This is a genomic window from Pseudomonas sp. AD21, from assembly GCF_002878485.1.
GTDB lineage: Bacteria > Pseudomonadota > Gammaproteobacteria > Pseudomonadales > Pseudomonadaceae > Aquipseudomonas.
Map to the genome: position 1 here is coordinate 1 of NZ_NQYG01000046.1, position 44,625 is coordinate 44,625.

The window sequence follows — 44,625 nt, forward strand, 5'->3', positions numbered from 1 at the left end:
GAGCGTCCCGGGCTGCATTCCCACGCGGAGCGTGGGAACGATCATGCGCTTGGGGCGGGCAGGGCTGGCGGCGGGGCGAAGTCGAACGGCGCCAACGCGTAGCCGCTTTCATCCACCTGCAACGCCCAACCCTGGCGATCCCAATCCCCCAGCACAATCCGCTTCGCCGCCTGCTCGCCGAGCTGCAGCTTGTGGATCGCCGGGCGATGGGTGTGCCCGTGGATCAGGGTTTTCACCCCGTACTCCTGCAAGATTCGCGGAATCTCTTGCGGCGTGACATCGACAATGTCGTTGGCCTTCATCCGCGTCTGCGCCCGGCTTTCGCTGCGCAGCTTGCGTGCCAGTTTATGGCGGGTGCTCAGTGGCAGATGGCGCAGGATGAACAGGGTGATCGGGTTGCGCAGGTAGCGACGCAGCTTCATGTAGGCTTCGTCGCGGGTGCACAGGCTGTCGCCGTGCATCAGCAAGACCGGCTCGCCGTAAAACTGCACGACACTCGGGTCCTTCAGCAGCGTGCAGCCGGCTTCTTTGCAGAACGCCTTGCCGAGCAGGAAGTCGCGATTGCCGTGCATCAGAAAGATCGCCGTGCCGCTGTCGCTCAATACGCGCAGGGCCTGGCAGATGGAACGCTGGAAGGGCGTCATGGCATCGTCGCCAATCCACGCCTCGAAAAAGTCGCCGAGGATGTACAACGCACTCGCCGAGCGGGCGCGTCCGGCGAGCAAATCCAGAAACGCCCGGGTAATGTCCGGGCGCTCCTCTTCCAGATGCAAGTCTGAAATCAGCAATATCACGCTTCGATGATCTCGGCTTTCTCGATGATCACGTCGTCTGCTGGTACGTCCTGATGGCCGGACTTGGAAGTGGTCGACACGCCTTCAATCTTGTCGACAACGTCAGTGCCTGCAACGACTTTACCGAACACTGCGTAGCCCCAGCCCTGAGCGGTCTTGGCGGTGTGGTTGAGGAAACTGTTGTTGGTGGCGTTGATGAAGAACTGCGCCGATGCCGAATGCGGGTCCATGGTGCGAGCCATGGCCAGGGTGTACTTCTCGTTCTTCAGGCCGTTGTCGGCTTCGTTCTGGATGCTGGCGCGCTTGTCTTTCTTTTCCTGCATGCCAGGCTGGAAACCGCCGCCCTGGATCATGAAACCCTTGATCACACGATGGAAAACCACGTTCTCGTAATGACCGGCCTTAACGTATTCGAGAAAGTTGGCAACGGTGATTGGCGCTTTTTCCGCGTCCAGTTCGATGACGATGTCGCCGAAGTTGGTGGTCAATTTAACTTGAGTCATGATCGCTACTCTTTAGAGGAATTCGTGGTTTTGGGACATCGAGCCCCAAAACCGGTTCAGCCAGCGTGGGCCAAGGTGCGCAGTTTAGCGTGACAGGCGCGAATTTCGAGGCTGTTTTTCAAATCCCGGCGATTAAATGCGCTCCTTTATAGGCCGTGCTCTGTCAGCCCCTTGACAGCATCGGCTATGATAGCGGCTTTGTTTTGTCTGGCCCCCTCTGCGGCCGCGCACATGTAAGTCAAGGATCCTATGAGCAAGCCCACTGTCGACCCTACCTCGAATGCCAAGTCCGGCCCTGCCGTGCCGGTCAATTTCCTGCGGCCGATCATCCAGGCAGACCTGGACTCGGGCAAGCACACCCAGATCGTCACCCGTTTCCCGCCTGAGCCCAACGGCTACCTGCACATCGGCCACGCCAAGTCGATCTGCGTGAACTTCGGTCTGGCCCAGGAGTTCGGCGGCGTCACGCACCTGCGTTTCGACGACACCAACCCGGCCAAGGAAGACCAGGAATACATCGACGCGATCGAGAGCGACGTCAAATGGCTGGGCTTCGAATGGTCCGGCGAAGTGCGCTACGCCTCGCAGTATTTCGACCAGTTGCACGATTGGGCCGTTGAGCTGATCAAGGCCGGCAAAGCCTACGTTGACGACCTGACTCCAGAGCAAGCCAAGGAATACCGTGGCAGCCTGACCGAGCCGGGCAAGAACAGCCCGTTCCGCGACCGTTCCGTTGAAGAGAACCTCGACTGGTTCGCCCGCATGCGTGCCGGTGAATTCCCGGACGGCGCCCGCGTGCTGCGTGCCAAGATCGACATGGCTTCGCCGAACATGAACCTGCGCGACCCGATCATGTATCGCATCCGCCACGCGCATCACCACCAGACCGGCGACAAGTGGTGCATCTACCCGAACTATGACTTCACCCACGGTCAGTCGGACGCCATCGAAGGCATCACCCACTCGATCTGCACCCTGGAATTCGAAAGCCATCGTCCGCTGTACGAGTGGTTCCTCGACGCATTGCCAGTGCCGGCGCACCCGCGTCAGTACGAGTTCAGCCGTCTGAACCTCAACTACACCATCACCAGCAAGCGCAAGCTCAAGCAACTGGTCGATGAAAAGCACGTCAATGGCTGGGACGATCCGCGCATGTCCACGCTGTCGGGCTTCCGCCGCCGTGGCTACACGCCGAAATCGATCCGCAACTTCTGCGAAATGGTCGGCACCAACCGTTCCGACGGCGTGGTCGACTTCGGCATGCTCGAATTCAGCATCCGTGACGATCTGGACCACAGCGCCCCGCGCGCCATGTGCGTGCTGCGTCCGCTGAAAGTCGTGATCACGAACTACCCGGAAGGCCAGGTCGAGAACCTCGAACTGCCGCGTCACCCGAAAGAAGACATGGGCGTGCGCGCTCTGCCGTTCGCCCGGGAAATCTACATCGACCGTGAAGACTTCATGGAAGAGCCACCGAAGGGCTACAAACGCCTGGAAGCCGGTGGCGAAGTGCGCCTGCGCGGCAGCTACGTGATCCGTGCCGACGAAGCGATCAAGGACGCCGACGGCAACATCGTCGAGCTGCGTTGCTCGTACGATCCGCAAACCCTCGGCAAGAACCCTGAAGGCCGCAAGGTCAAAGGCGTGATCCACTGGGTGCCGGCCGCTGCCAGCATCGAGTGCGAAGTGCGTCTGTACGATCGCCTGTTCCGTTCGGCCAACCCTGAGAAGGCTGAAGACAGCGCGAGTTTCCTCGACAACATCAACCCTGACTCACTGCAAGTGCTGACCGGTTGTCGTGCTGAGCCATCGCTTGGCAATGCACAGCCGGAAGACCGTTTCCAGTTCGAGCGCGAAGGCTACTTCGTTGCCGATATCAAGGACTCGAAACCAGGTCAGCCGGTATTCAACCGTACCGTGACCCTGCGTGATTCGTGGGGCCAGTGATTCAGCGTCAAGGAAACCAACGTGCTAACGATCTACAACACGCTCACCAAGAGCAAAGAAGTCTTCAAGCCGCTTGATGGCAACAATGTGCGCATGTACGTGTGCGGGATGACCGTGTACGACTACTGCCACATTGGCCACGGCCGCAGCATGGTCGCGTTCGACCTGGTGACCCGCTGGTTGCGATTCAGCGGTTATAACCTGACGTACGTGCGCAACATCACCGACATCGAAGACAAGATCATCAATCGTGCTCGCGAAAACGGCGAGCCGTACGACGCGCTGACCGAGCGCATGATCACCGCGATGCACGAGGACGAGGCGCGGCTCAACATCCTCAAGCCGGACATGGAGCCGCGTGCCACCGATCATATTCCGGGCATGCTGAGCATGATCCAGACGCTGATCGACAAGGGTTACGCCTACGCCCCAGGCAATGGTGACGTGTACTACCGCGTTGCCAAGTTCATGGGTTACGGCAAGCTGTCGCGCAAGAAGATCGAAGACCTGCGCATCGGCGCGCGGATCGAAGTTGACGAAGCCAAGCAGGATCCGCTGGACTTCGTGCTGTGGAAAGCCACCAAACCGGGCGAGCCGAGCTGGGAATCGCCGTGGGGCGCCGGGCGTCCGGGCTGGCACATCGAGTGCTCGGTGATGTCCACCTGCTGCCTGGGCGAGACCTTCGACATTCATGGCGGCGGCAGCGATCTCGAGTTCCCGCACCACGAAAACGAAATCGCCCAGAGCGAAGCGGCCACCGGCAAGACCTACGCCAACGCGTGGATGCATTGCGGCATGATTCGTATCAATGGCGAGAAGATGTCCAAGTCCTTGAACAACTTCTTCACCATTCGCGACGTGCTGGAAAAGTACCACCCGGAAGTCGTGCGTTACCTGCTGGTGTCGAGCCACTACCGCAGCGCGATCAACTATTCGGAAGACAACCTCAAGGACGCCAAAGGCGCACTCGAGCGTTTCTACCACGCGTTGAAAGGCCTGCCGACTGTGGCGCCGGCCGGCGGCGAAGCGTTCGTCGAGCGTTTCACCACGGTGATGAACGACGACTTCGGCACCCCGGAAGCCTGCGCCGTGCTCTTCGAGATGGTCCGTGAGATCAACCGTCTGCGCGAGAGCGATCTCGATGCAGCGGCGGGCCTGGCGGCACGTCTGAAAGAACTGGCGAGCGTGCTGGGCGTGTTGCAACTCGAAGCCGATGACTTCCTGCAGGCCGGTGCCGAAGGGCGTGTCGATGCAGCCGAAGTCGACGCGCTGATCGCTGCGCGTCTGGCGGCACGCGCCGGCAAGGACTGGGCCGAATCCGACCGCATCCGCGACCAGCTCACCGCCATGGGCGTGGTGCTGGAAGACGGCAAGGGCGGCACGACCTGGCGTCTGGCTGACTGATTGCTTGATCGCTGCAAAACAAAACCCGCCTTGTGCGGGTTTTTTTTCTGCTGGTTTGGAGGTTTGTGCTGTTCCCAGATTACGCCCTCGCCCTAACCCTCTCCCCCAGGAGAGGGGACTGATTGGGGGATGCTGGAGGGATACACCGACCTGAACGTGTTGTGCCGAATCCATAATCGACTGGATCTTTCAGGTCGATGTACAGCGCCAGGCACCTCGGTCGGCTCCCTCTCCCCCTGGAGAGGGCTGGGGTGAGGGATTGCTTTTGACGTTCGCGTAGGTCTTGATGTCGGCAACGCGCTCAGCCGGATGCTGAGCGGCGACGATTTGGAATGGAGACATCATGGCTAATCACTATCGCGAGCTGCTGACGACCCCCGGTGCCACGGGGTTGGTGCTCGCGAGTTCTATCGCGCGATTGCCGCAGGCGATGATCGGCATTGGCATCATTACCATGCTCGTGGAGCAAACCGGTGTTTACTGGCTGGCCGGCGCCGTCGCCGGTACGTTTACCCTGGCCAATGCACTGATCGGCCCGTACATCTCGAAACTGGTTGATCAGCGTGGCCAAAGCCGTGTGCTGCCTGTCGTGACAACCTTCAGCATTGGCATGTTGCTGGCACTGATCATTGCCGTCTACATGAGGGCGCCGGCGGCATTGCTTTTCGTTCTGGCCGCACTGGCCGGGACAATGCCCAGCATGCCGTCGATGATCAGGGCCCGCTGGACGCAATTGTTCCGGGGCAAGCCGCAGCTGCACACGGCGTTCTCTCTGGATACGGTGCTGACTGAACTCGCTTACATCATCGGCCCGCCACTGGCGATCGGCCTGAGCGTGAGCTTTTTCGCCGAAGCCGGGCCCCTTGTCGCGGTCGCACTGCTGGCCGTCGGGGTGACGGCGTTTCTCCTGCAACGCCAGACTGAACCCAAGGTTGTTGTGGGTCATGCGATGCATACGGGCTCAACCCTGCGGATTCCTGGCGTTCCGACCATCGTGCTGGCGCTGTTGGCGATGGGCGCAATCGGCGGCTCAATCGATGTCGCCGTTGTCGCCTTCGCCAATGCGCAAGACTGGCCAGGCTCAGCGACCTTCATTCTCGCAGCCTATGCGTTCGGATCGCTTGTGGCTGGCCTGACGTTCGGCGCCTTGAAGGTTTCCGTGGCGATAGAAAAGCAGTTCTTTATCGGCATACTGGTCACGGCAATCACAGGCGTATTGCCCATGTTCTCTCCTGACGTTTATGTCCTCTCGGCGATGCTGTTTATCGCCGGCATATCGTTTGCACCCACGATGGTCGTGGTGATGAAGCTGGGGACGATCATCATCCCGCCGTCGAGGATCACTGAAGGGCTGACATGGATGACCACCGGCATCAGCATCGGGGTCGCACTTGGCGGCATGCTGGCGGGGTTGATCATTGACGCTTACGGCGCTCGGGCAGGGTTTGGCGTATCGATTTTCGCGGGGGTGGTGATGGTGTCGGTCGTGCTGGTCGGGCTGCGTACATTGAGTGCCGTTGCAACCAGAAGTGTTGAGCCGGCTTGCCCGTAACGTGCTTTGTGGGAAGGCATTAAAAACCAGACCCGCCAAGTGCGGGTCTGGTTTTTTGGGGTTCAAATCAACTCAACAGCCCGCTACTGACCGCAACGATCAGGAAGATCCCCAGCACCGCGCGGTAGATGACAAACGGCCAGGTGGAGAACTTCTCAAGAAAACGCATCAGGCCCCAGATCGCGAAGAACGCCGAAATGCTGGCGATCACCAGACCGAACAGCAGATGCCCCCAGACTGACGCGGGAAGGTCGGCATGGAACAGCACCCACAGCTCTTTCAGGCCCGCGAGCGCAATCGCCGGCAAACCCAGCAGAAACGAGAACCGCGCCGCTTCTTCACGTTTGAAGTCGAGGAACAGTGCCGCCGTCAGCGTCGATCCTGAGCGTGACACCCCGGGAATCAGCGCGCCGATCTGCGCAATCCCGACGATCAGCGCATCACGCAGACGCATCTCGCCCACCGTGCGGCGATGGCGGCACGTAAGCTCGGCAGCGGCCAGCAGAATCGCCATGACCACGCAGGAGATCCCGATCACCATCAGGCCGCGCAGGGGCGAGTTGCAGGCATTGAGCGTCGAAGACAGCGCTATGCCGGCGATACCGATGGGAATCGTTGCCAGCACGATGGCCACTGCGAGGATGAACCATTGATTGTTGAAGTCACGCTGACGCACTGCCTCGACGCTGCCGCCAACCACCTGCCGGACGTCACGCCAAAAATAACTGACCACCGCCGCCAGTGCGGCGAGTTGCATCGCTGCAGAAAACGCCGAGCCGGGATCCGGCCAGCCGAGCAGGGCCGGGACGATGCGCATGTGCGCGGTGGAGGAAACAGGCAGTAACTCGGTGATGCCTTGAATGATGCCGAGGATGCCGATCTGCAGGTAATCCAGAGAGGCAAAGCCGATATCAAGGCCGGTAGAACAGATGTTGGTCAAAGCACTTATCCTGTGAGAATAAGAAAGGAGGGAGGTGTCTGGATCAAAGGCATGGCGAAAAGCTGAAACATTTCGTCACAGTCTAGTCGGTTCGGTCAATGGGGGCGGTTTGATAGTTCTGCGCTGACCGGGCTAAAGCTTTCGCGAGCAAGCCCGCTCCCACATTGGATTTTTGTCATATCTGATTCTTGTGTACGACACTGATCCCCTGTGGGAGCGGGCTTGCTCGCGAAGAGGCCCGCCCAGTCAGCCTGTCACTCAGCCTGGCGCAACCGCTTGTAAAGGGTATTTCGGCTAACCCCCAACCGCCGCGCCAGATGCGAAATATTGCCCCCGGCCGCCAACAACTCCCGGTTCAACGCCTCGCTATCATTCAGATCAACCCCCAGCGGCTGCGCCACCTCCACCGGCTCCATCTCCAGATCGACAAAAAAATCATCCGGTAAATGCTCCGGTCGCACCGGTTGCTCCTCGGCCATCGCCAGTGCCACCTGCATCACGCTGCTGACCTGGCGCAGATTGCCTGGCCACGGATGCCGGCTGAATAACTCCAGCACCTCGCGGCTCAGCCCGGCCCATTGCGTCGGTTCACGATGCTGCTCCCACAGGCGTTTGAACAACGCCTCCCTGTCGCTGCGTTCGCGCAACGGCGGCAGCTCCAGGGTCAGGCCGCCGATGCGGTAATACAGATCCTCGCGAAAGCGCCCCAATTGCACCTGTTCACGCAGCGAACGGTTGGTCGCCGAGATGATCCGCAGATCCACCGCGAACAACTCGCTGCTGCCCACCGGCTGCACGCAGCGCTCCTGCAACACCCGCAGCAGCCGCGCCTGAGTCGGCAGCGGCATGTCGCCGATTTCGTCGAGAAACAACGTGCCTTTGTCAGCCTTGCGGATCAGGCCGATGCTGCCTTTCTGGTTGGCACCGGTGAACGCACCTTTTTCGTAGCCGAACAGTTCTGATTCCACCAGTTCAGCGGGGATCGCTGCGCAGTTGACGGCGATGAATGCCTGTTTGCTGCGCGAGCTGGCTTGATGCAAGGCTTTGACGAAGACCTCCTTGCCGACCCCGGTTTCGCCGTGGATCAGCAGCGGGATGTCTTTTTCCAGCAGGCGCTCGGCCTGGCGCACAGCTTTTTCCACGCGGCTGTCGCCAAAGTGCAAGGCGTTGAGGCTGATTGCCCCCGGCGGCGCTTTGGTCGGCGTTGGCGCGGGTTTGGGTTCGGCAAATACCCGAGGCTGAATCGGCGCCTGTTTCGGTCGCTTCAATAAACACTGGAAGCGGTTGCGTCCCGAGGTCTGCAGGGCGAACGGCAAGCCGTCGGGCTGGTTCATCAGCTCCAGCAGCGACACGTTGAACAGGCTCTCGACACTGACCCGCGACAGGCGCACGCCGAGCAGATTGTCCGCCCGGCGATTGGCCGATAGCACCTGACCGCTCTCATCGAAAATCAACAACCCGGCCCACTGACTGTCGAGGTTGTTCAACCCGGTGTTGAAGGTCAGTTGAAAGTGCTGGCCGTGGAACAGGTTGAGGATCAACCGGTTCTCCACGGTCTGACTCATCATCTTGACCATGCCCAGGGTGTGCGAGGGCGGCAGATAGCTGTCGCTGGACACGTCAAGCACTGCGATTACCTTGCGTTCGGCGTCGAAAATCGGTGCGGCGGAACCGGTCATGAAACGGTTGGCCTTGAGGAAATGCTCGTCGTGCTCGATGTGCACCGCTTGTTCGCAGGCCAGCGCTGTGCCGATCGCATTGGTGCCGCTGGCGCGTTCCATCCAGCTCGCCCCGGCGCTGAAACCGCGGGCCAGGCTTGGCTCGATAAACCGCTGGGTGCCCCACGACGTCAGCACCTGGCCCTGATTGTCAGCGAGCATGATCAGGCAGTTGGAGTTGCTCAGGATGTTCTCGTAGTAGGGCAGGACTTCCTGATGGGTGGTCTGCACCAGCGAGTGGTGACGGTCGAGCAACTGCGCGATGCCGCTGGCAGGCAATTGATCGAAGGCCGGAGCGCTTTGATGGTTGAGACCGAAGGCGCGGCAACGTTGCCAGGAAGTCTGGACGAGCGCGTCGTGGGACAACGGCGGGGCAGGTGCGGCCATGGCGGTACGCCTCTGAAGGGCATTTTTATTGTTGTTATGGCACTACTTTCAAAAACAACACAAATCAAAACGGTGGGAGCGGGCTTGCTCGCGAATGCGGTATATCAGACACATTTACATCGACTGACACACCGTCTTCGCGAGCAAGCCCGCTCCCACATTGGATTTTCATCGTTCACAAAATTTGGGCAAAAAGCGTTCATAGAGTGTTGTTCACGATTGTTCATTGTCAATCGCCTAATTGTTCAAATGTGTTCAGCAATGAACACCCGTCTTCCGCGTTTTCGGCACTTTTCACGACAAATCAACCACTTGCCATTTCTGGCACGAATGTCGCTCTGCTGCACAGGTCGCTTGACTCCAATAATAAAAAGGCCGAGCCATGTCACTCACCCTGGAGCACGTCAGCCGTACCGTCGAGGGCCAGACCTGGATCGACGATGCGTGCCTGAAATTCGAACCCGGATCCTTCAACGTTCTGCTCGGGCGGACCCTGTCCGGCAAGACCAGCCTGATGCGATTAATGGCCGGGCTCGATAAGCCCGACAGCGGCCGCATCCTGATGAACGGCGTCGACGTCACCCAACGGCCGGTGCGTCTGCGCAACGTGTCGATGGTCTATCAGCAGTTCATCAACTACCCGACCATGACCGTGTTCGAAAACATCGCCTCGCCGTTGCGTCAGGCCGGTGTCGCCAAGGAACTCATCCACAGCAAGGTCGAAGAAACCGCGCGGATGCTGCGCATCGAGAAGTTCCTGCAGCGCTTTCCACTGGAGCTTTCCGGCGGCCAGCAGCAGCGCACGGCCATGGCCCGGGCGCTGGTCAAGGATGCCGAGCTGATCCTCTTCGATGAGCCGCTGGTCAACCTCGATTACAAGCTGCGCGAAGAACTGCGCCAGGAAATGCGCGAGCTGTTCAAGGCGCGCCACACCATCGCCATCTACGCCACCACCGAACCCAACGAAGCGCTGGCACTCGGCGGCACCACGACGATTCTTCACGAAGGCCGAGTGATTCAGAGCGGCCCGTCGACTTCGGTGTATCACCAGCCGCAAACCGTGCTCGCCGCCGAATTGTTCTCCGAACCACCGATCAACCTGATGCCCGGGCGCATCGCCGGTAACGAAGTCAGTTTCGCCAACTTTGTGCACTTCCCGTTGAACGTCGATCTGCGCCCGGTGGGCGAGGGCGAGTTCCGTTTTGGTGTGCGTCCCAGCCACATCTCGCTGGTGCCGAGCAACGATGACGACCTCGAACTGGCGGTCACCGTCGAAGTCGCCGAGATCAGCGGTTCGGAAACCTTCCTGCACGTGCGCAACGAGCATTTCCTGTTGGTGCTGCACCTGCCCGGGGTTCACGAATACGACGTCGATGCGCCGATCCGTATTTACATCCCGACCCACAAACTGTTTGTTTTCGATGCGCAGGGCCGTCTGGTGCAGGCACCGGGCCAACGTGTCGCGAGGGTTGCCTGATGGCCGAAATCCGTTTGCAGCACCTCGCCCACAGCTACAGCAAAACCCCGGGCGGCGCGGAGGATTACGCGATCCGCGAGATGGATCACGTCTGGGAGCAGGGCGGCGCTTACGCTCTGCTCGGGCCGTCGGGTTGCGGCAAGTCGACCTTGCTAAACATCATTTCCGGCCTGCTCAGCCCCTCGCAAGGGCATGTGCTGTTCGATGGCAAAGCGGTCAACGACCTGACCCCGGAGAAGCGCAACATCGCCCAGGTGTTCCAGTTCCCGGTGGTCTACGACACCATGAGCGTGTTCGATAACCTGGCTTTCCCCTTGAGAAATCAGGGCATGGCCGAGGCGAAGGTGCACAGTAAAGTGCAGGAAATCGCCGAAGTCCTCGACCTGCAAAACCTGCTGAGCAAGAAGGCCCGTAACCTTACCGCCGACGAAAAGCAGAAAGTATCCATGGGCCGGGGTCTGGTGCGCGACGACGTCTCGGCGATCCTCTTCGATGAACCGCTGACGGTGATCGACCCGCACCTGAAGTGGAAGCTGCGGCGCAAGCTCAAGCAGATCCACGAGCAGTTCAACATCACCATGGTCTACGTCACCCACGATCAACTGGAAGCCTCGACTTTCGCCGACAAGATTGCGGTGATGTACGGCGGCCAGATCGTCCAGTTCGGCACGCCACGGGAATTGTTCGAGCGGCCGAGCCACACCTTTGTCGGCTACTTCATCGGCAGCCCGGGGATGAACCTGATCGAGGTGCAGCCACAACCGGGCGGGGTCGGTTTCGCTTCGACGCACCTGCCACTGCCCGACGCCCTGCAGCGGCATATCGAACACGGTCAGTGGAAAAACCTGAAGGTCGGCATCCGCCCGGAATTCATTCACGTCTGGGACGAGCCGTTTGATGAGGCGATGCAGGCCCGGGTGGTACACGTCGAAGACCTTGGCACCTACAAGATCCTCACCCTCGACCTCGATGGCGCGCCGCTGAAGGTGCGTCTGGCCGAAGACAAACCGGTGCCGCAGGGCACGGCGTACATCAGTTTTCCGGCGCAGTGGCTGATGGTCTATGCCGACGAATTCCTCCTGGAAGACACCGACCCTACCGAGGTGCAGCCATGAACAAGGTGCAGAACAACAAGGCCTGGTGGCTGGTGTTGCCGGTGTTTCTGCTGGTGGCGTTCAGCGCGGTGATCCCGATGATGACCGTGGTCAACTACTCGGTGCAGGACATCTTCGACCAGTCCAGCCGCTACTTCGTCGGTGCCGACTGGTACAAGCAGGTGCTGCTCGATCCGCGTTTGCATGACTCGTTGTTGCGCCAGTTCATCTACTCGGCGTGCGTGCTGCTGATTGAAATTCCGCTGGGCATCGGCATCGCCCTGACCATGCCGACCAAGGGCCGCTGGTCGTCGGTGGTGCTGATCATTCTGGCGATTCCGTTGCTGATCCCGTGGAATGTGGTCGGCACCATCTGGCAGATCTTCGGCCGTGCCGACATTGGTCTGCTCGGGTCGAGCCTGAATGCGCTGGGCATCAGTTACAACTACGCGGCCAACACCATGGACGCCTGGGTGACGGTGCTGGTGATGGACGTCTGGCACTGGACCTCGTTAGTGGCGTTGCTGTGTTTTTCCGGGCTGCGAGCGATTCCCGATGTGTATTACCAGGCGGCGCGGATTGATCGAGCCTCGGCCTGGGCGGTGTTCCGGCACATTCAATTGCCGAAGCTGAAAAGCGTGTTGCTGATCGCGGTGATGCTGCGTTTCATGGACAGTTTCATGATCTACACCGAGCCGTTCGTACTCACCGGCGGCGGGCCGGGCAATGCCACGACCTTCCTCAGTCAGACCTTGACGCAGATGGCCGTCGGCCAATTCGATCTGGGGCCGGCGGCGGCGTTTTCGCTGGTGTACTTCCTGATCATCCTGCTGGTCTCGTGGCTGTTCTACACCGCCATGACCCATTCCGACGCCAACCGCTGAGGCCCGGCCATGAGCAAAAGAAAGCTTATTCCGTTGCTGGTGTACATCCTGTTCCTGCTGGTGCCGATCTACTGGCTGCTGAACATGTCGTTCAAGAGCAACACCGAGATCCTCGGCGGCCTGACGCTGTTTCCGCAGGATTTCACTTGGCACAACTACAAGGTGATCTTCACTGACCCGAGTTGGTACAACGGTTATCTCAACTCGCTGTATTACGTGAGCCTGAACACGGTGATTTCGCTGAGTGTGGCGCTGCCGGCGGCCTATGCGTTTTCGCGCTACCGCTTTCTCGGCGACAAGCACTTGTTCTTCTGGCTGCTGACCAACCGCATGGCGCCGCCGGCGGTGTTTTTGCTGCCGTTCTTCCAGTTGTATTCGTCGATTGGGCTGTTCGACACGCACATCGCCGTCGCATTGGCGCACTGCCTGTTCAACGTGCCGTTGGCGGTGTGGATTCTTGAAGGCTTCATGTCCGGCGTGCCCAAGGAAATCGACGAAACCGCCTACATCGACGGCTACAGCTTTCCCAAGTTCTTCGTGAAGATTTTCATTCCGCTGATCGGCTCCGGCATCGGTGTGACGGCGTTTTTCTGCTTCATGTTTTCCTGGGTCGAACTGCTGTTGGCGCGAACGTTGACCTCGGTCAACGCCAAGCCGATCGCAGCCGTCATGACGCGCACGGTGTCGGCGTCGGGCATCGACTGGGGCGTGCTGGCGGCGGCGGGGGTGCTGACTATCCTGCCGGGCATGCTGGTGATCTGGTTTGTTCGCAACCACGTGGCCAAGGGCTTTGCCCTGGGTCGGGTCTGAGGAACGCATGATGGAATGGATGAGCTGGACCACCCCCACGGCGGGGTTCTTTATCGCCATCGGCCTGCTGCTGGTGGGCATGACCACTTGGGAATTGCGTTCGCCGAGCATCCTGCGGCGAGGTTTTCTGCCGATTGCCACCACCCGTGGCGATCGCTTGTTCATCGGTCTTCTCGGCAGCGCCTACCTGCATCTGCTGGTAATCGGCGTCACCGACTGGAGCATCTGGGTGGCGTCCGCGTTGTCCCTGGTGTGGCTGTTGGCTGTGATGCGCTGGGGCTAGTCGAGTCGCTCGGCAATCGTGCTCCGAAACTCTAACTGGAGGTCTCTATGTTCGATAAAAACAATAAGCTGCGACATAGCATTTCATTGGCAGCCATGCTGGCACTCAGCGGTTTGAGCGCATCTGCCTGGGCCGATGCCTATGAAGACGCTGCGAAAAAATGGATCGGCAGCGAATTCAAACCGTCGACCCTGACGGCCGATCAGCAGCTCGAAGAACTGAAGTGGTTCATCAAGGCCGCCGAGCCGTTTCGCGGCATGGAAATCAAAGTGGTTTCCGAGACCCTGACCACCCACGAATACGAGTCCAAGGTGCTGGCCAAGGCCTTCACCGAAATCACCGGGATCAAACTCACCCACGACCTGCTGCAAGAAGGCGACGTGGTGGAGAAAATGCAGACAGTGATGCAGTCGGACAAGAACATCTACGACGGCTGGGTCAACGACTCGGACCTGATCGGTACGCACTTTCGCTACGGCAAGACCGAATCGATCACCGACCTGATGGCCAACGAAGGCAAGAATTTCACCTCGCCGACCCTCGACATCAAGGACTTCATCGGCATCTCGTTCACCACCGCGCCGGATGGCAAGATCTATCAACTGCCTGATCAGCAGTTCGCCAACCTCTACTGGTTCCGCGCCGACTGGTTTGAGCGTGCCGATCTGAAAGCCAAGTTCAAGGAAAAGTACGGCTACGAACTCGGTGTGCCGGTGAACTGGTCGGCCTATGAAGACATCGCCAAATTCTTCAGCGAAGACGTCAAGGAAATCGACGGCAAGCGCGTCTACGGGCACATGGACTACGGCAAGAAAGACCCGTCGCTGGGCTGGCGTTTTACCGATGCCTGGTTCTCCATGGCCGGTGGCGGCGACAAGGGTCTGCCCAACGGTTTGCCGGTGGACGAATGGGGTATTCGCGTCGAGGATTGCCATCCAGTCGGTTCCAGCGTGACTCGCGGCGGCGACACCAACGGCCCGGCCGCCGTGTTCGCTACGCAGAAATACGTCGATTGGTTGAAGGCTTATGCGCCACCGGAAGCGGCGGGCATGACCTTCTCCGAGTCTGGCCCGGTGCCGTCGCAAGGCAACATCGCCCAGCAGATCTTCTGGTACACCGCGTTCACCGCCGACATGACCAAACCCGGCCTGCCGGTGGTCAACGCCGACGGCACGCCGAAATGGCGCATGGCGCCATCGCCGCGCGGACCGTATTGGGAAGAGGGCATGAAGCTGGGGTATCAGGACGTGGGTTCGTGGACGTTCATGAAGTCCACGCCAGAGAAACAGAAACTCGCGGCGTGGCTGTACGCGCAGTTCGTCACCTCGAAAACGGTGTCGCTGAAGAAAACCATTGTGGGTCTGACGCCGATTCGCGAGTCGGACATCAACTCGCAGGCAATGACCGATCTGGCGCCGAAACTCGGTGGCCTGGTCGAGTTCTACCGCAGCCCGGCCCGCGTGCAATGGACCCCGACCGGGACCAACGTGCCGGACTATCCGCGTCTGGCGCAATTGTGGTGGAGCCACATCGCCGAAGCGGCCAGCGGCGAGAAAACCCCGCAGCAGGCGCTGGATGGCCTGGCCAAGGATCAGGACGCGATCATGACGCGCCTCGAACGCTCCAAGGCCCAGGCCACTTGCGCACCGAAGATGAACCCGGAACGCGACGCGCAGTACTGGTTCGATCAGCCGGGCGCACCGAAGCCGAAACTGGCCAACGAGAAGCCCCAGGGCGAGACTGTGAGCTACAACCAACTGCTGAAATCATGGGCGGATGCGCGCAAGTGATGGCTGATGTGTAAAAGGCGAACGGCACCGGAAGGTGCCGTTTTCTTTACTGCCTGATCTACCGCTTTCGCGAGCAGGCTCGCTCCCACAGAGGTTCGCGGCGTACACCGCATCTGTGAACGACACAAAAACCTGTAGGCCTTCGCCTGCTCGCGATAGCGGCGTGTCAGACGAAAAAGATATCGACTGACGCGCCGCCAGCATTGATGTGTGCCGGTACTGGATGTGTCTTGATCAGACCAGAACAGCCAGATCGGTGTAGCGAGCAACCAAAGCATCAGCCGTGAGCAACTTCATCGGTTCGGTCATTGCTGTGGCCACGATAATGCGGTCAAACGGATCGCGATGATGGTGCTCAAGATCCTTCACGGCGATGGCGTGCTCTGCAGTCACTGGCAGTTCGATAAAGCCACTGTCGAGACAATATTGGCGGATTTCTTCCAGATCAACATTCAGCTTGCCGAGCCCGACCTTGATCGCCATTTCCCAGAAGGTGGCGGCACTGATGTAGATTTCGGCGGCGTTCTCAATCAGTTTTCTGGCTTTGCCGGACAGTCTGGCGTCATCACTGAGTGTCCAGAGCAAAATGTGCGTGTCGAGCAGAAGCCTCATGCTTGAGTGCCCTCAAATGCATCAAGCATTTCATCGGGCAATGGTGAATCGAAATCATCGGGCAACACCAGTTTGCCTTTCATTGCGCCAATACGCTGAGCGCTGGGTTTTCCTACGGGAACGAGGCGCGCCATCGCCCGGCCATGCTTGGCAATCGTGATGACTTGGCCAGCAGCGGCATCATCGACGAGTTTGGATAAATTGTTTTTGGCTTCAGCCAGCGGAACGATGATCATCAGCTCACCCCTGTATTCTGGACAAATATAGCCAGAATATTTCAACGCTGCCAAACCATAGACTTCTTCAGCCCATTCGCAAACGATATCCCTGTTCATTTTTAGCCTCTCGTCGGTTTTCCTTCTGCCATGCCTCCACCATAGAGCTATGTACTCAAACTGGCTGTAGGACAAAACGGAGGTTGCGGCGAGAGCTTTCGGCGTTTGTGTGGGGATGGAGCAAATCGGTAAAAAATCGTACAAAAGTGTCGACTGACCCACCGCCATCGCGAGCAGGCGAAGGCCTACAGGTTTCAGTGGTGCCCACAAAACCTGAGTACCCCGCAAATCACTGTGGGAGCTTGCCTGCAAGCGAAGGGGCCATTGGCGTCACCGCAGGAAACCCAAGCCTGAATACGGTCATGGCGCCGGGCAAGCTCTTCACCTCCGCCACACCCTGATGCAGGCTCATGATCGACCGCACAATTGCCAGCCCCAGCCCGGTGCTGCCCTGCGAGCGTGAGCGGCTGCTGTCGACGCGGTAGAAGCGATCAAACAAATAAGGCAAGTGTTGCGCTTCAATCCCCACGCCGGGGTTGCTGACCAGCAGTGAAGCCTGCGTCGCGCCTTGATCGATCAACAACGTCACCGTTTTCCCGGCAGGGCAGTGCCGCAGCGCATTGGACAGCAGGTTCGAAATCGCCCGCTGAATCATCAAGCGATCCCCCAACACCGACGCACTACCGACCACATTCAAATGAATGTCCTTGTCCTGCGCCGACAACGAAAACATCTCCGCGACTTTCGCTGTTTCAACCTCAAGATCCACCGACTCAAACGGCGCCAGCGCCGACGGATGACTGACCTGTGCCAGAAACAGCATGTCCGAGACAATCCGCGCCACCCGTTCCAGCTCTTCGGTGCACGACACCAGCACGTCCTTGTACTCATCCACCGAGCGTTCGCGCGACAGCGTCACCTGCGCCTTGCCCATCAGGTTATTGATCGGCGTACGCAACTCATGCGCCAGATCATCGGAAAACTGCGACAACTGCTGCACGCCGGCATCGAGCCGATCCAGCATGAAGTTGATGCCTTGCGCCAGTTCGCTCAACTCCTGCGGCATGTTCACCACCGACAGCCGATGCTCCAGATCCCGGGTCGAGACCATCGCCGCTACCTTGCGGAACTCGCGCAGCGGTGCCAATCCGCGTTGCACCGCGCCCCAGGCGGTCAGGCCGATGAACACCAGCAGCAACGGCAAGGCAATCAGCGTCGAACGCAGATAAGCGCTGAGCAGCGCCTGATCATGCGCGTTGTCCATCGACAGCAGCACCGGCACTCTGCTGCCATCCTTGAGTCGAATCAGCTTCGACGCGGTGAGAAATTTCGCGCCTTCGGCATCGGTGCTGTCGCTGTAGGTCAACTGATCGGTCGTCGCCCGCACCGCCCGCAATTCGGCGCGTGGATCCTTCAATCCTGAGCCGGACTTGAGCAGCGGTGAACGCTGATTCGAACGGTCATAAATCGTCAGCGTCAGGTTGTCGTGGCCCATGACCTGATCGAGCAGAATATGCGGCTTGCCGCTGACTTCATTGGCATCGACGTACATCGACAGGCTGTGCTCGACCTGCGCCATCTTCTTTTGCAGACTGTCGCGGGACAGTGCATTGAGCTCATGGGTCAGGGCGAAATACGCCAGGATCGCCAGAAACACCACCAACAATGCGCCGAGCGTACTCACCGTCAAACCCAGGCGCATCGACAGGCTGGCCGGCTTCATTGCCGCGCCTCCAGCACGTAGCCGACACCGCGCAGGGTATGGATCAGCTTGTTGTCGAACGGGTCGTCGATCTTCGCCCGCAAGCGCCGGATCGAGACTTCGACCACGTTGGTGTCGCAGTCGAAATTCATGTCCCACACCAGCGAGATGATCTGCGTGCGCGTCAGTACTTCGCCGGACTGGCGCATCAGCAGGTGCAGCAGGGCGAATTCCTTGGTAGTCAGGTCGATGCGTTGCGCGCCACGAAACGCCCGATGGCGGCCCGGATCGAGTTCCAGATCGGCCACCTTCAGCACCTGCGGCACCGGGATGTTTTCGCTGCGGCGCATCAACGTGCGCACCCGCGCCAACAATTCGGGAAACTCGAACGGCTTGACCAGATAGTCGTCGGCGCCCAGATCCAGGCCACGGATCTTGTCCGCCAGACGCCCGCGCGCGGTGAGCATCATCACCCGCGTTGAGTGGGTGCGGCGCAGTTGTTCCAGCACGCCCCAACCGTCGAGTTCCGGCAGGTTCACGTCGAGAATGACCAGGTCATATACCTGTTGTTGCGCCAGGTGCAAACCGTCGGCGCCATTCACGGCGTGATCAACGATATAACCACTTTCGGTCAAACCCTGATGCAAGTATTCGGCAGCTTTAAGCTCGTCCTCGACGACAAGGATTCGCATGATTTTTCACCACTTTCATTCAATGGATATTTAATTAGGGTGGCCGGGAAAAGTTGTTGTTTTTGTAGGGGCTTCCGGACGGTTTCAGCAGTTTTATGGCGTGCACGGTAAAGGCTGAAGTGGCTACAGGGTCAACAGTTGAAGCCTTTAAAACGGCCATCTGCGACCGCCTGTCGCAGCAAGAGAGCGCGAATATCCCTGTATTGCATTCAAACAAGTGCTGTTCGGCAGATAACTACCGAGTAATTGTTTCCATGTATTTCGACGAAGCCGTTTGCACTCCGCATCTTAGGGCAAAACAACTTCCGTCAACCGTTGATAACGGATTTGTAATTTTTCAGTCACCTTGTCGATAAGTTAAAAACTCTACCGTGGCGGCATCGAAAAATCCTGAACTAAAGGAAGTCTTCCATTGCCCGGTTTAATAGAACTGACGGCGCGATCACGCCTGAAAAAAACCGCCAGCGGCCTCATATTGTTGGCCTGTACCAGCCTTGCCAGTGCCTCGACCCTGACCCTGGATCAGGCGCTGCAAAGCGCCTTCGCCGGCAACCCGGATCTGGCCGCCGCGCAGTGGGAAATCGGCATTGCCGAGGGCGATCGGCAGCAGGCTGGCCTGATCCCCAACCCCGAAGTCTCCTGGGAAGCCGAAGACACCCGACGCAACTCGCGCACCACTACGGTGATGCTCAGCCAGCCGATTGAGCTGGGCGGCAAACGCGGCGCCCGCATCGATGTCGCCAGCCGTGCGCAGGACGCGGCCGGCATCGAGCTGGAGCGCAAGCGCAATGCCTTGCGCGCCGATGTGATTCAGGCGTTCAACCGCGCGCAGACCGCGCAGCAACGCCTGCAGTTGTCGCGCCAGTCACTGCAACTGGCCGAGCACGGTTTGCGCGTTGCCCAAGGGCGAATCGAGGCGGGTAAATCATCACCGGTCGAGGGCACCCGCGCACAAGTACAGCTCTCGGAAGTGCGCCTGGAACTGAGCCGCGCCGAGCGCGATCAGGCCACTGCCTATCAACAACTGGCGCAGGTCATGGGCGCGCCGTTGCCGACCTCGACCAACGTGCAAGCCGCCACACAAAACCTCGCCGGCGTGCCGCCGCCGACCCGTTTGCTCGAGCGTCTGAATCAGACCGCCGAATTGCGTCTGGCCAAGTTGCAGATCGATCAGCGCGAAGCGTCGTTGGGCCTGGAAAAGTCCCAGCGCATCCCTGACCTCACCGTGAGCATCGGCAGCCAGTACAGCGAAACCGAGCGCGAGCGGGTCAATGTGGTCGGGCTGTCGATGCCGATTCCGCTGTTCAACCGCAATCAGGGCAACGTGCTGGCGGCGGCGCGCCGCAGCGATCAGGCGCGGGATCTGCGCAACGCCACCGAGCTGCGCTTGCGCACCGAAATCCAGACCAGCCTCGAGCAATGGCAGACCGCCAACGGCGAAGTCAAAGCCTTCAACCAGACCATCTTGCCCGCCGCGCAGAGTGCGGTGGACAGCGCCACGCGCGGCTTCGAAATGGGCAAGTTCGGCTTCCTCGACGTGCTCGACGCCCAGCGCACGCTGATCGCCGCCCGCAGCCAATACATCCAGGCCGTCAGCGAGGCGACCGACGCCCGTGTGCGCCTCGAACGGATCTTTGGCGACCTCAGCGTCCGCCCTTGAATTTCACTTTCAGACAACTGCGCGATGGCATGGCGCAGAGGAGTTTCCATGGATAAAAAACTGATGGTTGTCGCGGTGGCGACGTTGGCACTGGGCATCGGCATCGGCTCGATGTGGCCGGCCACGAGCAATATCGAAGCGCACGCCGACGTGGCCTCCGAACACGCGGATCACGCCGAGGAGGGCGCTGCGGCCGACGGTGAACATGACGAAGAAGGGCACATCGAACTGAGCGCCGAGCAGATCGCGGCGGCGGGCATTCAACTGGCCGAAGCGCGGGCACAGAGTATCAGTCTCGGCCTGTCGTTCCCCGGCGAAGTGCGCTTCGATGAGGATCGAACCGCCCACGTCGTGCCGCGCGTGCCGGGGGTGGTCGAGTCGGTGGCGGTCAACCTCGGGCAACCGGTGAAAAAGGGCCAGTTGCTGGCGGTGATCGCCAGTCAGCAAATCTCCGATCAGCGCAGCGAACAGGCTGCCGCGCAACGTCGCCTGGCCTTGGCGCGCACCACCTACGAGCGCGAGAAAAAGCTGTGGCAGGACAAGATCTCCGCCGAGCAGGATTTCCTGCAGGCGAAGCAGGCGCTGGAAGAGGCGGAAATCGCCATGAACAACGCCCGGCAGAAAATCAGCGTACTCAGCGGCAGCGTGGTCGCCACCGGCGGCAATCGCTACGAACTGCGCGCACCGTTCGACGGCGTGGTGGTGGAAAAACACCTGACGCCGGGGGAGGTGGTCGATGAGACCACCGCAGCGTTCACCCTGTCGGACTTGTCCCGCGTGTGGGTGACCTTCGGTGTTTCGCCCAAGGATCTGAACAAGGTGCAAGTGGGCAAGCCGGTCACTGTCAGCGCGCCTGAACTGAAAGCCGAAGTCACCGGCACCGTGGCTTATGTTGGCAGCTTGCTCGGCGAACAAACCCGTACCGCGACCGTTCGCGTCACCTTGGAAAACCCTCAAGGCTCATGGCGCCCCGGGCTGTTCGTCAGCGCGCTGGTCGCCACCGACAGCCGTCAGGCAAAAGTCGCCGTGCCGGAAACCGCGATCCAGACGGTCGAGGAAAAACCCACGGTGTTCGTGCGCACCGGCGACGGCTTCAAGGCGCAAACGGTGGAGCTGGGCAGCCGTGCAGCTGGTCACGTGGAAATCACTCAAGGGCTGGACGCCGGTGTGCAAGTCGCCAGCGCCGGCAGCTTCGTCCTCAAGTCGGAGCTGGGCAAGGCCTCGGCCGAGCACTCGCACTGATCCGCTACCTTCGACCGGAAGAACCTCATGTTCGAACGCCTGATCCAGTTTGCCATCGAGCAGCGCATCATCGTGCTGCTCGCCGTTCTGCTCATGGCCGGCCTCGGCATTGCCAGTTATCAAAAACTGCCAATCGACGCCGTGCCCGACATCACCAACGTCCAGGTGCAGATCAACACCGGCGCCGCCGGGTTCTCGCCGCTGGAAACCGAGCAGCGCATTACCTTTCCAATTGAAACCGCCATGGCCGGTTTGCCTGCACTGGAGCAGACCCGTTCGCTGTCGCGCTCCGGCCTGTCGCAGGTCACGGTGATCTTCAAGGACGGCACCGACCTGTTCTTCGCCCGGCAATTGGTCAACGAGCGTTTGCAGATCGCCAAGGAGCAATTGCCCGAAGGTGCGGAAGCGATGATGGGGCCGATTTCCACCGGCCTCGGCGAGATTTTCCTGTGGACTGTGGAAGCCAGAGAGGGCGCACTGAAGGATGACGGCAGCGCCTACACGCCGACCGATTTGCGGGTGATTCAGGATTGGATCATCAAGCCGCAGTTGCGCAACGTACCGGGTGTCGCCGAGATCAACACCATCGGTGGTTTTGCCAAGGAATACCAGATCGCCCCCGATCCGAAACGCCTGGCCGCGTACAAGCTCACGCTCACCGATCTGATCACTGCGCTGGAGCGCAACAACGCGAACGTCGGCGCCGGTTACATCGAACGCAGCGGTGAGCAGTTGCTGATCCGCGCACCGGGCCAGGTGGCGAGCACCGAGGACATTGCCAACATCGTCATGGCCAACGTCGACGGCACGCCGATCCGCGTGAAGAACGTCGCCACCGTCGAAATCGGCCGTGAGTTGCGCAGCGGTGCGGCCACCGAAAACGGGCGTGAAGTGGTGCTCGGCACGGTGTTCATGCTGATCGGCGAGAACAGCCGCACGGTGTCGCAAGCGGTCGCCAGCAAGCTTGAACAGATCAACAAATCCCTGCCGCAAGGCGTGATCGCCGTGCCGGTGTACGACCGCACGCACCTGGTCGACAAAGCCATCGCCACGGTGAAAAAGAATCTCGTCGAAGGCGCGATTCTGGTGATCGCGATTCTGTTCCTGTTCCTCGGCAACATCCGCGCCGCGCTGATTACTGCGATGGTGATTCCGCTGTCGATGCTGTTCACCTTCACCGGCATGTTCAGCAACAAGGTCAGTGCCAACCTGATGAGCCTGGGGGCGCTGGACTTTGGCATCATCGTCGATGGCGCTGTGGTGATCGTTGAAAACACTCTTCGTCGGTTGGCCCATGCGCAGCAGCATCACGGGCGATTGCTGACCCGTGCCGAGCGTTTCAAGGAAGTGTTTGCGGCGGCGAAAGAGGCACGGCGCCCGCTGATTTTCGGGCAGTTGATCATCATGGTGGTGTCCCTGCCGATCTTCGCCCTGAGCGGCGTCGAAGGAAAAATGTTCCACCCGATGGCGTTCACTGTGGTCATCGCTTTGCTCGGTGCGATGTTGCTGTCCGTGACCTTCGTCCCGGCGGCGATTGCGCTGTTCGTCACCGGCAAGGTCAAGGAAGAAGAGGGCGCGGTGATGCGCAGTGCGCGTCGTGTGTATGCACCGGCGCTGGCCTGGGTCATGTCGCATCGCACGGTGGCTGTTGGCGCTGCGTTGGGCGTGATCGTGCTCAGCGGTGTGCTGACCAGTCGCATGGGCAGCGAGTTTGTGCCGAGCCTCAGCGAAGGCGATTTCGCCCTGCAAGCCTTGCGCGTGCCGGGCACCAGCCTGACGCAATCGGTGGACATGCAGCAACGGCTGGAAACCCTGATTCTCGCCAAAGTTCCGGAGGTTGAACGGGTGTTCGCCCGCACCGGTACTGCGCAAATCGCCTCTGACCCGATGCCGCCAAACATCTCCGACAGCTACGTGATGCTCAAACCGAAGGACCAGTGGCCGGACCCGAACAAATCCCGCGAGACCTTGATGGCCGAGCTGCAAGCTGCAGCCGCGACGCTGCCGGGCAGCAACTATGAGCTGTCGCAGCCGATCCAGTTGCGCTTCAACGAACTGATCTCAGGTGTGCGCAGCGATGTCGCGGTGAAGGTGTTCGGTGATGACATGGACGTACTCAACGCCACCGCGGCGAAAATCGCGGCGGCGATGCAGAAGGTCAACGGCGCCTCTGAAGTGAAGGTCGAGCAAACCACCGGGTTGCCGGTGCTGACCATCAACATCGATCGCGACAAGGCCGCGCGTTACGGCCTCAACGTCGGCGATGTGCAGGACACCATCGCTGTGGCAGTGGGCGGACGTCAGGCCGGGACGTTGTACGAGGGCGACCGGCGTTTCGACATGGTGGTGCGTTTGTCCGATGCCATGCGCAAGGACATCGACGGCTTGTCGGCGCTGTTGATTCCGGTACCGGCGCTGAGCGGGGCGGCGAATCAGATCGGTTTTATCGCGTTGAAGGATGTGGCCAGCCTCGATCTGGTGCTCGGGCCGAACCAGGTCAGTCGCGAAAACGGCAAGCGTCTGGTGATCGTCAGCGCCAACGTGCGTGGGCGCGATATCGGCTCGTTCGTCAGTGAAGCGGGCGCGGTGATTGAGCGTGACGTGCAGGTCCCGGCCGGTTACTGGACCAGTTGGGGAGGGCAGTTCGAGCAACTGCAATCGGCGGCCAAGCGTTTGCAGATTGTAGTGCCGGTGGCGTTGCTGCTGGTGTTCGGCTTGTTGTTCATGATGTTCAACAACCTCAAGGACGGATTGCTGGTGTTTACCGGGATTCCGTTCGCGCTGACCGGTGGGGTCATGGCGCTGTGGTTGCGGGATATTCCGTTGTCGATTTCGGCGGGCGTCGGGTTTATTGCGCTGTCGGGTGTCGCGGTGCTCAACGGTCTGGTGATGATTGCGTTCATCCGCAATTTGCGCGAGGAGGGGCGTTCGCTGGCGGACGCGATCAACGAAGGTGCGCTGACACGTCTGCGCCCGGTGCTGATGACGGCGCTGGTGGCGTCGCTGGGTTTCATACCGATGGCCTTGGCGACCGGCACGGGTGCCGAGGTGCAGCGACCATTGGCGACGGTGGTGATCGGCGGAATTCTGTCCTCCACGATCCTGACGCTGCTGATATTGCCGGCGCTCTACCAACTCGCCCATCACCGCGATGAAGAGCCAATCCCTACCAAACGGTGATCCCTACAGGTTTTGCGCCCACATTACGGATATGTAATTTCCACGCCACCGTCACGAAAGGTTCGGATTGTTACCTTGATCCCGTCAGTTACTTAAACGAGGAATCAAAGATGAAAATTGTACAGATGGGTGCTTTTGTCGTGGCCTTGGCAGTGTCTTCCCTGGCCTTGGCCGAAGGCGGTGGTGATCGTGCTTTCGACCGGATGATGACCAACAACGACCGCTCCATGGAGCTGTTCGTGGCCAAGGAAAAAGCCGCCGGCAATCCGGTGGTGGTGAATGAAAAAACTGTCGACAACAGCAAGAACCTGTAAGCGACAGCACTTGATCAAGCCCGCCATCGCGCATCGATGCTGGGCTTTTTTTTAAGCCTGGATGGGAAGGAAATGGATATGAAAATGCTCAAGTTGATCGCGTTCGCCGGTGTCATGGCGATGTCTTCTCTGGTCATGGCCGAAGGCGGCGGTGACCGCACCTTCGAGCGTGCCTTCAGCGCCAATGCCAAAGCCATGGAGCAATACGCCGCCGAACAGGGTAAAGCGGCGCCAGTGGTGAAGAACTACGAATACGGCATGAAGCTGGACGTGGTGAAAATCGTCAGTGTGGTGAAGCCGCAGCCAGGTTGCGCGGTGGTTCCGACCGCCATGACTTATGAAGATTCGCAAGGCCAGTTAAACACCCTCAAATACAGCGTGGCGGGCGTGTGCCGCAACAGCGGTGGCTGAGGACGCACACGTTGCGTATTTCGATTCGGAATGTTTAAAGTTTGTGCGGGAAGTGCTGAACCTTCCCACAATGTTTTCAGGTTGTCCGTCGGACGTCCGCTCTCTAGCCTGTGTGGGTCGCTGCCAAATCAGCGATCGGGATTGGAACCCCGCGGCTTAACTGACGCAAAACGCACCTTTCATGACGTATGCTTGTGCACTTTCATGTGTGCACTCCGTTATGGCGGCTGTGCGCGGGAGACTTCGAGTCTGTCGGGTTTTGCTCAGTTGCCCGGGTTCCAACCTGCGTACAGCTGCCACCCTTTCGCGTGGAACCGAAAGGGCCAGCTCCACCGTCAAGCTGAGTAAGAACATCATGAAAAAGCCAACACCCAATCCCCCTGAAACAGATGCTTCTGTAGGCCCCGACCCAACATCCCCCTACGCCACCATCGATACCCACAAACTCCACGAAGCCGCCGAGCGCGCCCTCGACTACTACCTCAACCCCGCACCGCAAGTCATGGCCGCGCCATACACCCCTAACGCGCTGTTTCTGGTCAATCCCGACGCTGACACCGAATCCCTGCTGGCCAACGCCTGCGAATCCCTGGCCTCGGCCACGGTGATGCTCGGCGACTTCGCCGCGTTGCTGGAGGGCACGCATCGCAAGACGCTGCTGGGGATTGCGCAGGTCGTCATGCTCGGCGAACTGGCGGTGAACAAGGCACTGGATAACGTCGAACCCACCGCATAACCCTTGTAGGAGTGAGCCTGCTCGCGGTGGCGTCGGTACAGCCAACATCTTCATCGACGGGTCCACCGCCATCGCGAGCAGGCTCACTCCTACAGTTGACCGGGCAAAGTCCGGACATAAAAAAGGCGCCCCGAAGGACGCCAAAAAATTCACCTCTGACCAAAGGAGCAAGGAGCTTCTAAAGGTGAATGGTATTGCTCGTGAAACTCAGAGAATCGCCAGCGGGTATTCGACAATCACCCGCACTTCTTCCAGATCCGACTCGAACGCCGTGGCGCGGGTGGTGGCCTGGCGCAGACGCAACGACAGGTCCTTCATCGAACCGCTTTGCACCACGTACTTGACCTCGACATCGCGCTCCCAACGTTTTTGGTCGGTCAGCGGATTGCCTTCGGCATCGCGGCGCATGTACACGGCGTTGGCGTTGGAATAGTCGGCGTCAGTGCCGCGCGCGTAACGGGTCATGAACGACAGCCCGGGTACGCCATAGGTGCTCATGTCGAGGTCATAACGCACCATCCACGAACGTTCTTTCGGCGAGTTGAAGTCGCTGTACTGGATCGAGTTGTCGAGGAAGATCGAGTCCGACTGGCGCAGGTAATCGAAGTCGTCGTTACCGTTGTTGCGCTGGTGGGAGAGGGCGACGGAGTGGGCGCCGAGTTTGACACCGACGCGGCCGCTCCAGATGTTGTTGTCGAACTGGCCGAGCAGTTGCTTGCCTTCGTCGACGGCCTTGTAATAGTTCAGACCACCGAACAGCGACAGGTCATCGGACAGCGGATAGGTCCAGGCGGTGGCGGCGTAGTACTGATTCCAGGCATCCTTGAGGCGGCTGGAATACAGGCTGACACTAAGGTTCTTGTTCAGCGCATAGTCACCACCGCCGTAAGCGATCCACGGCGAATTGACCGGCCCTGCGTAGAACGTAACGAAGTTCTCGCGCATGTCGCTGGACACCGGTTGGCTCATCGCATGCAGGCGTCCGCCCTGAATCGACAGGCCTTCGATGCTGGTGTTGGTCGCCGTTACCCCGCGAAAACTTTCCGGCAGCAGGCGCGAGTCACCGGCCGCCACCATCGGGTTGACCGGGAACACATCACCGACCCTGACCACCGTATCGAACGCCCGCACTTTCGCGGCGCCACCGACCTTGGTGTATTCATCCCGCGCCTGACCGTCGCTGTTGACCGGCAACACTTCAAACGAACTGCGGCCACCGTTGCGTCCGTCACCGGTATCAAGTTTCAGCCCGATCATCGCAAACGCATCGACACCCACCCCGACGGTGCCTTGGGTGAAACCGGATTCGAACTGGCTGATTACCGCATGGGCCCAGGCTTCGGAATAGCCGTTGCCGGTAGGGCTGGACTGGCCGTTGCGGTGATCACGATTGAAGTAGAAGCTGCGGTTGAGCACTGTCAGGCTGCTGCCTTCGACAAAGCCCTCGGGCTTGTCTTCGGCAAACACCATGGACGGCCCGGAGCCAACCACCATCGCTAAAGCGGCCATCGGCATTTTTTTATGGTTAACCATCAAATACTCCTTGGGATCGGCAGAGCGGGAACGTGCTTCGGCGTAGGTTTTATTGTTCGGCGGGGCGGGCCCGCCGGCATTGGTCGCCGGGTGACATCGTTACAAGCTGCGGATAACGCCAAGGTGATGGGGGAATTACAATTTCGTCATGCGGATGCAATGAAAACGGTCAGGTCAGGGCTGCGAGCTGTTCGATCGTTTGGGGGAAACGCTCGACCAGACGGATCAGGGTTGTGGCCTGAGCATTGGGCGTTGCTCGTCCTTGCTCCCAGTTTTCCAGCGTTCGCGTGTTGGTGCGTAGATACATCGCGAAAACTGACCGGGAAAGATTAAGTTGCTGACGGATGGCTACGACTTCCTCCGCAGTGATCGGCATCAGTTTTGGCAACTGAACCTTGTGGGTACGCAAGGTGATTTTGCCTTGGCGTTCATCGGCCAGTGCTTCCAGTCCATCCATCAATTCGGAAAAAATGTCACGTTTCATAGTGTGGTTCTCGCGTTGAGTTCTCTATCCAGTGTTTTTCTGAAAAGTTTTTTCTGGGCAGGCGTCAAATCGTCCTGCTCGTTTTTGTTGTAGACGGTAAAGAGCCAGAACTGATCAAAGCCTGACCACCAGTAATAAATCACTCGTAATCCGCTGCGCTTGCCTTTCCCTCTTCGTTGGTCGCTAAAGCGAATTTTACGAAGCCCGCCTGTGTCCTCGATGAGATCGCCTGCTTCCGGATTTTTCAGCAACTCCAGTTGAAAGCTGCGAAACAGCTCGTCATCCAGATAGTCGTCCCGGTGCTTCTGAAACACAGGCAATTCGATAAATAGAGCATCCATGTTCTGTACGCTACCTACGTATAGTGTTGTCTCGATAATCGAATCGGTCAAGGCCTCCTGGCCTTGCTTTTCGTCCCTTTTTCAACGGTAGTCGCCGGTCGTAAAAACACCTGTAGGACGAATCGGCGAGTGTGGTGAGAACGTTCGATTGATAGGGAGGAGACTTCGCAACTGACGTGTCGGAACCATCCTGCAGCAGCGTCCGAATAGCGATAGCGGCGGGGTGTCAGGGTATGAAGAGGCTGAATGTGCCGACGCCTTCGCGAGCAGGCCCGCTCCCACAGTGGTCCAAGGTGGGTACAGACTTTGCGAACACCATCGAAACCGGTGGGAGCCGGGCTTGCCCGCGATGAGGCCAGCGCAAGCGCTCGAGATATCGAATCCTGCAAAAACAAAAACGGCACCCGAAGGTGCCGTTTCTTTTGTTACCAGTTCTAACGGAGCAATCAGCCCGCCAGACCCGCCTGCTGAACCAGGGTCAGCAATGGCTGCGGGTACACACCCAGGAAGAATGCGACCAGGGCGATGGCCAGCAGCATCACGCCGCCTGCCTTCTGTTCCCAGTGCAACTGGGCGTCGTGGCGACGCAGGTTTGGCTCGATCAGGTACAGGGTGACCATCACGCGCAGGTAGTAGAACACGCCGATGGCGCTGCCCAGCACCAGCGAACCGACCAGCCACCATTGGTGCGATTCAACACCGGTAGCGATGATGTAGAACTTGCCGATGAAGCCAGCAGTCAGCGGGATACCGGCCAGGGACAGCATCATTACGGTCAGTACGGCGGTCAGGTACGGACGGCGCCAGAACAGGCCGCGATACTCGTACAGGGCATCCGCGTCACGGCCGTTGTATGGCGAGGACATCAGCGTGATCACGCCGAACGCGCCGAGGCTGGTGATCACATAAGTCACCAGGTACACGCCGATGGCTTCCACCGCCAGACCCTTGCTCGCCACCAGGGCGATCAGCAGGTAGCCGAAGTGCGCGATGGACGAGTAACCGAGCAGACGCTTGAGGTTGCTCTGGGTCAGGGCCAGCAGGTTACCGAACAGGATCGAGGCGATGGCGATCACGGTCAGCACGTCGCTCAGTACACCGCTGCTGGCAGCAGGAGAGATCTGGAACAGGCGCACCATCACCGCAAACACCGCAACCTTCGACGCCGTGGCGAGGAACGCGGCGACCGGTGCCGGAGCACCTTCGTACACGTCCGGCGTCCACAGGTGGAACGGTACCAGCGACAGCTTGAACGCCAGACCGATCAGCATCATGCCCAGGCCCAGTTGTGCCAGCGAGCTAGGCAGGCCAGTTGCAGCCAGCGCCTGACCGATACCGACAAAGCTCAGCGAACCCGAGTCGGCGTACAGCAGCGCCATACCGAACAACAGAAACGCGGAACCGGCAGCCGACAGCACCATGTACTTGATGCCGGCTTCCAGCGAACGCTTGTTGAAGAAGGCGTAAGCCACCAGACCGTAAACCGGTACCGACAGCAGTTCCAGACCGATGAACAAACCGGCCAGGTGCTGCGCGCTGACCAGAACCAGACCACCGGCGGCGGCCATCAGGATCAGCAGGTACAGTTCTTCACGGTTGCCCGGGTAACCCGAACCGCCATCGCCCAGATAGGCGTGAGCGAGGGTGACGCAGGCGAGGGTGGCGACCAGGATCAGCGCCATGTACAGGCAGGCGAAGGTGTCGATTTGCAGCAATGGAGTCACGGCCAGAGGCGCGACTTTCAGGGCCGGCAGGATCGACAGCAAGGCCAGGTTCAGACCGGCGACCGAGATCAGGAAGGTCTGCGAGTGGTTGCGGCGCCAGGCGATTGCCAGCATCACCACGATAATGGTGAGGCTGGTGATCAACAGTGGCGCAAGCGCAATAAAGTGTTGAATCGTGAATTCCATAGCGCTCTTACCGGGCCGAAGCGAGTTGAGTGAAGGCGGTGCCGAGCCACTGCTGCACGCCATGCATCGTGGCGGCGGAAGTGTCGAGGAACGGCTGCGGGTAGACGCCGAGGTAAATCAGCAACGCCGCAAGGCCCAGCACCATGATCAGTTCGCGACCGTCCATGCCGTGCAGGATCGAGTCCGATTTGGCCGGACCGAAGTAGGCACGGTGGATCATGATCAGCGAGTAGACCGAACCGAACACCAGACCGGAGGTGGCAATCGCCGTGATCCATGGAGCACTGGCGAAGGTACCGATCAGGATCAGGAACTCGCCGACAAAGTTACCGGTACCCGGCAGACCCAAGGACGCGGCTGCAAAGAACAGGCTGATCGCCGGCAGGTAAGCGATGCGCGACCACAGTCCGCCCATCTCACGCATGTCACGGGTGTGCAGACGCTCGTACAACTGACCGCTGAGGATAAACAGTGCCGCTGCCGACAGACCGTGCGCCAGCATCTGGATCACTGCACCTTGCAGCGCCAGTTGGCTGCCGGAGTAGATGCCGATCAACACGAAGCCCATGTGGGAAACGGAAGAGAAGGCGATCAGACGCTTGATGTCGGTTTGTGCGAAAGCGAGGAACGCACCGTAGAAGATCCCGACCAGACCGAGGGTCATGGCGATCGGCGCGAACTCGGCCGAAGCATTCGGGAACAGCGGCAGAGCGAAGCGCAGCAGACCGTAAGCAGCGGTTTTCAGCAAGATACCGGCGAGGTCGACAGAACCTGCAGTCGGTGCCTGGGCGTGCGCATCAGGCAACCAGGAGTGGAACGGTACAACTGGCAGCTTGACCGCGAAGGCGATGAAGAAGCCGAGCATCAGAATGTACTCGGTGGTCATCGACATCTTGGTTTTCAACAGGTCGGCGTAGTTGAAGGTAATCACGCCGGTGTTGTTGAAGTTGACCAGCACCAGACCAAGGATCGCCACCAGCATGATCAGGCCGGAAGCCTGAGTGAAGATGAAGAACTTGGTTGCTGCGTAGATCCGGGTTTTCTTGCCGTCCGAAGAACTGTGACCCCAGAGCGCGATGAGGAAGTACATCGGCACCAGCATCATTTCCCAGAAGAAGAAGAACATGAACAGGTCGAGGGCGAGGAACACGCCGACAACGCCGCCCAGGATCCACATCAGGTTCAGGTGGAAGAAGCCAACGTGACGTTGAATCTCTTTCCACGAGCAGAGTACCGAGAGGATACCCAGCAGACCGGTCAGCAGGATCATCAACAGCGACAGGCCGTCGAGGGCCAGGTGCACGTTGATGCCGAAGCGCTGGATCCAGACATGCTTGAACTCAAGCGCCCAGGTCGGATCGGCGCCAGGCGCCGGAGCAAATGAATAGTCACCGTGGGCCCACAGCCAGAGGCCGAGGGCGAGTTCCAGGGTCATGGTCAACAGCGCAATCCAGCGGGGGAGGGTAGCGCCGAAGCGCTCACCCATCCAGCACAGCAGGCCGCCGATGAAGGGGATCAGGATTAGCCAAGGCAGAATCATGACGGGCTCGTTTCCTTTCGCAAATTCGCAAGGTTCATATCAGACCGCTACCAGCACGATGGCGCCAATAACCAGCACGGCACCAGCAGCCATCGAAGCAGCGTACCAACGCAGTTGACCGGTCTCGGTGCGGCTCAGGGCAGTGTGACCACCCTTGGCCATACGCGGGATCAGACCGATGGTCTGGTCGAGCGGGTCTCTGCGCAGCATGTGGCTGATCGCAAGGTACGGCTTGACGAACAGTTTGTCGTAGATCCAGTCGAAGCCCCAGGCAGCGAACCACCAGGCCGAAAGGAAACGGCCGATGCCGCTGTTGGCGATTGCCGTTACAAAGCGACGCTTGCCGAGGAACAGCAAGGCCGCCAGCAGGATACCGGCCAGGGCGATGGCGCCCGAAGCGAGTTCCAGACTGTGCTTGGCTTCGCCGCCGGCATGCCCAACGCTTTCCGGCAGTACGCCGTGCAGCGGTGGAACGATCATCGCGCCGATGAAGGTCGACAGCACGATCAGCACCGACAGAGGCAGCCAGTGAGCGATGCCGTGACCAGCGTGAGCTTCGGTCTTGGCTTCACCGTGGAAGGTGATGAAGATCAGGCGGAAGGTGTACAGCGAAGTCATGAACGCGCCGACCAGACCTGCGTAGAGCAGACCGTGGTTACCGCTGGCGAACGCTTCCCAAAGGATTTCGTCCTTGGAGTAGAAGCCTGCGGTGACCAGTGGCAGAGCGGCCAGCGCAGCACCACCGACGATGAAACTGGCGTAGGCCAGTGGCAGTTTTTTCCACAGACCGCCCATCTTGAAGATGTTCTGCTCGTGGTGGCAGGCAACGATCACCGCACCGGAAGCAAGGAACAACAGGGCCTTGAAGAAGGCGTGGGTCATCAGGTGGAAAATCGCGCCATCCCATGCACCAACGCCCAGCGCCAGGAACATGTAGCCGATCTGGCTCATGGTCGAGTAGGCGAGGATACGTTTGATGTCGGTTTGTACCAGAGCGGCGAAACCAGCCAGTACCAGGGTCACACCACCCACGATGCCGACCAGGTGCAGGATTTCCGGCGCCAGGGTGAACAGACCGTGGGTACGGGCGATCAGGTAGACACCGGCAGTCACCATCGTTGCGGCGTGGATCAGTGCCGACACCGGGGTCGGGCCGGCCATTGCGTCCGCGAGCCAGGTTTGCAGCGGCAGTTGCGCCGATTTACCAACCGCACCACCCAGCAGCATCAGAGTCGCCAGGGTGATCCAGAAGTCGCCGACCTGGAATTTCTGCGGTGCCAGCACCAGCAGTTCCTGGATGTTCAGCGTGCCCACTTGCTGGAACAGGATGAACAGGCCGATGGCCATGAACACGTCGCCGATCCGGGTCACGATGAAGGCCTTGAGTGCGGCGTTACCATTGTTGCGGTTGCTGTAGTAGAAACCGATCAACAGGTACGAGCACAGGCCCACGCCTTCCCAGCCGAAGTACAGGAACAACAGGTTATCGCCGAGCACCAGGAACAGCATGCTGGCGATAAACAGGTTGGTGTACGCGAAGAAGCGCGAGTAACCCGCTTCGCCGCGCATGTACCAGGACGCGAACAGGTGGATCAGGAAACCTACGCCAACCACCACGCCGAGCATGGTGACCGACAGGCCGTCGACGTAGAGGGCGAAGTCAGGCTTGAAGCCTTCCACCGCCATCCACTGCCAAAGTACCAGGGTGTAGTGACCGCCTTCGGGAGGTGCGACGTTGAATTGCCAGATGACGTAGGCGGCGACAATCGCCGACAAGCCAATGGAACCCACGCCGATCAGCGCCGAGAGGTTTTCCGACCAGCGTCCACGGGAGAACGACAGCAGCAGGAAACCGATCAGAGGGAATACGAAAGTCAGAAAGATCAGGTTCATCCGCGCATCTCACTGGCAGCGTCGATATCGAGCGTGTGGAAGCGGCGATACAGTTGCAGCAGGATCGCCAGGCCGATACTGGCCTCGGCGGCTGCAAGGCTGATCACCAGGATGAACATGATCTGTCCATCCGGCTGGCCCCAACGGGCGCCAGCAACAATGAACGCCAGTGCAGAGGCGTTCATCATCACTTCCAGACTCATCAACACGAACAAAATGTTGCGGCGGACCATCAGGCCGACCAGACCAAGGCAGAACAGGATGCCGGCAACGGCCAATCCATGCTCGAGAGGGATAGCAGGCATGTCTTACTCCTTCGCCTCGTTACGGCCCAAATGGAACGCCGTGACGGCTGCAGCAAGCAGCAGCATCGAGGCGAGTTCGACCACCAGCAGGTACGGACCGAACAGGCTGATGCCCACGGCTTTCGCGTCTACGGTGGTGTGGCCGATGGCCTGACCGCTCTGGTGAGCGAACAGCACATACAGCAGTTCGGCCAGCAGCAGGGCGGCGAGAATCACCGGCCCCGCCCAGATACCGGGCTTGAGCCAGGTGCGTTCCTGCTGAACCGAGGCCGGGCCCAGGTTCAGCATCATCACCACGAACACGAACAGCACCATGATGGCGCCGGCGTAGGCGATCACTTCCAGCACGCCGGCGAACGGTGCGCCGAGTGCGAAGAAGGTCATGGCCACGGCAATCAACGAGATGATCAGGTAGAGCAGGGCGTGCACAGGGTTGGTGTTGGTGACCACGCGAAGCGTGGACACAACCGCGATACCCGATGCGAAATAGAAAGCGAATTCCATCGTTCTTCCTTAAGGCAGCAAGCTCTTCACGTTGATCGGTTCGGCTTCGTTCTGCGCAGAGCCTTTCGGCTTGCCAGCGATTGCCATACCTGCAACACGATAGAAGTTGTAATCAGGGTTTTTGCCGGGGCCGGAGATCAAAAGATCTTCTTTCTCGTACACCAGGTCCTGACGTTTGAACTCGGCCATCTCGAAATCCGGTGTCAGCTGGATTGCGGTGGTCGGACAGGCTTCCTCGCAGAGACCGCAGAAAATGCAGCGCGAGAAGTTGATACGGAAGAAGTCCGGGTACCAGCGACCGTCTTCGGTTTCAGCTTTCTGCAGCGAGATGCAACCGACCGGGCAAGCCACGGCGCACAGGTTGCAGGCTACGCAACGCTCTTCGCCATCGGGGTCGCGGGTCAGGACGATGCGACCACGGTAGCGTGGTGGCAGGTAGACCGCTTCTTCCGGGTATTGCAGGGTGTCGCGCTTGCGAAAGCCATGGCCGAAGACCATGACCAGGCTGCGCAACTGGGTACCGGTACCCTTAACGATGTCGCCAATATATTTGAACATGGGTCAAATCCTCACTGAACCGCAACCGCAGGTGTGTTCCACAACACAACCGCAGCGGTTATCAGCAAATTGATCAGGGTCAGTGGCAGGCAGAATTTCCAGCTGAAGTCCATCACCTGGTCATAACGCGGACGCGGGATGGAGGCGCGCAGCAGGATGAACAGCATGATGAAGAACGCGGTCTTCAGTGCGAACCAGACGAAGGACAGTTGCGGCAGGATGCCGAACGGACCGTGCCAGCCACCGAAGAACAGGGTGACCAGCAGCGCCGAGATCAGGATGATGCCGATGTATTCACCGACGAAGAACATGCCCCATTTCATACCGGCGTATTCAATGTGGTAACCGTCGGCCAGTTCCTGTTCCGCTTCCGGCTGGTCGAACGGGTGACGGTGAGTCACGGCGACGCCAGCGATGAAGAAGGTACAGAAGCCGAAGAACTGCGGAATGATGAACCACAGGTTCTGCGCCTGGTATTCGACGATGTCGCGCATGTTGAACGAGCCGACCTGCACCACGATGCCCATCAGGGCCAGGCCCATGAACACTTCGTAGGACACGGTCTGCGCCGAGGCACGCAAGCTGCCGAGCAGGGCGAACTTGTTGTTACTCGACCAGCCGGCGAACAGCACCGCGTAGACCGAGAGACCCGCCATGGCGAAGAAGAACAGCAGGCCGATGTTCAGATCCGCCACGCCCCAGGTCGGGGTGATCGGGATGATCGCGAAGGCGATCAGCAGGGCCGACATGGCCACCACCGGTGCCAGGGTGAAGATCACCTTGTCGGCAAACGGTGGGGTCCAGTCTTCCTTGAAGAACATCTTCAGCATGTCGGCAGCGATCTGGAACATGCCGAACGGGCCAACGCGGTTCGGACCGTAACGGTCCTGCCACCAGCCCAGCAGGCGACGTTCGACAAAGCTGAGCAACGCGCCTGCGACCACAACGGCCAGCAGAATCACGATGGCTTTGATGACCGTCAGGATCACGTCGATCACTTCAGGGGTGAACCAGGTCATTGCGCTGCCTCCTGCAGACCGTCGACGGACACGCCGGCGAATGCCGGTGGAATGCCGGCGATGCCCGCAGGCAAGGCCACCAGACCAGCGCCCAGTTCTTCATTGATGCGCAGCGGCAGACGCAGGGTCTGGCCGGCCACGTTCAGGCTCAGCAGAGCACCGTCGTTGACGCCCAGGCGATCCGCTTCGGATTTCGCCAGAGCCACGTACGGAGCTGGAATGCGCTCTTGAACCGGTGCGGCTTTCGACGAGTTCTCGTCGCTGCCGAACAGGTGGAAGAACGGCACGGCTTGCCAGGTGCCCGGCGCCGGGTTGAATGCGCGCGGTGCTGCAGCGAACCAGTTCAGTGAATCACCGGTGCTTTCGATCAGGCGGGTGCCCGGGTCGCCGGCACGGATGTGACCACCGACTTCGTCCTGGAACTTGTTCCACGCTTGTGGCGAGTTCCAGCCCGGAGACCAGGCAAACGGAACCTGCTGACGCGGTTCGGTAGAGCCCGAGTAACCTTCCATGGAGAAGGCGAACGCGGTGTCTTTGTCTTGCGGGGTGCGCGGTTCGTGAACGCTGATGTCGGCGCGCATCGCGGTGCGACCGGAATAACGCAGCGGCTCACGCGCCAGTTTCAGACCCTTGATGCGGAACGCCGCCGATGGTGCAGCGTCGACGATGCGCGCCAGTTGCTCGGTGCTCGAAGCAACGGCAGCAGTCACGTGGTCGAGTTGCGTCCAGTCGATCGGCTGGTTCAGCAGGGTCGCGCGCAGGGCGTGCAGCCAGCGCCAGCCTTCGTGCACCAGGATGCTCGCGTCCATGTATTGCGGGTCGAAAACCTGGAAGAAGCGCTGGGCGCGACCTTCCTGGCTGACCAGCGTACCGTCGCCTTCAGCGAAGCTCGCCGCTGGCAGCACCAGGTGCGCGCGATCGCTAGTGGCGGTCTTCTGGTGGTCAGCAACGATCACCACTTTCGCAGCGTTCAGCGACGCATCGACCTTGGCTTTCGAGGTGCGGGTGTACAGATCGTTTTCCAGCACGACGATGGCGTCGGCCTTGCCGTCGATCACGGCTTGCAGCGCCGCGTCGACCGATTCGCCACCGAGCATGGCCAGACCGAGGCTGTTGGCTTCCGGCACGATCAGGCTGATCGAACCGTTCTTCTCGCGCAGCTTCAGGGCTTTGGCGATGTTCGCAGCGGCTTCGATCAGGGCTTTGGAACCCAGCGAAGTACCGGCGATGATCAGCGGACGTTTGGCCGCGAGCAGGGCGTCGGCAATGCGCTTGGCCAGTTCCAGAGCTTCAGCGTCCAGACCTTCAACGGCAGGCGCGCTGGCATCCAGAGCGTGAGCCACGGCGAAACCGATGCGCGCCAGGTCGTCCGGAGCTGCGTGTACGCATTCTTCGGCGATGTCGTCGAGCTTGGTTTCCGCCAGGCTGGCGATGAACAGCGGGTTCAGCGCGTGCTGACCGATGTTCTTCACCGCAGCATCCAGCCAAGGCTGAACGCGCATGGCTTCGGCCATGTCTTCGGCTTTGCCCTTGACCGACTGACGCAGGGACAGAGCCATACGCGCAGCAGTCTGAGTCAGGTCTTCACCGAGGACGAACACAGCGTCGTGGTCTTCGATGTCGCGCATGTTCGGCACAGGCAGCGGGCTGTCCTTGAGCACTTGCAGGACCAGACGGATGCGTTCCAGTTCGGACGCTTCAATGCCAGAGTAGAAGTGCTCGGCGCCGACCAGTTCGCGCAACGCGTAGTTGCTTTCGAGGCTGGCGCGCGGCGAACCGATACCGACGATGTTGCGGCCGCGCAGCAAGTCAGCGGCTTTATCCAGTGCAGCGTCGAGGCCCAGCTTGGTGCCATCGGCCAGCAGCGGCTGACGTGGACGGTCGGTGCGGTTGACGTAGCCATAACCGAAACGGCCACGGTCGCACAGGAAGTACTGGTTCACCGAACCGTTGAAACGGTTTTCGATGCGACGCAGTTCGCCGTAACGCTCGCCCGGGGAGATGTTGCAACCGCTGGAGCAGCCATGGCAGATGCTCGGCGAGAACTGCATGTCCCACTTGCGGTTGTAGCGCTCGGAGTGAGTCTTGTCGGTGAACACACCGGTCGGGCAGACCTCGGTGAGGTTGCCGGAGAACTCGCTTTCGAGGGTGCCGTCTTCAACACGACCGAAGTACACGTTGTCGTGGGCGCCGAATACACCGAGGTCGGTGCCGCCAGCGTAATCCTTGTAGAAACGCACGCAGCGGTAGCAGGCGATGCAGCGGTTCATTTCATGAGAAATGAACGGGCCCAGTTGCTGGTTCTGGTGGGTGCGTTTGGTGAAGCGATAACGGCGCTCGTTGTGGCCGGTCATCACAGTCATGTCTTGCAGGTGGCAATGACCGCCTTCTTCGCACACAGGGCAGTCGTGCGGGTGGTTGGTCATCAGCCATTCGACAACACTGGCGCGGAACGCTTTGGATTCTTCATCGTCGATGGAGATCCAGGTGTTGTCGGTGGCCGGGGTCATGCAGGACATGACGATGCGACCACGGGTGTCGTTCTCGTCGGTGTACTGCTTGACCGCGCACTGGCGGCAAGCCCCGACGCTACCAAGCGCGGGGTGCCAGCAGAAATAAGGGATGTCGAGGCCCAGCGACAGACATGCCTGTAACAGGTTGTCTGCCCCGTCGACTTCGAGCGCTTTGCCGTCTACGTGGATAGTGGCCATGGTTCAAAGGTCTTCGTTGGCCCGGTGTCAGCGGGCGTGGCTAATGGAATCTTGTTATCCGTCCGAATCCAGTCAGCCCCGAAAGGCGTCATCGGACGAAAGGCGAAGGGCACGGACCCTTCGCCTTTTTAAGCGTTTACGCGCCGACTACGATCGGCCTTGCCAGAGGCGGGACGGCGGCGCTTGCAGGCGCGATACCGGCTTCGAACTCTGGACGGAAGTATTTGATGGCACTGCCCAACGGCTCCACGGCACCCGGTGCGTGAGCACAGAAGGTCTTGCCTGGGCCGAGGAAGTTGACCAGACCCAGCAGGGTCTCGATGTCGCCTGGCTGACCGCGGCCTTCTTCGATGGCCATCAAGAGCTTGACGCTCCATGGCAAACCATCGCGGCACGGGGTGCAGAAGCCGCACGACTCGCGAGCGAAGAACTGCTCCATGTTGCGCAGCAAGGAGACCATGTTGACGCTGTCGTCCACCGCCATGGCCAGGCCGGTACCCATACGGGTGCCCACCTTGGCGATGCCGCCGGCGTACATTTGTGCGTCGAGGTGTTCCGGCAAGAGAAAACCGGTACCGGCACCACCTGGCTGCCAGGCCTTGAGCTTGAAGCCGTCGCGCATGCCGCCGGCGTAGTCTTCGAACAGCTCGCGACCGGTGACGCCGAATGGCAGTTCCCACAGGCCCGGGTTTTTCACTTTGCCGGAGAAGCCCATGAGCTTGGTGCCCATGTCTTCGCTGCCTTCGCGGGCCAACGATTTGTACCAGTCAACGCCGTCGGCAATGATCGCCGGCACGTTGCACAGAGTCTCAACGTTGTTCACGCAAGTCGGCTTGCCCCACACGCCGACGGCGGCAGGGAAGGGCGGCTTGGAGCGCGGGTTGGCACGGCGGCCTTCGAGGGAGTTGATCAGTGCGGTTTCTTCACCACAGATGTAACGCCCGGCGCCGGTGTGGACGAACAGCTCGAAATCGAAGCCGCTGCCCAGAATGTTTTTACCCAGCAGGCCTGCAGCCTTGGCTTCTTCCACGGCACGGTTGAGGTGCTTGGCGGCGGTGGTGTACTCGCCACGCAGGAAGATGTAGCCACGGTAGGTTTTCAGCGCGCGAGCACTGATCAGCATGCCTTCGATCAGCAGATGGGGCAGTTGCTCCATCAGCATGCGGTCTTTCCAGGTGTTCGGCTCCATCTCGTCCGCGTTGCACAGCAGGTAGCGGATGTTGATGGATTCGTCTTTGGGCATCAGGCCCCACTTCACGCCCGTGGGGAAGCCTGCACCGCCGCGACCTTTGAGGCCGGCGTCTTTCACGGTCTGGACGATGGCGTCCTGATCCATGTCGGCGAAGGCTTTGCGCGCCGCAGCGTAACCGTTCTTGGCCTGGTACTCGTCGAGCCACACGGCTTCGCCGTCGTCACGCAGACGCCAGGTCAGCGGGTGAGTCTCGGCCGAACGCTGGATGCGGTTGGCAGGACCGAAAGATGTCAGGGTCATACGTAGCCCTCGAGCAGTTTGGCCACGCCAGCAGGCTGCACGTCGCCAAAGGTGTCGTCGTCGATCATCAGCGCCGGTGCCTTGTCGCAGTTGCCGAGGCAGCAGACAGGCAGCAGGGTGAAACGACCGTCGGCGGTGGTCTGACCCAGGCCGATGCCCAGATTGTTCTGGATTTCACTGACCACCGACTCGTGGCCGCCGATGTAGCAGACCATGCTGTCGCAGACGCGAATGATGTGGCGGCCGACCGGCTGACGGAAGATCTGGCTATAGAACGTCGCCACACCTTCAACGTCGCTGGCCGGGATGCCGAGGATCTCGCCGATCGCGTACAAGGCGCCATCCGGCACCCAGCCGCGTTCTTTCTGAACGATCTTCAGGGCTTCGATCGACGCCGCGCGCGGGTCTTCGTAGTGATGCAGCTCGTGCTCGATGGCCGAGCGCTCGGTTTCACTCAAGGTGAAACGGTCTGTCTGGATAAGCGTGCTGTTCATGCTTAGCGGTCCACGTCGGCCATAACGAAGTCGATACTACCCAGGTACGCAATCAAGTCCGCGACCATGCTGCCTTTGATCACCGAAGGGATCTGTTGCAGATGGGGGAAGCTCGGAGTGCGGATCCGGGTACGGTAGCTCATGGTGCCGCCGTCGCTCGTCAGGTAATAACTGTTGATGCCCTTGGTCGCTTCGATCATCTGGAAGGATTCGTTGGCCGGCATGACCGGGCCCCACGAAACTTGCAGGAAGTGCGTGATCAAGGTTTCGATGTGCTGCAGCGTGCGCTCTTTCGGCGGCGGCGTGGTCAGCGGGTGATCCGCCTTGTACGGGCCTTCCGGCATGTTGCGCATGCACTGGTCGATGATCTTGATGCTCTGGCGCATCTCTTCGACGCGAACCATGCAGCGGTCGTAGGCATCGCCATTGGCGGCCAGCGGCACTTCGAATTCGAAGTTCTCGTAGCCCGAGTATGGACGCGCTTTACGCAGGTCGAAGTCGCAACCGGTCGAACGCAGGCCTGCACCGGTGACGCCCCATTCCAGGGCTTCTTTGGTGTTGTAGGCAGCGACGCCGATGGTACGGCCCTTGAGGATGCTGTTCTGCAGGGCAGCCTTGGTGTATTCATCGAGGCGTTTTGGCAGCCATTCAACGAAGTCTTTTACCAGTTTGTCCCAGCCGCGCGGCAGGTCGTGAGCAACACCACCGATGCGGTACCAGGCCGGGTGCAGACGGAAACCGGTAATGGCTTCAATCACCGTGTACGCCTTCTGGCGGTCGGTGAAGGTGAAGAACACCGGAGTCATGGCGCCGACGTCCTGGATGTAAGTCCCCAGGAACAGCAGGTGGCTGGTGATCCGGAAGAACTCGGCCATCATGATGCGGATGACGTCGACCTTCTCGGGCACCTTGATACCGGCCAGCTTCTCGACCGAGAGCACGTACGGCAGGTTGTTCATCACGCCGCCGAGGTAATCGATACGGTCGGTGTACGGGATGAAACTGTGCCAGGACTGACGTTCGGCCATCTTTTCGGCACCACGGTGGTGGTAACCGATGTCTGGTACGCAGTCGACGATCTCTTCACCGTCCAGTTGCAGAATGATGCGGAAAGCACCGTGCGCGGAAGGGTGGTTCGGGCCGAGGTTGAGGAACATGTAGTCCTCGTTGGCGCCGGAACGCTTCATGCCCCAGTCTTCAGGACGGAAGCGCGCGGCCTCTTCCTCAAGCTGTTGCTTGGCAAGGTTGAGGCTGAACGGATCGAATTCGGTGGCGCGCGCCGGAAAGTCCTTGCGCAGCGGGTGACCTTCCCAGGTCGGCGGCATCATGATGCGCGACAGGTGCGGGTGGCCTTTGAAGTCGATGCCGTACATGTCCCAGACTTCACGCTCGTACCAGTTGGCGTTCGGCCAGATGCTGGTGACGGTGGGCAAACTGAGGTCGCTTTCGGACAAGGCGACTTTGATCATCACGTCACTATTACGCTCAAGCGACATGAGGTGATAGAACACGGTGAAGTCGGCGCCCGATGGCAGTCCTTGACGTTTGGTGCGCAGACGCTCGTCCACGCCGTGCAGGTCATAGAGCATGACGTACGGCTTGGGCAGGTTGCGCAGGAAGGTCAGGACTTCGACGAGTTTGGCGCGCGCCACCCACAGCACCGGCATGCCGGTGCGGGTCGACTGAGCGGTGAACGCTTCGGCGCCAAAACGGTTGTTCAATTCGACGACCACATCCTGGTCGTCTGCCTTATAAGGCGGGATGTACAGAGCGCTGCCTGTAGTCATGGTTATTTTTTCGCTTTCGGTCAACGTAAAGAATGAAGCCAGCTTCTCGTTTCTTTGTAAGAACAGATCTGGATCAGACTTCGTCAGGGCTGCGCAGGTTGGTGACTGCGATTCGCTGTTCGCGGCGCTGTTCTTTCTGCGAAGGCATGTCGGCGCGATAAACGCCTTGATCACCAACGACCCAGGACAGTGGGCGACGCTCCTGGCCAATCGATTCCTGCAACAGCATCAAGCCTTGCAGAAATGCTTCTGGACGGGGCGGGCAGCCAGGTACGTAGACGTCCACGGGCAGGAACTTGTCCACCCCTTGAACCACGGAGTAGATGTCGTACATACCACCGGAGTTGGCGCACGAGCCCATGGAAATCACCCACTTCGGCTCGAGCATTTGCTCGTAGAGACGCTGAATGATCGGCGCCATCTTGATGAAGCAGGTACCGGCGATAACCATGAAGTCGGCCTGACGCGGTGATGCCCGGATAACTTCGGCGCCAAAGCGCGCGATGTCGTGGGGCGCCGTGAAGGCGGTGGTCATTTCCACATAGCAGCACGAAAGGCCGAAGTTGTACGGCCACAGGGAGTTTTTACGCCCCCAGTTGACCGCGCCACTCAGCACGTCTTCGAGCTTGCCCATGAAAATGTTTTTGTGGACTTGATCTTCTAACGGATCGGAAACGGTTTCCCGTTCGCCAATCGGATACTGCTCGTTAGGAGCATCGGGGTCGATTCTGGTGAGATTGTATTGCATTGCCAAAGCCTCATTGTTTCAGCTTCGCCTGCCGCTTGCGACGAGCTTCCGGAGCCCAGTCAAGGGCGCCCACTCGGAACAGGTAGACAAGACCTGCCAACAGAATTGCTATGAAAACGAGAGCTTCGACGAATCCGGTCCAGCCGCTTTCGCGGACGGACACAGACCATGCAAAGAGAAAGAGGGCTTCGATATCGAAGATCACGAAGAGCATCGCGACCAGATAGAATTTGGCTGAGAGCCGCAAGCGGGCGCCACCGGTAGGTAGCATGCCGGACTCGAACGGTTCGTTTTTGCTGCGGCCCCAGGCTTTTGACCCGAGGAGGCTGGAGACGCCGAGCATGAAGGCACACAGGCCGACTACACCCAGAAGGAAAATGGCAAAGCCCCAGTTGTGGGCCATGAGTCCTGTCGCTTCGGGCATGCTGGTAATCCTTAACAGAGAGCAAAGGTCTCTGAGCTTGATAAAGAAATAAGGCAGTGACGATATGTCGCAGCAATCAATCGCGCTGATTTTATGGCTAAACACCCTGCAAGTAAAATTCCTATAGCGAAATTATTTATTGGAATAAGGACATAGCGCACCTCCAATGCCCTGCAGCCCATGCGTTGCGGGCATTAGGCGGGTTTATGCAAATAATGTTTTGTAGGGGGCGTAACGAACATAGTTGCGGCTAAATGATAATTGATATCGTTTGGGCTGGTTTTGTAACTGTTTAACGGGATGTCAGTTGGGAAGTTGTCTTACTTGCGCGTTACTGCAAGTAGCGACGGCGCCCGTTTTAGCGGATTTTTCTGACGGTTGTACCGCTCTGGATCAATGTTTTGTCTCCCAGGCTGAAGAGAAAACCTGTGGGAGATTCTATGGTTCATGCCTAGCCCCTAAACGGCTTTAGGTG

General features: G+C 59.7%; 38 protein-coding genes and 1 pseudogene. 15 read left to right on the forward strand and 24 right to left on the reverse strand.

From position 1 onward, the window contains the following. Window positions 1–41: 41 nt before the first annotated feature. Together lpxH and PseAD21_RS21870 are read right to left on the reverse strand one after the other, a co-directional pair. A complete protein-coding gene (gene lpxH / locus PseAD21_RS21865; protein WP_102357775.1) occupies window positions 42–794 on the reverse strand; it encodes a UDP-2,3-diacylglucosamine diphosphatase in 753 nt (250 codons plus the stop codon). Further along, the gene (locus tag PseAD21_RS21870) at window positions 791–1,297 is read right to left on the reverse strand and encodes a peptidylprolyl isomerase (RefSeq protein ID WP_102357776.1); all 507 of its coding nucleotides are present in this window, start codon (window positions 1,295–1,297) and stop codon (window positions 791–793) included. Before PseAD21_RS21870 ends, lpxH begins: the two co-directional genes overlap by 4 nt. Window positions 1,298–1,546: 249 nt before the next feature. Between PseAD21_RS21870 and PseAD21_RS21875 the strand changes: the two genes are divergently transcribed. The 3 genes from PseAD21_RS21875 (at window position 1,547) to PseAD21_RS21885 (ending at window position 6,200) form a co-directional block, all read left to right on the forward strand. Further along, window positions 1,547–3,244, forward strand: coding sequence for a glutamine--tRNA ligase/YqeY domain fusion protein (locus PseAD21_RS21875; RefSeq protein WP_102357778.1), 1,698 nt, complete (start codon window positions 1,547–1,549; stop codon window positions 3,242–3,244). 21 nt (window positions 3,245–3,265) lie between these two features. Next, window positions 3,266–4,648: a cysteine--tRNA ligase gene (gene cysS / locus PseAD21_RS21880; RefSeq protein WP_008082133.1), complete on the forward strand. Its 1,383-nt coding sequence runs from the start codon at window positions 3,266–3,268 to the stop codon at window positions 4,646–4,648. Window positions 4,649–4,991: 343 nt separating this feature from the next. Beyond that, window positions 4,992–6,200, forward strand: a complete 1,209-nt coding sequence (locus tag PseAD21_RS21885; RefSeq protein WP_102357779.1) for an MFS transporter — start codon at window positions 4,992–4,994, stop codon at window positions 6,198–6,200. A 67-nt stretch (window positions 6,201–6,267) separates the two neighbouring features. On the opposite strand, the gene PseAD21_RS21890 is transcribed toward PseAD21_RS21885, so the two are convergent. Both PseAD21_RS21890 and PseAD21_RS21895 read right to left on the reverse strand, forming a co-directional pair. After that, window positions 6,268–7,140: an undecaprenyl-diphosphate phosphatase gene (locus tag PseAD21_RS21890; protein WP_102357781.1), complete on the reverse strand. Its 873-nt coding sequence runs from the start codon at window positions 7,138–7,140 to the stop codon at window positions 6,268–6,270. A 254-nt stretch (window positions 7,141–7,394) separates the two neighbouring features. Further along, entirely contained in the window at window positions 7,395–9,245 is a 1,851-nt protein-coding gene (locus tag PseAD21_RS21895) for a sigma-54-dependent Fis family transcriptional regulator (protein WP_102357782.1), read from the reverse strand. A 382-nt stretch (window positions 9,246–9,627) separates the two neighbouring features. On the opposite strand from PseAD21_RS21895, the gene PseAD21_RS21900 reads away from it, so the two are divergent. Genes PseAD21_RS21900 through PseAD21_RS21925 form a run of 6 tightly spaced genes read left to right on the forward strand, consistent with a single transcriptional unit; the run spans window position 9,628 to window position 15,583 of the window. After that, a complete protein-coding gene (locus PseAD21_RS21900; protein WP_102357784.1) occupies window positions 9,628–10,722 on the forward strand; it encodes an ABC transporter ATP-binding protein in 1,095 nt (364 codons plus the stop codon). Then, window positions 10,722–11,837, forward strand: a complete 1,116-nt coding sequence (locus PseAD21_RS21905) for an ABC transporter ATP-binding protein (protein WP_102357785.1) — start codon at window positions 10,722–10,724, stop codon at window positions 11,835–11,837. Before PseAD21_RS21900 ends, PseAD21_RS21905 begins: the two co-directional genes overlap by 1 nt. Continuing rightward, window positions 11,834–12,700, forward strand: coding sequence for a carbohydrate ABC transporter permease (locus PseAD21_RS21910; protein WP_102357787.1), 867 nt, complete (start codon window positions 11,834–11,836; stop codon window positions 12,698–12,700). Before PseAD21_RS21905 ends, PseAD21_RS21910 begins: the two co-directional genes overlap by 4 nt. 9 nt (window positions 12,701–12,709) lie before the next feature. Continuing rightward, a complete protein-coding gene (locus PseAD21_RS21915; RefSeq protein ID WP_102357788.1) occupies window positions 12,710–13,510 on the forward strand; it encodes a carbohydrate ABC transporter permease in 801 nt (266 codons plus the stop codon). A gap of 10 nt (window positions 13,511–13,520) precedes the next feature. Beyond that, window positions 13,521–13,793: a DUF2160 domain-containing protein gene (locus PseAD21_RS21920; protein WP_102357790.1), complete on the forward strand. Its 273-nt coding sequence runs from the start codon at window positions 13,521–13,523 to the stop codon at window positions 13,791–13,793. Window positions 13,794–13,840: 47 nt separating this feature from the next. Next, on the forward strand, window positions 13,841–15,583 hold the full coding sequence (locus tag PseAD21_RS21925) for an ABC transporter substrate-binding protein (RefSeq protein WP_102357791.1): 1,743 nt from the start codon (window positions 13,841–13,843) through the stop codon (window positions 15,581–15,583). Between the two features lie 234 nt (window positions 15,584–15,817). On the opposite strand, the gene PseAD21_RS21930 is transcribed toward PseAD21_RS21925, so the two are convergent. The 4 genes from PseAD21_RS21930 to PseAD21_RS21945 form a co-directional block, all read right to left on the reverse strand. Continuing rightward, on the reverse strand, window positions 15,818–16,195 hold the full coding sequence (locus tag PseAD21_RS21930; RefSeq protein WP_064389299.1) for a type II toxin-antitoxin system VapC family toxin: 378 nt from the start codon (window positions 16,193–16,195) through the stop codon (window positions 15,818–15,820). Further along, a complete protein-coding gene (locus PseAD21_RS21935; protein ID WP_242207617.1) occupies window positions 16,192–16,530 on the reverse strand; it encodes a type II toxin-antitoxin system Phd/YefM family antitoxin in 339 nt (112 codons plus the stop codon). Before PseAD21_RS21935 ends, PseAD21_RS21930 begins: the two co-directional genes overlap by 4 nt. Before the next feature lie 229 nt (window positions 16,531–16,759). Then, on the reverse strand, window positions 16,760–18,193 hold the full coding sequence (locus tag PseAD21_RS21940; RefSeq protein WP_102357793.1) for a heavy metal sensor histidine kinase: 1,434 nt from the start codon (window positions 18,191–18,193) through the stop codon (window positions 16,760–16,762). After that, window positions 18,190–18,864, reverse strand: coding sequence for a heavy metal response regulator transcription factor (locus tag PseAD21_RS21945; RefSeq protein ID WP_102357794.1), 675 nt, complete (start codon window positions 18,862–18,864; stop codon window positions 18,190–18,192). The genes PseAD21_RS21940 and PseAD21_RS21945 overlap by 4 nt, the downstream gene beginning before the upstream one ends. 412 nt (window positions 18,865–19,276) lie before the next feature. Here PseAD21_RS21945 and PseAD21_RS21950 point away from each other — a divergent pair, with 412 nt between their 5' ends. The 6 genes from PseAD21_RS21950 (at window position 19,277) to PseAD21_RS21975 (ending at window position 26,407) form a co-directional block, all read left to right on the forward strand. Continuing rightward, window positions 19,277–20,524 carry a TolC family protein gene (locus tag PseAD21_RS21950; RefSeq protein ID WP_102357796.1) on the forward strand — a complete coding sequence of 416 codons (1,248 nt, stop codon included), beginning with the start codon at window positions 19,277–19,279 and terminating at the stop codon, window positions 20,522–20,524. Between the two features lie 48 nt (window positions 20,525–20,572). Beyond that, the gene (locus tag PseAD21_RS21955) at window positions 20,573–21,766 is read left to right on the forward strand and encodes an efflux RND transporter periplasmic adaptor subunit (protein ID WP_102357797.1); all 1,194 of its coding nucleotides are present in this window, start codon (window positions 20,573–20,575) and stop codon (window positions 21,764–21,766) included. 27 nt (window positions 21,767–21,793) lie between these two features. Further along, entirely contained in the window at window positions 21,794–24,946 is a 3,153-nt protein-coding gene (locus tag PseAD21_RS21960) for a CusA/CzcA family heavy metal efflux RND transporter (RefSeq protein ID WP_102357799.1), read from the forward strand. A gap of 110 nt (window positions 24,947–25,056) precedes the next feature. Beyond that, window positions 25,057–25,260 carry a co-regulatory protein PtrA N-terminal domain-containing protein gene (locus tag PseAD21_RS21965; RefSeq protein WP_102357800.1) on the forward strand — a complete coding sequence of 68 codons (204 nt, stop codon included), beginning with the start codon at window positions 25,057–25,059 and terminating at the stop codon, window positions 25,258–25,260. 78 nt (window positions 25,261–25,338) lie between these two features. Further along, on the forward strand, window positions 25,339–25,671 hold the full coding sequence (locus tag PseAD21_RS21970) for a DUF2790 domain-containing protein (RefSeq protein WP_102357802.1): 333 nt from the start codon (window positions 25,339–25,341) through the stop codon (window positions 25,669–25,671). A 355-nt stretch (window positions 25,672–26,026) separates the two neighbouring features. Then, window positions 26,027–26,407 carry a DUF6124 family protein gene (locus PseAD21_RS21975; protein ID WP_102357803.1) on the forward strand — a complete coding sequence of 127 codons (381 nt, stop codon included), beginning with the start codon at window positions 26,027–26,029 and terminating at the stop codon, window positions 26,405–26,407. A gap of 207 nt (window positions 26,408–26,614) precedes the next feature. Here the strand turns inward: PseAD21_RS21975 and PseAD21_RS21985 are convergent, their stop codons facing one another. From PseAD21_RS21985 to PseAD21_RS22060, 16 genes and pseudogenes are all read right to left on the reverse strand, one after another. Further along, a complete protein-coding gene (locus PseAD21_RS21985) occupies window positions 26,615–27,940 on the reverse strand; it encodes an OprD family porin (protein ID WP_102357805.1) in 1,326 nt (441 codons plus the stop codon). 169 nt (window positions 27,941–28,109) lie between these two features. Continuing rightward, on the reverse strand, window positions 28,110–28,424 hold the full coding sequence (locus tag PseAD21_RS21990; protein WP_007964870.1) for a DNA-binding transcriptional regulator: 315 nt from the start codon (window positions 28,422–28,424) through the stop codon (window positions 28,110–28,112). Further along, window positions 28,414–28,765 (reverse strand): annotated as a pseudogene (locus PseAD21_RS21995) (toxin). The gene PseAD21_RS21990 and the pseudogene PseAD21_RS21995 overlap by 11 nt, the downstream one beginning before the upstream one ends. Before the next feature lie 446 nt (window positions 28,766–29,211). Next, window positions 29,212–30,675, reverse strand: coding sequence for an NADH-quinone oxidoreductase subunit NuoN (gene nuoN / locus PseAD21_RS22000; protein ID WP_007920173.1), 1,464 nt, complete (start codon window positions 30,673–30,675; stop codon window positions 29,212–29,214). A 7-nt stretch (window positions 30,676–30,682) separates the two neighbouring features. Next, a complete protein-coding gene (gene nuoM / locus PseAD21_RS22005) occupies window positions 30,683–32,215 on the reverse strand; it encodes an NADH-quinone oxidoreductase subunit M (protein WP_102357806.1) in 1,533 nt (510 codons plus the stop codon). A 39-nt stretch (window positions 32,216–32,254) separates the two neighbouring features. Continuing rightward, window positions 32,255–34,108, reverse strand: coding sequence for an NADH-quinone oxidoreductase subunit L (gene nuoL, locus PseAD21_RS22010; RefSeq protein ID WP_102357808.1), 1,854 nt, complete (start codon window positions 34,106–34,108; stop codon window positions 32,255–32,257). Further along, window positions 34,105–34,413, reverse strand: coding sequence for an NADH-quinone oxidoreductase subunit NuoK (gene nuoK, locus PseAD21_RS22015; RefSeq protein WP_003223790.1), 309 nt, complete (start codon window positions 34,411–34,413; stop codon window positions 34,105–34,107). Before nuoK ends, nuoL begins: the two co-directional genes overlap by 4 nt. A 3-nt stretch (window positions 34,414–34,416) precedes the next feature. Further along, window positions 34,417–34,917 carry an NADH-quinone oxidoreductase subunit J gene (nuoJ, locus tag PseAD21_RS22020; RefSeq protein ID WP_007951462.1) on the reverse strand — a complete coding sequence of 167 codons (501 nt, stop codon included), beginning with the start codon at window positions 34,915–34,917 and terminating at the stop codon, window positions 34,417–34,419. A 9-nt stretch (window positions 34,918–34,926) separates the two neighbouring features. Next, on the reverse strand, window positions 34,927–35,475 hold the full coding sequence (gene nuoI / locus PseAD21_RS22025; RefSeq protein ID WP_007920177.1) for an NADH-quinone oxidoreductase subunit NuoI: 549 nt from the start codon (window positions 35,473–35,475) through the stop codon (window positions 34,927–34,929). Window positions 35,476–35,486: 11 nt separating this feature from the next. Next, window positions 35,487–36,494: an NADH-quinone oxidoreductase subunit NuoH gene (gene nuoH / locus PseAD21_RS22030; protein ID WP_007964859.1), complete on the reverse strand. Its 1,008-nt coding sequence runs from the start codon at window positions 36,492–36,494 to the stop codon at window positions 35,487–35,489. Then, window positions 36,491–39,205, reverse strand: a complete 2,715-nt coding sequence (gene nuoG, locus PseAD21_RS22035) for an NADH-quinone oxidoreductase subunit NuoG (RefSeq protein WP_102357809.1) — start codon at window positions 39,203–39,205, stop codon at window positions 36,491–36,493. Before nuoG ends, nuoH begins: the two co-directional genes overlap by 4 nt. A gap of 136 nt (window positions 39,206–39,341) precedes the next feature. Beyond that, a complete protein-coding gene (gene nuoF / locus PseAD21_RS22040) occupies window positions 39,342–40,697 on the reverse strand; it encodes an NADH-quinone oxidoreductase subunit NuoF (protein ID WP_102357810.1) in 1,356 nt (451 codons plus the stop codon). Then, on the reverse strand, window positions 40,694–41,191 hold the full coding sequence (gene nuoE / locus PseAD21_RS22045; protein ID WP_003223804.1) for an NADH-quinone oxidoreductase subunit NuoE: 498 nt from the start codon (window positions 41,189–41,191) through the stop codon (window positions 40,694–40,696). The genes nuoF and nuoE overlap by 4 nt, the downstream gene beginning before the upstream one ends. Before the next feature lie 2 nt (window positions 41,192–41,193). Next, window positions 41,194–42,978 (reverse strand): NADH-quinone oxidoreductase subunit C/D, encoded by a 1,785-nt coding sequence (nuoC, locus tag PseAD21_RS22050; protein WP_102357811.1) that lies wholly within the window; start codon window positions 42,976–42,978, stop codon window positions 41,194–41,196. A 73-nt stretch (window positions 42,979–43,051) separates the two neighbouring features. Continuing rightward, window positions 43,052–43,726 carry an NADH-quinone oxidoreductase subunit B family protein gene (locus PseAD21_RS22055; protein WP_003223809.1) on the reverse strand — a complete coding sequence of 225 codons (675 nt, stop codon included), beginning with the start codon at window positions 43,724–43,726 and terminating at the stop codon, window positions 43,052–43,054. 10 nt (window positions 43,727–43,736) lie between these two features. After that, window positions 43,737–44,150 (reverse strand): NADH-quinone oxidoreductase subunit A, encoded by a 414-nt coding sequence (locus PseAD21_RS22060; RefSeq protein ID WP_003223812.1) that lies wholly within the window; start codon window positions 44,148–44,150, stop codon window positions 43,737–43,739. Window positions 44,151–44,625 lie beyond the last annotated feature (475 nt).

Coding starts and splice junctions, on each gene's coding strand:
- PseAD21_RS21870 (WP_102357776.1), bottom strand. CDS start 1,297: ATGACTCAAGTTAAATTGACCACCAACTTCGGCGACATCGTCATCGAA.
- PseAD21_RS21875 (WP_102357778.1), top strand. CDS start 1,547: ATGAGCAAGCCCACTGTCGACCCTACCTCGAATGCCAAGTCCGGCCCT.
- PseAD21_RS21885 (WP_102357779.1), top strand. CDS start 4,992: ATGGCTAATCACTATCGCGAGCTGCTGACGACCCCCGGTGCCACGGGG.
- PseAD21_RS21895 (WP_102357782.1), bottom strand. CDS start 9,245: ATGGCCGCACCTGCCCCGCCGTTGTCCCACGACGCGCTCGTCCAGACT.
- PseAD21_RS21900 (WP_102357784.1), top strand. CDS start 9,628: ATGTCACTCACCCTGGAGCACGTCAGCCGTACCGTCGAGGGCCAGACC.
- PseAD21_RS21905 (WP_102357785.1), top strand. CDS start 10,722: ATGGCCGAAATCCGTTTGCAGCACCTCGCCCACAGCTACAGCAAAACC.
- PseAD21_RS21910 (WP_102357787.1), top strand. CDS start 11,834: ATGAACAAGGTGCAGAACAACAAGGCCTGGTGGCTGGTGTTGCCGGTG.
- PseAD21_RS21915 (WP_102357788.1), top strand. CDS start 12,710: ATGAGCAAAAGAAAGCTTATTCCGTTGCTGGTGTACATCCTGTTCCTG.
- PseAD21_RS21920 (WP_102357790.1), top strand. CDS start 13,521: ATGGAATGGATGAGCTGGACCACCCCCACGGCGGGGTTCTTTATCGCC.
- PseAD21_RS21925 (WP_102357791.1), top strand. CDS start 13,841: ATGTTCGATAAAAACAATAAGCTGCGACATAGCATTTCATTGGCAGCC.
- PseAD21_RS21930 (WP_064389299.1), bottom strand. CDS start 16,195: ATGAGGCTTCTGCTCGACACGCACATTTTGCTCTGGACACTCAGTGAT.
- PseAD21_RS21935 (WP_242207617.1), bottom strand. CDS start 16,530: ATGAACAGGGATATCGTTTGCGAATGGGCTGAAGAAGTCTATGGTTTG.
- PseAD21_RS21940 (WP_102357793.1), bottom strand. CDS start 18,193: ATGAAGCCGGCCAGCCTGTCGATGCGCCTGGGTTTGACGGTGAGTACG.
- PseAD21_RS21945 (WP_102357794.1), bottom strand. CDS start 18,864: ATGCGAATCCTTGTCGTCGAGGACGAGCTTAAAGCTGCCGAATACTTG.
- PseAD21_RS21955 (WP_102357797.1), top strand. CDS start 20,573: ATGGATAAAAAACTGATGGTTGTCGCGGTGGCGACGTTGGCACTGGGC.
- PseAD21_RS21960 (WP_102357799.1), top strand. CDS start 21,794: ATGTTCGAACGCCTGATCCAGTTTGCCATCGAGCAGCGCATCATCGTG.
- PseAD21_RS21965 (WP_102357800.1), top strand. CDS start 25,057: ATGAAAATTGTACAGATGGGTGCTTTTGTCGTGGCCTTGGCAGTGTCT.
- PseAD21_RS21970 (WP_102357802.1), top strand. CDS start 25,339: ATGAAAATGCTCAAGTTGATCGCGTTCGCCGGTGTCATGGCGATGTCT.
- PseAD21_RS21975 (WP_102357803.1), top strand. CDS start 26,027: ATGAAAAAGCCAACACCCAATCCCCCTGAAACAGATGCTTCTGTAGGC.
- PseAD21_RS21985 (WP_102357805.1), bottom strand. CDS start 27,940: ATGGTTAACCATAAAAAAATGCCGATGGCCGCTTTAGCGATGGTGGTT.
- PseAD21_RS21990 (WP_007964870.1), bottom strand. CDS start 28,424: ATGAAACGTGACATTTTTTCCGAATTGATGGATGGACTGGAAGCACTG.
- nuoN (WP_007920173.1), bottom strand. CDS start 30,675: ATGGAATTCACGATTCAACACTTTATTGCGCTTGCGCCACTGTTGATC.
- nuoM (WP_102357806.1), bottom strand. CDS start 32,215: ATGATTCTGCCTTGGCTAATCCTGATCCCCTTCATCGGCGGCCTGCTG.
- nuoL (WP_102357808.1), bottom strand. CDS start 34,108: ATGAACCTGATCTTTCTGACTTTCGTATTCCCTCTGATCGGTTTCCTG.
- nuoK (WP_003223790.1), bottom strand. CDS start 34,413: ATGCCTGCTATCCCTCTCGAGCATGGATTGGCCGTTGCCGGCATCCTG.
- nuoJ (WP_007951462.1), bottom strand. CDS start 34,917: ATGGAATTCGCTTTCTATTTCGCATCGGGTATCGCGGTTGTGTCCACG.
- nuoI (WP_007920177.1), bottom strand. CDS start 35,475: ATGTTCAAATATATTGGCGACATCGTTAAGGGTACCGGTACCCAGTTG.
- nuoH (WP_007964859.1), bottom strand. CDS start 36,494: ATGACCTGGTTCACCCCTGAAGTGATCGACGTGATCCTGACGGTCATC.
- nuoG (WP_102357809.1), bottom strand. CDS start 39,205: ATGGCCACTATCCACGTAGACGGCAAAGCGCTCGAAGTCGACGGGGCA.
- nuoF (WP_102357810.1), bottom strand. CDS start 40,697: ATGACCCTGACATCTTTCGGTCCTGCCAACCGCATCCAGCGTTCGGCC.
- nuoE (WP_003223804.1), bottom strand. CDS start 41,191: ATGAACAGCACGCTTATCCAGACAGACCGTTTCACCTTGAGTGAAACC.
- nuoC (WP_102357811.1), bottom strand. CDS start 42,978: ATGACTACAGGCAGCGCTCTGTACATCCCGCCTTATAAGGCAGACGAC.
- PseAD21_RS22055 (WP_003223809.1), bottom strand. CDS start 43,726: ATGCAATACAATCTCACCAGAATCGACCCCGATGCTCCTAACGAGCAG.
- PseAD21_RS22060 (WP_003223812.1), bottom strand. CDS start 44,150: ATGCCCGAAGCGACAGGACTCATGGCCCACAACTGGGGCTTTGCCATT.